We start from the raw sequence: 56132 nt of genomic DNA on the forward strand, positions 1-56132 counted from the left end.
GGGTGGCATCATGGATCTGACCGGGGACCCTGAAGGTGACCCGCAAAAGATCGGCGTCGCCTTTGCCGATATTTTCACCGGGCTCTATGGCGTCATCGGCGTTTTGGCTGCCCTGCGACGGCGGGATGCAACCGGGGAGGGCGAATGGATCGACATGGCTCTTCTCGATGCGCAGGTTGGGGTGCTGGCCAATCAGGCACTCAACTACTTCGTCTCAGGCAACGCTCCCAGGCGTCTTGGCAACGCGCATCCGAACATCGTGCCCTATCAGGTCTTCCCGGCAAAAGACGGTCACCTGATCATTGCCGTTGGCAATGACGGCCAGTACCAGCGGCTTTGCAGTGTGCTGGGATTACCCGATTTTGCGCAGAATCCGAAGTTCAAGACCAACGCGGGCCGCGTTGCTTCCCGCTCTGAGTTGATCCCCATCCTGACAGCTGAAACAGCGACGCGTATGCGCGACGATCTTCTCGCTGCACTAGAACTGGAAGGTGTTCCGGCAGGACCGATCAATTCCGTCGAAGACGTATTTAACGATCCGCAGGTGCAGCATCGCGGACTTAAGGTTGAATTGCCGGCGAACGGCGTGAACGGCGGAACAGTTGCTTCCGTTCGTACTCCCATCAAGTTCACCAATGGTGAGCTTGTTCTGGATCGTGCCGCCCCGTCCTTGGGTGAACACACCGAGGAAATCTTGAGTGAACTGGGGCTGAAGCCCGGGCACTGATCCGCGATCTATCACCGCGACAAAAAGCATATGCAGACATTACGGCAAATCTCCCGGCCAGGTGCCGGGGGGAGTTGCCGCAGGGACGATTAACATTAAATACAGTCGACCCGCCTTAATTTGACGCCAACTCTTTGGCAGGTAATGTATTCGGAGCAACAGAGGATCACACCGGATGAAGTGGTGGAAACGCACTGGCCGGCGCATGATGCTGCCCCTCACGACAATCGTCGGGCTGGGTTTCGGCGCGTTTGTTGCCATTGCCATTGGTCTGGTGTTGGGACTGTCGGTTTCCGCAAACTTCAGCAACACCTTTTCGCTGCTCAACGACAAGACAATCTTGAGCACGCAGGCGTTGGAAACACAGTTACGTACCCATTTCGCCTCCGTTGAAAATGCCGTTGTCGGGCTCAAGCCCTATTTCGATGATGGCACCATTGGCTTTGAAGACCCTGAGAGAACACTTGAGGACCTGTCGATTGCGCTGAAATCGAACAGCGACATTACAACCCTTCTGGTCATTGATGCTCAGGGACGCAGGCTGGGGATCTATCGGGCGACCAGCGGCAAGCTGTGGCGAATCGAGTCCGACGCACCGCCTCCCGGCATGGATGTGCAGGAAATACCGCAGATGGCTCCTGACAGCCCGCCAACCTGGGGCGCACTGGTTCGTCATGACGTCGGTGTGTTTGCAAATGTTTCGGTGCCGCTCGTTCACGATGGACAGTTCATCGGCACATTGACTGCTGCCAGCTCGATGGAAGATCTGACACACATCGTGTCGGCGCAGGACGAAGGGGTCGACAACACGGTGTTCATCCTGGCCGATGATGGTCAGGTGGTGATGCATTCCGATTCCGAACTGTTGCAGACCGGCGGGAACATCAAGGACAACCTGCCAAGTTCCTGGAAAACGCTGGGTGATCCCGTTCTGGCAGCCATGGACGAGGAGGAGCCGCTTGAAGAGTTCAAGAAGGCGGCCGAGCTTGGTGTGGATGTTTCATTCGTCGAGGCCAGCGGCGAAGAGTACGTCCTGATGAAAGCGAAGGTTGAAGGGTTCAGCGATCGCCCATGGACCATCGGGCAGTATTTCCTGAGCACAACGGTTTCCAGAGAGGTCAGGAGACTGGCCGGGTCGATGTTCGTTGGGCTCGGTGCGCTCATCGTTTCCGTGTTGATTGCGTTCTGGCTCGGGCGCCGTGTCGCTCGGCCGCTGAGAAATCTTGCCGTCCAGTCCCGTCGCGTCGGTACGCTGTCTCTCAATGAAGTCGAACCGTTGCCGCGCAGCCGGGTGGCTGAAATCGATCAGGTGGCGATTGCCTTCAACTCCATGGTTGAGGGTTTGAAAGCGATGAACACCTATGTACCGCGGACGCTTTTCATCAAGTTGATGCGCTTGGGTGGAAAGGATGCAGCAGAGGCCCGAGAAGCAGAGCTGACCATCCTGTTTACCGATATCGTCGGTTTTACCGCACTTTCCGAACACCTGAGCGCAGAGGAAACCGCCCGTCTGCTGAACGACCACTTTGCGATTCTGGTTGAGGCGGTCGAAGCGGAAGGAGGGACGGTCGACAAGTTCCTTGGTGATGGGATGCTCGCTTTCTGGGGCGCACCTGACGAAAGACCTGATCATGCGCAGGCAGCGGTCAAGACGGCTCGTCGGATTGCTGCGGCGCTGCATGAGGCAAACCAGCAAGCGAAAGCCGAGGGGCGGCCGGAAATGTCGCTTCGAATCGGTATTCATACAGGGCCTGCAGTTGTGGGCAATGTCGGCGCGCTTGACCGGTGGAACTACACGGTTGTTGGTGACACGGTGAATGCGGCCGAACGACTGCAGACGCTTGGCAAGGAAGCTGACGGCGATCCTGAAGTCACCATTCTTGCCAGTGCCAACACCGTTGCGAGACTGCCGGGTGAAGGGCATCTCAGGCCGGTCGGAAAGCACCATTTGCGCGGACGGCGGGAGCTTATGGAAGTGTTCTGGCTGGAGCCGTTTCCTGACAACAAGCCCCGGATCACTCCCGACGACGTGCCGGTGTCTGCCGCCGAATAGCCACGATATCCTGCTGCATATCGAAGCGAACAAGGAATATTTGTCGATGTGATATAGATCACAGATGCTTGGCGCCAATTTCTGCATTGCTATCGCCAGGCGAATTTGATTGTCTTTCTGTTGCAATAAGGGCTTAGTAAGGCTCATGCAGGCAATCCGTTTCGGGGAGGAAACGCACAGTGAATGTTCTCTCGATTGAGGGACTGACAGTAGATTTTGATACAGCTGAAGGCCGGGTCCGGGCCGTCGATGACGTTTCCTTCGTTGTCCCACAAAACCGGACGGTCGCGCTTGTGGGTGAATCCGGGTCGGGCAAAACCGTAATTTCTCAAACGATCATGGGCCTTTTGCCCAATGCGGCGTCAATCACGTCCGGAAACGTGATCCTGGCAGATCCAAGCGGTGCGGAGCCTCCTGTCGACATTGCAGCGCTTGAGCGCAAGGGGCCGCAGATGCGCCACCTGCGCGGGAACCGCGTCGCGATCATCTTCCAGGAGCCGATGACCTCGCTGTCGCCGTTGCACACAATCGGTGACCAGATCGGCGAAGCTGCGCTCCTTCACCGAAACGTCTCAGGCGCTGAGGCGCGCGAGTTGACCAGGGAAATGTTGCGGCTGGTTCATTTTCCCGATCCTCAGCGGGCTCTGGATACCTATCCTTTCGAATTGTCAGGCGGGTTGCGCCAGCGCGCGATGATTGCCATGGCGATGATTTGCCGGCCAGCGCTGCTGATTGCAGATGAACCCACCACGGCACTGGATGTGACCATCCAGGCGGAGATTCTCAAGCTCATCAAGGAAGTTCAGTCCGAGCTTCACATGTCGGTGCTGATGATCACTCACGACTTCGGAGTGGTTGCCAACATGGCAGACGAAATCGCGGTGATCTATCATGGCCGCATCATGGAAAAGGGGACTGCACAGCAACTCTTTTCCAATCCGAAGCACGACTATCTGAAGGCGTTGCTGAACGCTGTGCCAAGCTTCCACATGGACAAGAATGAGCGGCTGGTTCCGATCCGTCCGATCAAACTCAAGTCCGAAGACCTCACCAGCAATCGTCCGCAATGCGTTGTTGCTCCTGGTGAGCCGCTCGTTGAAATGCGCGATGTGACCAAGCAGTTTACTTTGCGAAAGGGCTCTTTTCTCGGCACCAAGTCCAAATCCATGACTGCGTTGGATCAGGTCAACCTGACCATCAAACGCGGTGAATGCCTCGGCCTTGTGGGTGAATCCGGTTCAGGCAAGACAACCGCTGCTAAAGCCATCTTGCGGGCAATCAATGTGGAGGGGGGCGATATCCTCTACAATCGCGGCAAGGGCTTGGAGAATATCACCGATCTCAAAGGCCCTGCACTGATGGATTACAGGCGCCGGGTGCAGCTGATCTTCCAGGATCCGTTTTCCTCGCTCAATCCACGCATGACCATCAACGACACCTTGATGGAGCCGTTTGAAGTTCACGGCATCGGCACACCACAGGAACGGGCTGAGCGCGTACGAAACCTGATGAGCCTCGTCGGACTGGATCCGCGCTTCCTGCGTCGGTACCCGCACTCGTTTTCTGGCGGGCAAAGGCAACGGATCGGAATTGCGCGCGCCCTGGCGCTTAATCCTGAATTCATATTGTGTGATGAGCCAACGTCCGCGTTGGATGTTTCGGTCCAGGCGCAGATCTTGAACCTGCTGCAGGATCTGAAGCGCGACCTCAACCTTACCTATCTCTTCGTGAGCCACAACCTTGCTGTGGTCGATTATGTCGCCGACCGGATTGCAGTGATGTGCCGTGGGCGCCTGGTGGAAATCGGAGAGACCCGCACAGTGGTCGGTAATCCACTCCATCCTTATACCAAGGCGCTGCTATCCGCCGTTCCGGAGCCGGATCTGTCAGCGCCACTCGATTTTGCCGCACTTGATGACAAGAGAGCATCGGAGCCGCAACTTTGGCCGGAACCGTTTAGGCTGATCGACGGCATGGACCCGTCGCTCGTAGAAATGGAACCGGGTCACTTTGTCTGTGCACCTGGCCTGCAGAACGCCGGGGTACTTGAGGGGACAGCAGCATGAAAACTCTAACTTCACTGAAGGTCGGCCTGTTTTTGGCAGCGACCATGTTGGCGGGGCCTCTGGCCGCGCTGGAACTCAAGGAGACCCCCGGTCTGGACGCTTCCTTGCCACCCGTGGCAGAGCGTGTTCCAACCGAGCCCCTGGTTGTTGATCTGGAAGCCAAGGGACGTACGGTGGGCAAACCCGGCGGCTCGCTCGATACCTTGATCGGTCGTGCCAAGGATGTGCGACTGATCAACGTCTGGGGTTATGCCCGCCTCGTCGGCTACAACGAAACACTGGAACTGGTTCCGGACATTCTGGAGAGTGTGGAAGTCGAAGACGGCCGTATCTTCACTTTGAATACGCGCGAAGGGCACAAATGGTCGGATGGCCATCCATTCGGCGCAGAAGACATCCGTTACTATTTCGAAGACGTGGTAAGCAATGAAAAGCTGACCCCATCAGGCTTGCCCCCGTTTCTGGAAGTGAACGGCAAAGGACCAAAGTTTGAGGTCCTTGATGACACAACGGTACGCTTCACTTGGGACGAGCCCAACCCGCTTTTCCTGCCCGAACTGGCAAAGTCACGGCCGCCCTTCATCTATCGTCCTGCACATTACCTGAAGCAGTTCCACGAGAAATACGGCGATCCGAAGTTGATCGAAAAGGAAGCGAAGAAGGTAAAGGCACGCAGCTGGGCACCTTTGCACGGCAAGAAGGACGACATGTACAATGCACGCAACGTCGACTTGCCGACGTTGCAGCCCTGGGTGCGCAAGCGGGACGACAGCGACCTGCGTTTCATTCTGGAGAGAAATCCGTATTACCACCGCGTCGACAGCACCGGGCAGCAGCTGCCTTATATCGATCAGGTTGTGATGACCGTTGCCGATGGGAAACTGATCCCGGCAAAGGCTCAGGCTGGTGAAAGCAACCTCCAGGCACGCAATCTCAGCTTTTCCGACATCACTGTGCTGAAGAAGGGGGAAAAGCAAAACGACTATGTTACTGCGTTGTGGTCGAACACCAAGGGTTCGGAAATATCAATTCTGCCGAACATGACGGTCAAGGATCCAGTCTGGCGCGAGCTGCTTCGCGACACCCGCTTCCGGCACGCTCTGTCACTCGGCATCGATCGCAATCTTCTGAACCGGGTTCTGTTCTTTGGTCTGGGAACACCGGGCAATGACACGGTTCTGTCAGCGAGCCCGCTCTACAAGGCCGAATACACAACCAAGTGGGCCGAGTTCGACCCGGAAAAGGCCAATGCTCTGCTGGACGAAATCGGTCTGACCGAGCGCAACGATGAAGGCATCAGGCTGCTGCCCGATGGCCGGCCGCTGGAAATTATCGTGGAGACCGCAGGTGAACAGCAGGTGCAGGAAGATGCCCTGGAGCTGGTCACCGAGATGTGGCGCGAAATCGGCATCAAGCTCTTCGCCAAACCGAGCCAGCGCGACAACCTTCGTGAACGGGCGATTACCGGTCAGCTTGTCATGTCTGTGTGGTCAGGATTTGAAAACGGCATCCCGACTTCCGAAATGCCGCCGGAAGATCTGGCACCGGTGCGCGGAGACTCGTTGTCCTGGCACGCCTGGGGTGACTACTACGAGACAGACGGCGAAGGTGGAGAAAAACCTGACTGGGCACCGGCAGAGCGTCTGATGGAACTCTACCAGGCCTGGCTGGTTTCCAGGACACCGGAAGAGCGGGCGAAGATCTGGGAAGAAATGCTGCAGATCCATGCTGATGAAACCATCCACATCGGACTGGTTTCCGGTGTCCGCCAGCCGGTTGTTGTCAAAAATGTCGATAATGTTCCGCTGGAGGGTATTTACGGATGGGATCCAGGCGCGCATTTTGGCATTCATCGCATGGATGAATTTTACATGGCAAAATAAGCCAGGAAACGGTCCCGGAATGCCCAGGAGAAAAGATGGCTGACCGATTGGAGATGACATCTGATCTGATCGAATATGTTTGCCGCCAGGGCACCCGGGAATCTGTCTCTTTGGAAAAACTCCGCCGGCGCACGCAGGCTCTTCCGGAAGCTTATATGCGTGTGCCGCAGGAACAGGGCCAACTGCTTCATTTTCTGATCAAGAGCCTGAATGCGAAAAAGGTCATGGAACTTGGTGTTTTCACCGGTCACAGCACGCTCTGGATGGCTTCGGCCCTGCCTGAAGACAACCGGGTGGTTAAATCGATGTTGCCGTTTTCTGACGGTCTGACTCTCGTATTGAAAGCAACATAATATTAAAACGGCAGTCGACCTCTTGTTCGGAGTGAAATAGTCCGTATTACGGTAAGAATAGGGGCAAAGGGGAGTTTAGGTGCTCTATTATATTATCCGTCGGATATTGACGATGATCCCAACCTTGTTGGTGATCAGCTTTTTGACGTTCTTCATTATCGAACTTCCGACGGGCGACTACATTACCAACCAGATTGCAGCACTGAAGGCTACCGGTGAACAATCCTCCATCGCCAAACTGGAATTCCTGCGCAAGGAGTTCTCGCTCGATCGGCCGTTTTTCGAGCGCTACCTGATCTGGGTAGGTTTGTGGCCCGGTCCGCATGGCCTCGACGGGCTTCTGCAGGGCAACTGGGGTTGGTCATTTGAATTCGACAAGCCAGTCGATCAGGTCATTGGACCGACCCTGCCTTTGACCGTTGTGTTGAACTTTGCAACGATTCTGTTCGTTTACGTTGTAGCGTTCCCGATCGGGATCTATTCCGCAACACGCCAGTATTCCTGGGGGGATTACGGCTTTACCTTCCTCGGCTATATCGGCCTTGCAACACCAAACTTCCTGCTCGCGCTCATACTGCTTTATCTGTTCAATCGCTGGTTCGGCTTGTCCGTTGGCGGCCTGATGGCGCCTGAATATATCGATCAGCCTTGGAGCGTGGACAAAGCGTTGTCCGTTTTGGCGCATCTGATTGTGCCCACCATCGTCATCGGAACCTCCGGAACCGCAGCAATGATCAGGCGATTGCGTGCCAACCTTCTCGATGAACTGCACAAGCAATACGTGACGACGGGGCGAGCCAAGGGACTGAAGGAAGGGCAGCTTCTGGTGAAATATCCGCTTCGCATGGCGATCAACCCCTTCATTGCTGATATCGGCAACCTGATCCCGTCGCTTGTTTCAGGGTCGGTGATTGTGTCGGTGGTGATGAGCTTGCCGACCGTCGGTCCGGTCCTCTTGTCGGCCCTGCAATCCCAGGACCAGTTCCTTGCCGGTTTCATTTTGTTGTTCGTTGCTGTCCTGACGCTTATCGGCATGTTGATATCCGATCTTCTGCTGGCGGTTCTTGATCCTCGTATTCGTCTTGGCGGGAGGGCCTCGTCATGAGCATGGATATGAAGGACACACCGACGCGCACCGTCGAGCACTACGTCGATCCGACGCCGTTCAACCCGACTGTTGCAGAAAAGATGACGCCGGAGCAGGAGCGCTATTACCAAGCGTCGCAATGGAAGATCATGTGGTGGAAATTCAAGCGCCACAAGGTTGCGGTCTGGTCAGGGGTTATTCTGATCCTTTTCTATCTCTGTGTGCCTTTCGCAGAGCAGATCGCGCCGTACACGGCAAACCAGCGTGACAGTCTCCATCTTTATGCCCCGCCACAACCGGTACATTTCTTCCATGAAGGACAGTTTGTCGGCCCATTTGTCTATGGCATGAATTCGGAAATCGACATGGAGACCCTTCAATGGGTGTTCAAGAACGATCCGAACAAGGTTCAGAAGATCCGCTTCTTCTGTCGTGGTTCCGATTACAAGTTCTGGGGGCTTTTCACCTCAAACGTTCATCTGTTCTGTCCGGCCAAGGGGGGGACGCTCTTCCTGCTGGGAACGGATCGGTTGGGCCGGGACCAGTTCTCCGGTCTGGTCTATGGCGCCCGGTTGTCTCTTACTGTCGGTCTTGTGGGCGTGACCATCTCCATTGTGCTCGGGCTCTTCTTCGGAGGTATCGCGGGGTACTTCGGCGGCATTCTCGACAGCGCGATCCAGCGCATGATCGAGATCCTGAGGTCCATGCCTGAACTGCCGCTCTGGATGGCCCTGTCGGCGGCATTGCCGGTGACCTGGAGTCCAGTCTGGATCTATTTCGGTCTCACGATCATCCTCGGATTGCTCGATTGGCCCGGCTTGGCACGCGCCGTGCGATCAAAGCTTCTCTCGCTACGAGAGGAGGAGTACGCAAAAGCCGCCGTTCTTATGGGAGCAAAGCCCGGACGCGTGATCGGACGGCATCTGCTGCCCGGCTTCACCAGTCACATCATCGCCTCGGCAACCCTGTCGATCCCCTCGATGATCCTTGGCGAAACGGCGCTGTCATATCTGAATCTGGGCCTGCGCCGTCCATCTGTCTCTTGGGGAGTTCTCTTGAACGAGGCTCAGAACATTTCCGTGGTGACGGTCTATCCCTGGCTTATGGCGCCGGTGGTTCCGATCATCATTGTGGTTCTTGCCTTTAATTTCCTGGGGGATGGTTTGCGCGACGCCGCCGATCCATATAAGTGATAACCGGAATTCGGAAATTGTTCGGCGGGCCGTTTCGGCCCGTCTTTGCTGTTAGGAAATCATCATGTCGAAGAACGCTTCCACCGCTGCAGGCTGGGATGAGGAATATGAAGCCGGTCGCTGGGCTTTCTTGCGCTCTCTGCCGGAAAGCGGCCGTTACGGCATCATCGGCATGTGGCTCTCCCTGACGGAGACCATGGATGAAGTGCTGGATATCGGCTGCGGGGAAGGGCTTCTGTACGAGCGGCTACAGCCGATGGGTGTCAAGCGGTATGTCGGCATGGATCTGTCACCGGCATCGCTCGAGATCGCCAATGTGGACCCGGCCATCGCTGCGCTACGGGCAGGGGACATGCACACGTTCGAGCCGAAGGAAGGCGAGACATTCTCGGCCATCGTTTTCAACGAGGTTCTGCACTTTGCCGATGACCCAGCTGCAGTTGTCAGCCGCTACGTTCCCTTCCTTAAACAGGATGGTGTCATCGCCCTTTCCATGTATTCCCCGAAAAAGCCTGAGTCGGGCGCCAACAAACTGATTGCCAGCCTTTGGGACGCAACGGATGACGAAAGCAAATGGGAAGTGCTGGACGACTATCGTCTGGTTTCGGACAAGAAGGGCGTGACCTGGCGCATGCGACTGGTGAAACCGGTCAGGTAAGGCAGCACATTGGGCAATATCCTTTGGATGCATTGCCGTTAGCCAAGTTCAAGAGAGGGGCTGACTGGATAATACAGTCAGCCCCTCTCTTGTTTAAAACAGCGGTTCAACGCCTCGGTCGTTCTTAACCAGGCAACACCACTATCGTTGATTTGCCGCCCTTGTTGCGAAGGGCGTGGATGTCGGCCAGCTCAGGATCTTCCCGCCAGGCTTTTGCCGCGTCAGCTGTCGGGAAAGACAGAAGCGCGGTGATGTCCGGAGCATCATTTGCAGCTTCCAGAACGAGAGGGGCCGGATCAGCTGCAACCAGCTGGCCTCCATGCTTGGCAAGCGCTTCCGCTGCCTTTTCCCGGTAAGCCCCCAGAACGTCCTTGTCGGTTACGGTAATCATTGCAATAGCTTGAACAGGCATCTTGAATCTCCTTGTGATGAGATGCCATGACGCTAACCGAATATGCGACTGCGAATAATTCTTCAATTTCGAAACAGGGATGTGCAAAAATGCACATGCTATGGACAATTGGGATGACTTGAAATTCGTATTGGCCGTCGCCAAGGCGGGTGGTCTGGCCAAGGCGGCCAGGGGGCTGGGGGTGACGCACTCGACCGTGTCGCGACGTTTGTCGGCTCTGGAGGAACGCCTGGGCACGCGTCTCTTTGAACGGATGCCAGAGGGTTTTGTCCCGACGGCTGCGGGCGAGCAGGCGGTGATTGCGGCCAAGCGTGTTGAGGCGGAAGTTCTGGCTCTCGACACACGTATCACCGCACAGGATGCAGAACTGGAAGGCCCCTTGCGTGTAACGGCGGCGCAATTGCTGTTCCAGGTGCAGTTGGCGGAAATCATGCAGCAGTTTTCCGAACGGCATCCGCGAATAGAACTGGAGATGATTGCGGCGAACGAAAAACTGAGCCTTCACCGGCGAGAGGCAGATGTTGCGGTCAGGGTGACCGATACGCCGGATGAAACCCTGTTCGGTCGCCTGGCATGCGGTCAGAACCGTACCTATTACATGTCCAGGGAGTTTGCCCGCAGGACCCGAGAAGTCATGGACGTCAGCCATGGCGCGGCGCCTCTTGCCTGCGTAACGTTCAAATGGTGGGGAGAAGGGGTGCCGAAGGAGATCAGCTCCCGTTATCCTGAAGCCTACATTGCCCTTGTTGCTGACGACATGATTGCCTTGCAGGCGGCCGTGAAGGCCGGAATGGGTGTCGGCCGACTGCCGTGTTTCCTGGGTGATCCGGATCCGGATCTGGTCCGGGTTTCGGGTTTCGAACCCTCCCGGTATTTCGACATCTGGATCCTGACACACCCCGATCTGAAAAACGTTGCGCGGATCCGAACCTTCATGCGTTTCGCGGCAGAAGCCTTCAAGGCCAAAAGTGGCCTCTATTTGGGGCAATAGTACAAGGCCAGTCCACTGGACGGTGTGCTGACACCGAAGTTTCGCGTGCTGGTGGCGCTGAGAAACGACCGAAGTTTCAGGAAAACCGGAGACATCGATGACGGATACAGATTTGCCGGTTGGGGCGAGGCGGGGCACGGCCCAACTCGCTTCATGCTATGCGAGAATGAGAACCTTTCAGGAGGAACGCGCCCGCAAACTGCTTGAACTTGCGGCAGCAAGGCCGGGTGAAGTTGCGCTGGACATTGGCTGCGGTACCGGAGAGCAAACGTGCGACCTTGCACGGCGCCTTATGCCGAACGGAGAGCTTGTTGCCATTGACCCTGATCTTTCACGCATTGAAATTGCCCGCCAGAACGCGGCGGACCAGAGACTGGATGTCACTTTTCGTCAGGCAAGAGGCGAAGACCTGGGTGCGCTGCAGTCGGATTGGTTCGACCTGATCTATTCCAGCTACGCCATTCACTGGATAACCGATATGCCGGCCTTTCTGACAGAAGCAAACAGGGTCCTGAAACCTGAAGGCCGCATGGTGTTCGAGTGTGTTGGAGAGCCTCCTGCAAAGATCGTCGACCTGATCGCGCTGATGCCGGATTTTGCAGAGATCATGCAGGAAAATACGTTCCAGTCCGATGAGACCTGGCGAAGCCAGATCGGGGCGGCCGACTTCGTGATCGAGCAGCTTGATTGGTCGATGCTCGCGCTTGAGTTTGCAGACTTGACGGCAATGCTGGATTGGACTGAAGCGACTTCTCACGGAGCCTTTCGGCGGGAATTGTTGACCGAGGAGCAAATGACCGAAATCTGGCAGCGCTATCCTTCGGATATCATCGTGCCTTTCGAAGCGTTGCGCGGGGTGTTGCGAAAGGGGCTCTGCTAAATCCAGCGGCGCACGCGTTTCCGATAACGGTCATAGGCTTCTCCAAAAATGTTCTGCAGAGCTTCTTCTTCCGGTTTGATCTGGAACTCCGTCATATACCAGACGAATGCCGGGACAATTATCACGGCTGCCAATGTGCCTGAATAAAATGACATGGCCAGCAGCAGGCAAAGCACGCCAAGATACATCGGGTTGCGCGTGAAACGATAAACGCCTGCTGTCACCAGCGCGGTTGCGGCCTTCGGCTTTCGCGGATCAACAGTCGTCTTGTTGCGCAAAAAAGAGAGAACTGCCTGCCCCCCAAAAACGATGCCCGCGAGAACAAGCAAAACGGAGAGTGCTGCTTGAGCAGGGACGTCGACACGGATCTGCGGCAACAAGGTATCAGCCAGGAAAATCAGGGCCACACTGACTGCAAAAATGAGAGGCGGTGGTACTTTCAGACGCATGCCACCTTACGACCGATCGAGAATGATCGGTTCTCCGTGAGGTGTTGCCCGGGCTGCCTCATCCCAGGCCTCCTTGAGTTCGGAAAGCTGGTTGGCAGCCGCAACGTTCTTCGCACTCAGCAGCTTCTCAAAAGCGTTGAGCCAGTGATCGTAATAGTCCAGCGTTTCTCCGCTGCCGTCGCCGTCCTTTGCAAGTTCAGCCCCCAGTGTCTCTGCCCATTCATTCCATTTGAACATGCCGGCTTCATGGGCCTTGAGCGTCATGGCAAACACCCGCGCCTCCCACGGTGCGCTGAAGACCGGTCCACCATCCTGATCGAGCGGCAGCCTGGGTGTCGATTGAACGTCTTCATGCAAGGTCAAGGTAGGGCTCCCAAAGGTCGATGCGTAACTTCAGTTTTGGATCGCTGTCAGGGCCCCAAATGTCGGTGCCTTTGAAGACAACACCATAAAGCCATGTCGGCTGCTCGCCTTTGCCATGTGCATTCGCGTCAGGAAACACGTGCACGCCGTGTATGGCCTCGATCTCGCCAACCGTGTCGCGAGCATAACGGGGGAGGCGGGTGTGATGTTCGGGATGCATCCGTTTGGTGCGGACCTTGTCGCCAACCTTGAATTTGGCCGGTTGCTGTTCCGGGCGATCAACCGGACCACCCTTTGCCAATATGCCGGCAACGTCTTCAGCTTTCATGACACGCTTGACCGGTGCCGCCGGTGACAAAGCGTGGCCTTGCTTGAGCTCTTCCTGTGTCACGAGCCCGTTTTCCACGACCAGCTTTTCAAGGCCCATCGTCCAGATCTTGTAGTAGCTGGAGGAAAGATAGTCGGCAGGCGGCAGCGTTTCACGGGCGAAGCGTGAGGCATCCAGGGTCCAGCTGCCGGTGGCTCCCATGGCAAGGGTCACAGCGAAGGCGCGCTCTTCCCAGTCGGCATGGAAGTTGGGTTCGTTTTCTTCCAGCTCGATGGGGCCGAAACCCATCTGGCCGCCAAGATCCTGCGCTCCGTTCATGCTGCATTCTCCCGACGAGAGGGTTCAAGCGCCAGACCTGTTCCGATCATGCTGTCGCGGGTGACCAGTTCTGCAAGCTTTTCTTCACTCCAGCCATCCGTTCCTTCAGGGCGACGAGGGATGACCAGATAGCGAACTTCTGCCGTGGAATCCCAGACTCTGATCTCAGTGTCGTCGGGCAGCGTTACGTCAAACTCGGTCAGAACACCACGCGGATCGCGCACAGCACGCGAGCGATAGGGTGCGGATTTGTACCAGACAGGCGGGAGGCCAAGCACGGTCCATGGGTAGCAGGAGCACAATGTGCAAACGACCATGTTGTGCGTGTCGGCAGTGTTTTCGACAGCCACCATGTGTTCTCCCTGGCGGCCGGTGAACCCCAATTCGGCGATTGCCGCGGTGGCATCGCTCATCAGGCGCTCATGATACTCGGGGTCTGTCCAGGCCTTGGCAACCACCCGCGCACCGTTTTTCGGGCCGATCTTGGTTTCATAGGTTTCAATCAGTTCGTCCAGGGCAGGAGGGTCGATATAGCCCTTCTCCGTCAGCAGCGTTTCCAGCGCCCTTACGCGCAGTTCGATGTCGGACAGTTCCGAATGATCGTGGTCATGATCGTGGGACATGAAAGCTCCTGAAATGTGCGGAGCCTCATATGACGTGCTGACTTTAAACCTGTCAAATCAAACAATTGCGTGTCCTGCCACCTGGCAGCTGATGCCTTTCAAAGTCTCGGAATTGCTGGTCCGGACCCAACCCGGCAGCAGACGAACGGCTACGTAGTAATAATTAGTTACATGTGTAACCAATTGACCTTTGCTGACGCGCTGTGCTAGCTTGCCAATATAGTTACAGATGTAACTAATTTGGAGGAGCGCACATATGAAAATCGAACAGATGCATCACGTCGCCTATCGCTGCAAGGACGCCAAGGAAACGGTCGAGTGGTACGGCAAAATGCTGAACATGGATTTCGTCCTGGCGATTGCAGAGGACCATGTGCCTTCCACCCACGAGCCTGACCCTTACATGCACATCTTCCTGGATGCGGGGAACGACAATGTGCTCGCCTTCTTCGAGCTGCCGACCAAGGCCGAAATGGGGTTTGATCCCAACACACCGCGCTGGGTGCAGCATATCGCGTTCAAGGTGAAGGATCGGGACGAGCTTATCGCCTTCAAGGACCATCTTGAGGCAAATGGCGTCGAAGTGCTCGGTGTGACCGATCACTCGATTTTCCATTCCATCTATTTCTTCGACCCCAACGGTCACCGGGTCGAGTTGGCCTGTCCGGATCCGAAGGAAGAAGAGCTCCTTGCCAAGCTGGACGACGTGAAATGGCAAATGCTTGAAGAATGGTCGAAGACCAAGAGAGCACCGAAACATGCCGAGTGGCTGCACGCCAAAGAACTGGCAGATGTGTAAGCGCGACGAGTGCGTGCGCTGCGGCAAGTGCAGCGTAATCGAAGATCTCGCATCAGGGCTGGGAGGAGAGCTTGATGTTTCAAACCTACCAATATCCGGAATTCGACTACCGGCAATCGGAAGAGCAGCGGACAGGAACGGTAAAGCGCCATCCGATGGTGGTGATCGGCGCCGGGCCGATTGGGTTGACCGCCGCGCTTGATTTTGCGCAGCGTGGCATTCCCACAATCGTCATTGATGACAACAACACCGTCTCCATTGGGTCCAGGGCGGTCTGTTACGCCAAGCGCCCCCTCGAAATCTGGGACCGGTTGGGATGCGGCGAGCGGATGGTCGACAAGGGGATCAAGTGGAAGATCGGCAAGGTCTTCTTCCAGGACGATCTTACCTACACTTTCGATCTGCTGCCCGAGGATGGCCACAAGATTCCGGCTTTCATAAATCTCCAGCAGTATTACCTGGAGGAGTACATGGTCGAGGAGTGCGAGAAATCGAACCTCATCGACCTGCGTTGGAAGCACAAGCTGATCAACCTGACCCAGATTGATGATGGAGTGTCGCTGACTGTGGAAACACCCGATGGTGTCTTCACTATGGAGGCTGATTGGGTGCTTGCCTGCGATGGCGCCAACTCCGATACCCGCAAGATGGTAGGTGCTGGTTTCTCCGGGCAATTCTTTCAGGACCGTTTCCTGATCGCCGACATCATCATGAAGGCGGATTTCCCGACCGAGCGCTGGTTCTGGTTCGATCCGCCTTTCCATCGTGGTCAGTCGGCTCTTCTCCACAAGCAGTGTGACGATGTCTGGCGGTTGGACTTCCAGCTTGGCTGGGACTCCGACCCTGAAGAGGAAAAGAAACCGGAAAAAATCATTCCGCGCGTCAAGGCTATGCTCGGCGAGGACACGGAGTTCGAGCTGGAATGGGCGTCCGTTTATCAGTTCGCCTGCCGCCGGATCGATAACTTCCGCTATGGCCGGGTGCTCTTTGCTGGAGATGCAGCCCACCAGGTGTCTCCCTTCGGCGCCCGTGGCGCAAACACCGGCGTTCAGGATATCGACAATCTGGCCTGGAAGCTGAAACTTGTGATGGACGGCGAAGCTCCGGAAAGCCTGATCGACAGCTATCATGAAGAGCGGGCATTCGCGGCAGACGACAATTTGTTGAATTCGACCCGGTCTACCGATTTCATCACGCCCAAGAGCGAGGCTTCGCGCCGCTTCCGCGATGCGGTTCTGGATCTTTCCGAAGTCAGTGACTTCGCCAAGCCATTGGTGAATTCCGGGCGTTTGTCCGCTCCGACGCCTTACGTGGAAAGTTCGCTCAACACGGCGGATGAAGACGATTTTTCCGGCGTGATGACACCGGGCACATGCTGTGCGGACGCACCGATCAGGGTCGGGGGCGAGGATGCGTGGTTCCTCAATCAGATCGGGGACGGCTTTGCATTGCTCGTGTTCGGTGACGACGAAGCGGAAGACATCGAATCCGGAAACATCAAGGCTCGTGTTCTGCGTGTCGGCAAGGACATCGATGATGCGGACGGTTTGCTTGCTGATCGCTACGACGGCAAACCGGGCACTGTCTACCTGATCCGCCCGGATCAGCATGTCGCCGCGCGTTGGCGTAATTTCAACGACAACAAGGTGCAAGCCGCGATGAAAACCGCGATAGGAGCTGCGTGAACCGATGCCTCTCAATCTGAAACCCAATCTCGATGATCCCGATGGCTTCTATGAGCATCTCGTTTCCAGCCAGCGTCACATGAGCGATGACGAGGCCAACCGAATGAACACGCGGTTGATCCTGATCCTGTCCAACCAGATTGGAGACATGGAGACTTTGAAGGCCGCAATTGATCTTGCAGCTGATCCCAAGCCCAAGGCGGCCTGAGCAATGGGCGGCTTCGGCCGCCCATTTCCTTGAGCGCCTATCCGTTGGCATTTGTTCTGTCTCGCCGACGAACACGTGAGAGCATTGCCGGACCGGATCCGGCAATGACGAGCGGGTATGAAGACAGCTTTGTCTTTTTGTTCCCCTGATCAGCAGCGGATGCGGGCCATCGAATAGGCATCCACGTATTCACCATTGCGGAACCCGAACGAGCGTAACGTGCCTTCGATCTCGAAACCGGCGCGCTCATAAAGCCTGATTGCCGGCACATTGTCGGTGAACACGGTCAGCTCGAGGCGCCGAATATTCATCCAGTTGTCGGCCACTTCCAGCAATTCCGACATCAGCGCACGCCCGATCCCGCGCCCTGTGTAGTCGTCGTGAACGCCAATTCCCATTATGGCAGCGTGGATGCGCCGTCCGGAGAACCGCGTAAAACCCGCACTCGCGACAATGATCCCGTCTTGAACCGCGACCAAAGAAACGACCTCTCCCGACCTGTTTTCAATTTGGCTTTTGACGTCTTTTTCGCGCGGATAAGGCATACGCATCGTTCCGGCCCGAAAGCCGGGCATGTTCTGCAACGCGGTGATCGCTTCCGCGTCGGCGGGCGATTCAGCGCGGATGTGCAGTCCTTCAGGCCAGGATCGGGCGCTCGATGCGGCTTCGCTGTCGGATGGCGGAATTCTCTCGGATATCATACCGGCTCTCTTCGGGTTGTTCGAAAGAGCAGGGTCTGCTTGCAATCCCTGCTCCTCGAAGCAGGGGTGCAATGGTGATCAGGTCAGATGTTTGCCCATGACGACCATGCCGCGTCCCCTGCAGGAACGACGGTATGTGTGGTCATAAGAGTGGTCATCTGAAAGTTGATCATGCCGGGACATTCTCTCATGGCGAGCAGCTTGTCAAACCGAAATGTATCCAGTGAGAAGCCGAGATTGACATCCGGCAACCACCGGCACGAGCTGATTTCTCACGCAAACTCATAGTCAATTGCATCAAACGAGTCTGACGGAAATCCGTACGCGATTGAAAGGCCATCGCCATCTGCCACCACGCCATGTTCGGCATTCGGTGGAATGTAGATTGCCACACCCGGCTCGATCCGCAGGTCCTCGCCGTCAATCGTGACGGTTCCGGAACCTGTCAGACCGAAATAGAACTCTGCGGGCGCATGCCGGTGCCTGTTGAGGCAGCCACCAGGGTGAAAGCTTGCGACGCCGAAGACGAGACCGCTCGACGGTGTCTTGTTGGCACAAATCAGTGTTCGCCATTCAACCGAACCATAGGCTGGGTCGGTTCCGCCTTCCACGGCCTGATGGTCCACATGTTCGGCAAATCCACGTGGAAGACGGCAAAAGCCGTTGGTCACGATACCCTGGTGTGTGTCTTCAAGAACGTCGCTGATGTGCATGAGACCGTCTCCGTCCATTCGAGGTTCGACATCCGAATGTTGCTTTGGTGACTGGAAATTTCCTCGAAAGTCTGTCTTTGTGCAATATTGGAAAATCTCATGAATCTATACGCTGGAGTTATAGTATGAGTCGTCTGCCACCCTTCTCAAGCTTGCTCGCCTTTGACGCGGTCGCGCGGCACGGCACCTTGACCCGCGCCGCCCAGGAGCTGAACGTGTCCCAACCGGCGGTCAGTCGGCGCCTTGTCATGCTGGAAGACGATCTTGGCTGCAAGGTCATTGACCGAAGCTCCCGTCCCTTGAAATTAACCGCAGAAGGGCAGGAGCTCTATGATGTGCTGAGGTCAGGTCTGGCCAGGATTGAAGCTGTGATCGAGCGCTTGCGCGACGCAGCTGCAAGCGACAGCGTCAGTGTCAGCTGCGGGTCCGGCTTCGCGGCCTATTGGCTGATACCGCGCTTGCCTGAGCTGGAGCAGGCGCTGCCGGACACGTCCATCCAGATCATAAGTCAGGCGCATACGGATGATACCGCGACTTCGGACGTTCAGATCAGGTTCGGAGATGGCAACTGGCCGGGTCTGGAAGTGGGCGTTGTGCTTGGGGAGGACGTTTTTCCGGTCGCAAGCCCTGCCTTTGTCGAAAAGTCAGGCAAGCAGCTGACCGTGGACACTCTGAAAGCTGAACGTCTCTTGGGCCAGCATCGCGACGCCGGTGCCTGGTACAACTGGGAAACCTGGTTCGATGCAGTCGGATCTCCGGCGCGCTCCAAATTGCGAACGCTGGATTTCGACAGTTACGCGCTGATGGTCAACGCAGCGCTGGCGGGGCAGGGCGTGTGCCTTTGCTGGGCAGGTTTGCTGGACGTGTTTCTGGACAGTGGTGCATTGGTCAGGTTGACCGATGTTTCAGCGGGATCCGGCCGAGGATACTTCGTCACGTTTCGAGAGGAGGAAGCTCCGGATTCTCCTGTTCGACAGGTGGCGGAGTGGATGATTTCCAGCAGCACCTACACGGACAAATCCTGAGAAAGTGATTTGCCAGGCCGTACTGGGTTGACGCTACAAGGCGGCTGAACTGGGCAGGTCCAATTGTCCGATGAGCGTGACCGCCGGAGATTGAATTAGAATGGCTTCAAAAGCAGCAACAAGAATTGGCCTTGGCGGTGGATGCCATTGGTGCACTGAAGCCGTCTTTCAGTCGCTTGTCGGCGTGGAGAAAGTCGAGCAGGGTTTCATTCATTCCGACCCACCGGAAGACAGTTGGTCCGAGGCCGTGATTGTGACCTATGACCCTGACCTTATTCCGCTGGACGTTCTGATCGAGATCCATCTCAGGACCCACTCCAGCACCTCGCATCACAAGATGCGCGGAAAGTATCGCAGCGCGGTCTACGTCTTCGACGTCGAAACGGGCGAAAATGTCGACGGTATCTTGCGGGACCTGCAATCCGGGTTTGAAGAACCGCTCGTTACCAGGGTGCTTGCCTTTGCAGCCTTCAAACCGTCGGATGAACGTTTTCAGAACTACTACGCTACCGGTCCGGACCGCCCTTTTTGCAGGACCTATATCGATCCGAAGCTTGCAATGTTGCGAAGGGACTTTGGTCGTGTGCTGGATCCGACATTCCCAGTTCAGAGATGACACGCATGTGAGTTGGGCCGTTGCGAGCTACTGGATCCCGGATCTTCGCTTTGCTGCGTCCGGGATGACAACCTGGATGCGCTCGGAAAGGAGAGGCGGCTGGTGGACTTCAGCAACTGGAGGTGGTTGAGACGTGAGCGAAAAGAGGCGCTACGCTAAGGATGCGGCAATGGAAACCCATGCCGCACGGACAGCGCTTTCAGGATCCCATCCTTGTCATTGATGAAGCCCCCCTCTGCAAGAACCAGCACCGGAAGGCTCTGGTTGTCTTCACCCAGAAGGTCAACGATTTCCTGACGCGGCCGCGACCAGCCAATCCGTTTTACGTCCAGTTTTTGTGCAAGTTCCGGAAACGACGCAAGCACGCCTTCCATGAGTGCGCAGTGCCAACAGTAGAAAACTTTGTCGGGATAAGACGGGTCTTCAAAACCGGGCTCGAGCAGGTAGAGCGTGTCACGCAATTGAGTTTTCTTTCCGCGTTGGCTTGAGACTTGTTCATTTGGGAGAGTACTTTCAGAACAAATGCTAACTGAGCAAGCTGCATCTGTTTTCGAGCACATCTATCAGTTCGAAAATCGCCGCGAAGCAAAGGATTCCCGCCAATATTATTCCAAACGGAAGGCCAAAGAGGAATTTTGCCTTTGGGGACATAGGTTTTGCATAACCTGGATCATTCACGTCTTCCGGTCCCTCTCCCCACCAAATCTTTGGAGGAACCTCTTGTGAAAAATCGAAACCATTTCGAATGTAAAGAGCGAGTGAACGTGCAAACCAAACTATCTCGAAAGTGAAAATTGGAAGCAGAAACAAAACCATAATCGCTGGCACGAGTATTTTGTTGTCTTGAATGCAATCCATTGGGTTTCATCTCAAGTTGTCATTCTTTGGTTTAGCTTGGCTAGCACTCACTCAAATAGTCCCTTCACATCGGGCCACTCCGCACCTTCGTGATGGGCGGCAATTGACAGGAATTCTTCCAGGAAGTCGAAGCAGCCCTCGTCGTGTGCCAGATGATGTGTGAGCAGGCCCATGGGTTCATTGCGGATGTTACGACGGCGGGTGAGCTGCAGGTCAAAGCGCAGCCGCGCACTTTCCCAGCCAATGAAACGGACCTGCTTCTTCCATTTCAAGATGTCGATATGCGATTGGATTTGGTGATCGCGCGGGAAGTTGTGCCAGGTAAAGGTCGAAAGCCCGGGCAAGCCGATGTCCGGAAGACGACGGGATATCTCTGGGTCGATCCGGTTCCAAGGTGGCACCATGGCCGGAATGAACTTGCCGCCGAACAGAGTGTCCAACCGGGCTTTGCCGTCCGCGAGCTGCGCCATCAACTCCTCCGGATCACGGCGTGAACCGAGCTCGGCGGCCTTTTCGCGCTTTTCCTTCAGCTGAAAATTCTTGTGCTGCCAACCGTGCTGCAGAACCCAGGCATGCGGTTCATCGGCCAATCGGTCCGCCAGAGCTTCGGTCGCCTCTTTCGGGATGACAGCGAGCGCGATGTCGACATCGTGCTTATTGGCGATGGTCAGCATCCGGTCGAGCAGGGCGGTCGGTTCGATGGCATCGTCGTCCCGCCACCAGAACCGGACCTTTCTGCCGCGTTCGGCAAACCAGTCCAGATGAGAAGTCAGTTCGTCTTTGAAACGCTGCAGGTCGGCAGCAGAAGAAGGCGTAGTCAAGAAATCGCAATCCGGCTGGAAGTCATGGATGGGAGGCGGTGAAAAGGAAGTATGCGACGGTCGCGAAGATTTGGCCTGTCTCTCGCAGTCTGTCAATTGACCGTTGCCATTCCTGATTTTCCGTATCAGTGATCGCACCGGCTTCTTCGGCGTGAACTCCGAGGCTTTTGAAGTAGGTGGCCCCCAGATCCTGCTGAAAGATCAGGGCACGGGAATCGCACTTGATGTTCTGAAATCCGAGCTGCTCAAGCGCCGAGTTTAAAGGTCCCGGCAGCCAGCTTTGTTCCACGGCATGTGCAATTTCGTAATCGATGACCTTTCGCAAAAGCTCTCGATCGGCCACGTTGATCGTGATTGTCGAAAAGTCGGGCTCGATCAGGGCCAAATGACCGCCGGGTCTCAAGACGCGCCTCATTTCGGCAAGGACCGACTGAAAGTCCTTCAGATAGATCAGAAGGCGTTCCGCGCGAACACAGTCGAACGAAGCATCTTCAAAGGAAAGGTTGGTGGCGTCACCACTTTGGTACGTGACCCGGCAGCTCACCGCCTCCGCGCGGCGTCTTGCCTCCGCGATAAAGGCATCGCTTTTGTCGAGCCCGTTGACATGGCCCTCTGGCCCGACAAGCTGAGCGAGACGAACGGTTTCAAGGCCGAACCCGCAACCGATGTCCAACACGGATTTTCCGTTGGCTATGCCACCGCGTTGGCGCGCAATTTCCTTCAACTCCCGAAGCTGGGGGATCGCATCGAATGCTTCCAGCATGGCAACATAGTCCGAAGTGTCAGCCAGATTGTTCAGCGCTTTGAAGTTGCGAAGTTCCATCGACACTCTGCCTTTTTCGGAGGAAACGGACTGCGTCGCAATCCTGTCGACGCAGGATGGATCAAACGATCCGATCCTGCAAATCGTGCAGCAGAAGGTCGGCGCTTGTTTCGGCTCCGCCCAGTCTGACAGCGGCAGGCCTGCGAGCCAGGGAAAGGGCGTCGTCTACGGCTGCCGCGAGCCGTTCGGGTGACAGTCCGGCCTCGTGTGCAACGGTGGCACGTCCGTGCGCGGCAAGAGCTTCTGCGCGTTGGGTCTGCTCGGTCTCGTTTGCTTGCGCAAATGGCACAAGGACGGCCGGCACACCGGCGATCAGGATATCCAGCACCGTATTGTATCCAGCCTGGCTCACTGAAAGCCGCGCGCGTTTCAACAATTCGGGAAAATCGCGCCGAGCCCTCTCTACAACAATGCCTTCACCGGTGCTCTTCGAATAGATGGCGAATGCATCTTCGGATATGTCGTGACCGATCAGCACGCGCCAGATTGCGTCTTCCGCGCGGCGAGACAGGGGCCGCGCTTCCAGTGCAGCTGAGAGCAGGTTTTCCGCCACGGCACCGCCGCCACAGGAAATGATGACTTCATCTTCCCCGTCCATCCCTTCAACTTGCGGCCGGGTTTTTCCGTTCACATATCCGGTGTAGCGCACCAGATGATCTACCCGTTCGGCGAAGGGAAAACTGTCGGAGAGCTGGATGAACTCCGGATCGGAGTGAACCAGAACGCGGTCGTAATATTTCAGCGCCTGATCCGCCATCCATTCCTCTTTCCAGAGCTCTTTCTTGCGCACAAGAATGTCACGAATGGAGGTCGCGATTAGCGGAGATCTTGGCCTGGACTTTGCGGCTTCGAGAAGCGGTGTCAGTTCAAAGTCGAGTTGACGGCGGCCAAAAGGGTAGGTCTCCGTCAGCAGGAGATCGTAATCCTCTGTTTCAAACGCTTGAATCGATGCTTTAACGCGCGCCGTTTTCCAAGCATCATCAATGTCTTGGTTGTCCAGCGTGACAAGATGCTTGAAATTCGCGTCTGGGCTTTTGCACGCTGGAAGCTCGATGACCTTGAGTGGGCCGGTGTCCAGTGTCGGGGGGATCTTGTTGCCGCTGGCAAGCGTAACTTCAACACCGCGTGCCGCCAGTGCTTTGCCGATGGCAGCTGCGCGCACAACATGTCCGGTGCCGAGAAGGTGCTGCACGTGAATGAAGGCCTTGAAACTCATGCCTCTTGCGCCTCGGTACGATGGCGGTGGTTTGTGATCGCCTTTTGCGCGAGGGCGGAAAGCCGTTTTGCCCCGGCAGCCAAGGTGTGATTGCTTTCAATGTGGCTGGAGGCGGCCCGTCCCATCTGGTCCGCCATACCCGGAGTGCTTATGAAACGTTTCAGGTTTTCAGCGAACGCCTCCGCATCTCCTTCCGACGACAACAGGCCTGTTACACCATCCTTGACGATGTCCGGCACGCCAAATGTGTCTCCTGCAATGACAGCAGTACCTGCAGCCTGTGCTTCCAGAAAAACCAGCCCAAATGCTTCCCTGATGGCAGGCCAGACAAGTAGATCGTGGCTTGCGTATTGCGCAGCAAGGTCTTCCGGCGAAAGTGCTCCCATCCAGTTTATCCGGTCTGGTTGAAAGAGACTCAGAACGTGGTCCTTATTGGGACCATCACCGATGATCGTGAGATGCCAGGGCAGATCCTGAAGCAGCAAGAGCGCCTTCGCCAGAACTTCGTATGATCCGGTCTTGTCGCCTTCGCGCATCATGCCGACTGCGAGCAGCTTGAGCGGTGTCTGCGCCTGCCGACGTTTTGGAACTGCTGCCTGTTGATACGGTGCTGCATCCAGAAACGGCAGGACGACGTCGAGACGATCGGGTGGCACGACCGCGCGCAGGCACTCAGCGTCGGCATTATGGATGGCGGCAACGGCATCCGCCCGGTTCAGTGCCTCATCGGCGGCGGCAAATCCGAATGACCAGTTGCCGGTTTTGCGCTTGGGAGCACGGCTTGCCTCAATGATCGCGTAAGGCAATGCAAACCGGTTTGCGAGGGAAGGGCCGATCCAGTCGGGAGCCTTGTGATAAAGGTGATAGGTCAGGAAGAGGTCGGGCCTGTATTGGTCCTTCTGCCATTCTTCGGCAATGCGCTCTGCCTCCAGAAGCGCTTGCTGCTTCACTGCCCCTTGAATGTCATCGCTGCCTTGCTTGCGCCAGGAGCGGAAGTCGGTAGCCACCCGAACTGCATGGCCGGCGCTCTCCAGGGCCCGGACGATCAGCCTGCCCATGGTTCGATCACCGGACGGAACCGGGTGGTCGAGCGGCTTCATCGGAGCTGTGAAGGCGATTTTCATGTAAGTTCCCGAACGTCTGAGTCAGAGCACCTTACGAAACTTTGCCGCCAGACGGTCAAGTCCAGGGTCGGTGGAAAACTCGTTTCGAACCAACTCGGCAGCTGCAAGCCCGAGTGTGCGGCGTTGTTCGGGGTTTCTGATGAGCGTGTCCAGTGCGCCTGAGAGTTCCTCAGCGGCGCCGGGTTCAACCAGAATGCCTGTTTCCTTGTCCCTGATCAGCTCCGGGATCGCCGAAACCCGGGTGGAGAGGCAGCAGAGCCCCATAGATTGGGCCTCCATCAGGACATTCGGCAAACCGTCCCTGTCGCCGCTCTTTGCGAGCTTGGAAGGTAATACGAACAGGTCTGCCTGCTGGCATGTGGAAATGACCTCTTCGCGGGGCTGGGCGCCGCGCCAGGTAATCTTCTTGGAAAGTCCGAGCTCGTCTGCTTTGGATTTCAGAACATCCGACAACTCGCCGCCGCCGACATGTGTGAAGTGCCAGTTGAGGTCGACGGGAAGGTCTGCCAGCGCCGCCAGCAGGTCGTCATAGCCCTTCTTCTCCACTGCACGCCCGACCGAGACGATGCGAACCGGATCACCGCTGCCGTTACGCTGGGAAGTCGTGTCGGAGGGGAGAGGAAAACCGGAAAAATCGAGGCCGTGATAGAGCAGCTCGACCTTCTCCGGATCGTCCGCAAGGCCCTTCAGGTATTGCGCATTGACGCTTGTGCAGGTGACACCCCACGCAGCATCGTTGATCTTGGTCTTCAGGTCCCATTCCGGGCTTGTCCAGATGTCCTTGGCATGGGCCGAAAATGACCACTTCCTGCCCGCAAGATGCGCAGCGTAGCGGGCAGCCGAGCAAGGTGTGTGCAGATAATGGGTGTAGATCCACGTCACGTCTTCCGGAAGCTCGTGGGCGAAGACACAGCCCTGCGCCCACCTGCGTTGACGGTCCGCGTTCGACTGGTGAGCGAAATCGGCATCGAACAAGGCCTTTGCTCCGTCGTAGGTCGGTTGGCTCTCCGCCCACCGTTTTGCACGGGCAACACGAGCCGGGTCGTCTTTCACATATTCCGGCAGGTACATGACTTCGGCGCTTATCTGGCGATGCACTTCGTGAATGTAGGGATCGTAGGGCTTGCGCAGCGCAACAATCAGAATGTCGATGCCGCGACGTTCAAGGCCGAGCATTTCCTGGGCGATAAAGGTTTCGGACAGGCGCGGGTAGCCTTTGACCACAACGGCGATACGGGACATCAAACAGCCCTTGAATAGAGAAGAGAAGCGGAAGGCGGTTGGTTAGAAGTTCACAAGTTTCAGATCGTCCGAAACCTGATGCTCTTCAAAAACCTCACCGACTCTCGTGGAGATTACATCAAGCCCGCCCAGAAGGTTTTCAACTCCCGCAGCCGAAGGAGAGGGCGTGCCGGGCAAATCAGACAAGGCAGCGGCCATCAGGTCCGCGTCCGGATATCGGTCGATCGGCAGGACCTTCAAAAGACCGCTCTGTTCAGCGCGTTCCGCTCTGATCGCCTGTTCGCGGCGAGGAATGACCCTCGGGACCATCAGCGTCGGTTTGTCGAAGGACAGGATCTCGCAGAATGTATTGTAGCCGCCCATGCCGACGATTGCGGTAGCATTGGCAAGATAGGGTTCGATCTGTGGGGTGAAGCGGATGATTTCCACATCCCGCAAATGTTCGGCACGTTCACTGAACTGCGCGGCGGCCGCTGCCGGCATGAAGGGGCCGAGAACAATCAAAGCAGGAAAGAGGGGGCGCTGGCGGGCTTCGTAGGCACGCATGACCCAGTCAACCATTTCCACTCCGTCGCCACCACCACCCGGTGTCACAAGGATGTAGGGCTCTTCGCCGAAGGGCGTTGGGGCTGGTTGTTCGCTGGCGGACTGAGGCAGGTCTCGGCGCAGATAGCCCGTGTAACGCAGCTTTTCCGAAACGCCGTCCGGAAGTTCCAGGCCTTCCAAAGGGTCGCAGATATCTTCCGGGCCATAGACCCAGATCTCGTCGTAGAGATCTTTCAGTGCCGGATAGACATTTTTACGATCCCACTCTTCACGCAGGACCTCCGGATCATCCATGACATCACGCAAACCGAGCACGAGCCGTGTGTCTGTATCCTTCAAGGCTTCCAGAGTTCCGAGTACTTCACCACGCAGGCCGAGCGGCTCCTTGTCGACGATGAAGATGTCGGGTTCAAAAACCTTGGCCGTGTGTTCAATGATGGAAGAGCGGATCGCCAGCGTCTGGTCGATGTTGATATGGAGGGAAAGGGGGGTGTACTCACCGTTGCGCAGCTTGATCACCCCGGGGATGCGGACAAAATCCACACGGGAGCGGAACTCGAAACTGCCGATAATCGGCGAGCCGGACAGAATCAGGACGGAAAGAGTGTCGAAATCACCGACGAGGGATTGGGCAATCGCACGGCAACGTCTGAGATGGCCAAGACCAAACGAGTCATGGCTGTAAATCAGAATCTTCGGCGTCTTGGAACTCATACTGCCCCTAAATTTGTAAAGATGCTCCGCGGAGCTTATGTCTCAAGTTGTTAGTCTTTGTCACGCCTTGAAATCACTTGGAACATGACTTTTGACAAGGAACGGTTTCAAAGTGCTTGTGGCTAATGCTAATCCCGGCTAGCGCATCGAATTGGGATCGTTAATATACCAAAAATGATCTGCTTGAACATAATTGATCCTTATCTGTTTGGATGAACTAATGGAAAAAAGCCTTTTTCGCTTTATCTGGAAGTACAGTTCCCGTCAGCAGATCTTCATCCTCATGGTCACCGTGCTCACTTATCCGGTGGTCTATTTCCTGCTCGAGTTGCCGAAACTGATCGTCAACGACGCGGTTCAAGGGGATAACTTTCCCCGCAATGTCATTGGATTCGATTTCGACCAGATACCGTATCTGGTGCTGCTGTGTTTTACCTTTCTCGGGCTTGTGGTCGTCTCGAACGGTCTGAAATTCTACTTGAACGTTTACAAGGGACGGCTGGGCGAGCGCATGCTGCGTCGCCTGCGTTTCGAGCTTTTTCAGCGGGTCTTAAGGTTCCGTTTGCCGCATTTCCGTAAAGTCAGTTCTGGTGAAATCATTCCAATGATCACCTCGGAAGTTGAAGACGTCGGTGGTTACATCGGTGAAGCCTTTGCGCTTCCGGCTTACCAGGGTGGCATGCTGGTCGTGCAGCTCGGCTTCATCTTCATGCAGGATCCGTTGCTGGGTCTTGCCGCGGTCAGTTCCTATCCTATCCAGGGCTATGTCATCCCGATGCTTCAGAAGAAGGTCGTTCTTCTGTCGCGGAAACGGGTCAAGAACGTGCGCCTGATTGCGGACAAGGTGGGTGAAAGCATCACCGGTGTTGCTGAAATTCACGCAAACGATGCGGCAGCCTGGCACTCGGCGGATATCTCCGATCGCCTCTATGAGAACTTCAAGATCCGCTACGAGATCTTCAACCGCAAGTTCCTCATCAAGTTCCTGAACAATTTCATGAACCAGCTGACGCCGTTCTTTTTCTACCTGATCGGCGGGTACCTGGTGATTGAAGGCAACCTGAGTATCGGGGCGCTTCTGGCTGTTATTGCCGCCTACAAGGACCTGGCCGGTCCCTGGAAACTGCTTCTGTCCTTCTACCAGATGACGGCCGACGTCAGCGTGAAGTACCAGACAGTTGTAGAGAACTTCGATCCGCAGGACATTTACGATACGGACCGCCTGACATCGGACGACACAGTGGAGTTGAGCGGTGATGTCAGGTTCGAGCATGTCAGCTTTTCCGGTGGTGCTGCGGGTCAGGAGGTCATGGACATCAATCTGTCTGTGCCTGCTGGCACGGCCTGCGCAATCGCCGGTCCTGATGGGTCGGGACGCTCGGAAGTGCTGCAGCTGGCGGCTGGATTGGTGTCAGCGTCGTCCGGGAAAGTCTTCATCGGTACGCATGATCTCGACAAGCTCACCGATTCCACGCTTGGCCGGGAAATCGCTTATGTCGGCGGAGCGGTTCATGTCTGGACAGGCACCATCCGTGACAATCTTTACTACGGCCTGCGTCACAGGCCTTTGATCCCACCGGAACGCGATGGCGATGAGCTCAAGCTTTACAAGCGGCGCGTTAATGAAGCCAACCAGACGAAGAACCCCGTGTACGACCTCGCGGCGGACTGGGACGACCTGCAGGCAGCCGGCGTTGCCAATGAAGAGGGGCTTGACGAAAAAGCGTTGGAGTTGCTCGAGGCGGTAAAGCTCGACAACGACATCTATCGGCTTGGATTGCAGTCGCGTTTTGATCCGTCAATGAACGACACGTTCGCGGAACGAATTCTGAGCGTTCGCAAGAACCTCGCAGGCCGTATCGCCAACGAACCTGCACTCAATGGCCTCGTGGAGCTCTGGAACAGGGACAACTTCAACGCCAGCGCAAGTCTGGCCGACAACCTGTTCTTCGCGGTTCCTTCCGACCCGGAAATCACGATGGACCAGGTTCCCGACCTGGAGGAAGTCAAGACCTTCCTTTCCGAGACCGGGTTTGACCAGAAGCTGCAGCAGATCGGTCTCAAGATTGCCGAAACGATGCTGGAGCTGTTTTCCAACGTGTCCGGAGACAGCGGGCTTCTCGGGTCCTATTCCTTCATCAATCAGGATGAACTGCCCGAGTTTGAGCGAATCGTTCGAATCGCCAAATCGGGTCAGACGCGCCCAGGGTTGACGGACGCCGACCGGTCAAGGTTGACAGGACTTGCCTTCAAGCTGGTTCCCGCCCGCCATCGTCTTGGGGTCATGACCGATGAGCTCAAGGACGAGATTATCGGCGCTCGAAAGCGTTTCCTGGAAAGTGTCGTCAAGACCAGCGACAGCTTCGTTGCCTTCGACCCGGATGTCTATCTGCCTCCGCTCACCATCGAAGATAACCTTCTGTTTGGCCGGGCGCGCGTCGACAGGCGCGATGCAAGGCGCCGAATTGATGACGTCATTCGCACAATCGTGGAAGAAACGGGTCTCAGGCGCCCGATCATTTATGCCGGTTTTGGATACCATGTCGGTGTATCCGGCTCCAGGTTGTCTGCAGGGCAACGCCGTAGAATTGCGCTGGTGCGCGGCTTACTTAAAAACGCAAAAATCACTATATTGGATGATATTGCTACGGGAATGACTGAAGACGATAAAGTTTTGCGCAATGATTTAAGGCAAATCTTGTCAGGAAAGACTTTCCTATACGGCACATCCAACGCCGATATTGCTGCCGAATTCGATCAGCGCTTTGTTTTGGATCAGGGCAGGATTTCAGATAAGGAATAGTAATATGAAGGAATGCTTGGAGAAGCAGGGGAGCTGCGGGCTCCGATTGCTAGGTCCAATGAAAATGTGCCAGAAGAAGCAGGGAGGAAAATATGACACTTGAAACCGAAGTCGAAGCCCTCCGCAAGGTGCCGTTGTTCCACGGAATCGACGAAACCAAATTGCGGCTTCTGGCGTTTATCAGCGACCGGACCGAGTACCCTTCAGGCGAGCGCCTATGCTCTCAGGGAGAAGAGGGCGATTGTGCCTTCATCATCTTGCACGGAGCCGCAGACGTTCTCGTGAACACGCCGGAAGGCGAGAAGAAAGTTGCTCAGGTCTCCGAGAATTCCATCGTGGGTGAAATCGCCATTCTTTGCGATGTTCCGAGAACAGCAACCCTTGTCGCAGCGAACAACATGGATGTCCTGACTGTTTCAAAAGATGATTTTTTGAAACTATTGAAAGAATTTCCGGATATATCATTGGAAGTTATGCGGACTTTGGCACTAAGACTGGAGCGCACAACCCGGGATCTGGCTGACGCTCGTCGAGGAGCGGCCGGCGATTAGGGAGTAACACGTGGCAGATGAATTTTCGCTTCGTTGCTGGGGCGTAAGAGGGTCTACTCCAACACCAGGGGCAAGCACGCTTCGTTATGGGGGCGAAACTTCGTGCTTTGAAATCCGGGCCGGTGATGCACTTGTTTTGGTGGATTGCGGCTCTGGAGCGCGTAACCTTGGTATGGAGCTTTGCAAGTGCAAGGCCCGTTCGTTCGATCTGCTGTTCACGCATACTCACCTGGACCACATTTGCGGCCTGCCTTTTTTCAAACCCGCTTACGATCCCAATTTTGAAGTGACTGCCTGGGCTGGTCATTTCCAGGACGAGACCAGTCTGGTGGACATCGTCAGCCGGATCATGTCACCTCCGATTTTCCCGGTCGCGGCGAAGACCCTGAAAGCTGTCGAATTCAAGACATTTACTGCTGGCGGACAGATCCCGCGCGATGACGATCTCGTCATTCGCACCACCAGGCTCAATCACCCGGGAGGTGCTTGCGGGTTTCGCTTTGAATATCACGGTAAATCGATTTGCATCATAACCGATCACGAGCATGGCGATCCGGAAATCGATTCCGAACTGCCGGAATTCGTTCAGGGGGCAGACATCATGATCTATGATGCCATGTTCACTGACGACGAATACAAGGCTTACAAGGGGTGGGGGCATTCGACCTGGCAGAAGGCCGTGCAGCTCGCCCGGGAAGGCCATGTCAAAACGCCGGTGCTTTTCCACCACGATCCGCGCAGGTCGGATGACGAACTCGACGAGATCGGTCTCGCTGCCCAAAACGCCTATCCAGGCACGTTGGTAGCAAGTGAAGGGATGATCCTGAAGCCATAGACGGCAAGGATAGTGATCAGGACACCTTCAGGATAAAAAAAGGGCGGCCCAAATGGCCGCCAAAAAAATCTATACAGTTAAAAAATTGATCGCCGTCGGATGCAGGAATGCGGGGTTCCTATGAACGCGTCCGAAAAACAGCTGCTTGCGACTTGAAAAAACACCACACGCGGCCGCCAAATACGATCAATAGTTGTTTACAAGGTGTATACATTAATTGCATGGTCCATTTGGACTATGTCTGACATAAAATTGTCGGTTGCAGGCGGGAAAACGCCTTTTTGCGCTGCAATTTAAACTGGCCGCGAAGGGGGTAAAGTGGTCGTTGCCGCGGAAAAGTATATTCATTTGACCAACCTGGCGGTTGCAGCTGCCATGGATCCGGCCAAATGGCAAAGATTTCTGGACGAGCTGGGTCGCGTGCTGGGTACCCACATCTGTACGCAGCTAATTGGATACGATCAGCTGACCAAAGCGGCACCTCTGGCCTATTCCTCCGGCTACGACCCTGCGATCCTGCAACTTTACGAAACCCACTACGCCGACAAGAATCCCTTTGCCGCAAATTTCTCGAAATGTGCGATCGGAGGTGCGATCTCTACAGACGAGTTGTGTGAAACCAGTGCGCTGAAGAAGACGGACTTCTACGCCGACTTACTCCGGCCCATGGAGGACATTTATGGTGGAGGCGGATCGATGCTTGCCTTCGATGCCGACCGGATGTTCCTGATCGGTGGAAACCTGCGCGCAACGGATCGGGAAAAGTACGAGCAGGAGTGGCTGCAGCTTTGCGTTCGGTTGGCACCTGTCATTCGCCAGTCGCTGGAAATCAATCGCACTATTTCGGGTCTGTCCTTCGAGAAATGGGCAGCAGAGCGGCATTTGCTCGGCTCGGGAACCGCAATTTTTGTGGTTGATCCGACAATGATCATCCACTTCGCCTGTGCTGAGGCACACAAACTGCTTGCCAAGGGGAACCTTGTTGGCAACGTTATCAATCGCCGGCTGCAATTTCGGTCTGAACAGGCTCACAGTCAGTTTACCGCCTTCGCGCGTGAGCATGCGCGTCAAAATCCGAACGTCTTCAAGAATTTGCGATTAAAAGATGACAGCGGACAGAGCTGGTCTTGCCGGGCAATGGGCGTCCGCCTTGGCGACCTTGACGACACGCCTTTCGGCGCGTTTCTGACAAAGTCCATTTCGGCAATTCTTCTGGCGATCAAGCCGGAAGAAAGCGAAGGCACTTTTCAGGAAAAACTACAGAAAGAGCTCGGATTAAGCCCGGCAGAAGCGTCTTCCGCGCTCCTGCTTGCGGAAGGGCAAACGCCAGCGGAGATAGCAGACAGCCGCCGGGTCAGCGTTTACACAGTCAGAAATCAGGTCAAGTCAGCGTTGACGAAGTCCGGGTGCCGTCGACAAAGCGAGCTTGTACGCAAAGTGGAACAGCTCCGCCAGCAAGCAGCGCTTTAGCGTTTGAATACCCAAGAAACCCGTAGTGCATCACGAGCGGTCACATTCGCGCGCACCTTGTTGCGCAATTGGGATTAACAGGTGAAACTCCAGTCACCTTTGGGATCCAGGGTCTGTTCAGCGTTCATGGATGATGGTTGACTGGGGCAGTGTTCCGGCTCAAGCGCAATGTTTCGGAAGCGCTTCCAGTCGTTGCCTGGCAGCCGCGGGAACAGCGGGTGCGCCGACCCATCAGGTGACATGAAGGATCAGGAACCCGAAGAGCCAGTGTTCCGGCGCAGGCCGCAACAGCAACCACAAGAACGACCAACTCGGATCACAATGAGCACATTTAGGAATTCCTTGCGCTACATCCTCCACGGCGGCCCTCCGGAAAACGGAATTCCGGACCGGGTGCGCACCGAAATCCGTTCGAGAGAAGCATCTTCCGAGCGGTTGATCAGTTGGGTTCAGCTTGGGTTGGTGCTGTTTTTCACGACGCTTTACGCAATTGCTCCGCGTGCCGAAGGGGCTTCCGGCTTTAATTTCGTGCCAATTGCGCTTGGCGCATATTTCCTGTTCACCGTGCTGCGATTGGTTCTTTCCTACCGGTTTGAGTTGCCGCAGTGGTATCTCCTGATCTCCATCGGTGTCGACATGGCGCTTCTGGTCGGCCTGATCTTTTCCTTTCACATCCAGTATGACCAGCATCCCGCGTTTTATTTGAAAACCCCGACGCTGATGTACGTGTTCATTTTCATTGGATTGAGAGCGCTCCGGTTTGATCCGCGTTTCGTTCTGACGACGGGGCTTGTCGCTGTCGCGGGATGGCTCGGTTTGGTTTTTTATGCCGCCTTTGCCGATATGGACCACATGCGAGTGACCCGGAATTATGTTGAATATCTGACCGGAAACTCAATCCTCATCGGCGCTGAGTTGGACAAGACCATGGTTATCTTCACGGTGACCATCATTCTCTCCGTAGCGCTTTACCGAGGCAGGTCCATGTTGTTCGAGGCCACACGCGACCATGCTGCGGCATCAGACTTGAGACGGTTTTTTGCACCTGAAGTTGCCGCTTCGATCACGGACGCGGATACCGAACTGCAGGCGGGCGAGGGGAGCCAACGGGAAGCTGCAATACTTTATGCCGACATTCGCTCCTTCACCTCAACCTCGGCGAAACTGCCGCCGGAAATCGTTCTGGCTGTGCTGGCCGAATATCAGAATCTCGCCGTTGAAGTGATCAACCAGGAGGGCGGTCGTGTCGACAAGTTTCTGGGAGACGGAATTCTGGCAACTTTCGGTGCGGTTCATCCATCCGACACCTATGCGGCAGACGCTCTGAGGGCGGCATCCAGGCTTGTAAGCAGCGTTGAAGCTGACCAGCACCGGTTCCGGGCAGCCGGTTGGCCGGGGCGGTTGCGCATTGGAACCGCAGTCGCAGCCGGTCCGGTGACTGTTGGCGTCATCGGCTCCAAGAACAGGCTTGAATTCACGGTCATTGGAGACGCTGTCAATCGGGCAGCGAAATTGGAAGACGCCAACAAGGAGCAGAACTCCTCCTCGCTGACCGACAGAGTTACCTGGGATCTGGCCTGTACCCAGGGTTATCAGATTGAAGACATCGAAGCTCGACCGAGCACAATTGTCGCCGGGATGAACAATCCTGTCGATCTGGTCGTTCTTGCAAGCTGAGCGTCCTGATACTCATTGCTGTTTCCTGCTGAGCTCAGCCCACGAAAATGCTTGACCCGGCACGATTTCTCAGCCAATTTGCTCCTCAAATTGACCTTATCGTCAAGTGAGGTGATAAAACTTATTGATATCAATAAGTTGAAATCTTGGAGTCGTTAAATGAAGCTGGATTCAAGTCTTTCCGCAGTTGTTACCGGAGGAGCATCCGGCCTCGGGGCAGCAACCGCTCGCATGTTGGCTGGAGAAGGCGTCAAGGTGACGTTGTTCGACCGCAATGCGGACCAGGGCAACGCCGTTGCAAACGAGATCGGTGGTGTTTTCGCAGATGTCGATGTGACTGACCAGGCAAGCGTCGAAGCGGGATTTGAGAAAGCGCGGAGTGCCCATGGGCAGGAGCGCATTCTGGTCAACTGTGCCGGTATTGCTCCGGTCGCCAAGACGACTTCCCGCGGTGAAGCGCATCCAATCGATATGTTTGAAAAGGTCGTCGCAGTGAACCTGATTGGTTCTTTCCGTTGCCTGTCTATTTCTGCGACTGGAATGGCTGCGCTGGACCCGGTCACAAGCGACGGTGGCCGTGGCGTTATCGTATCGACAGCATCAGTTGCAGCATTCGATGGCCAGATCGGACAGGTCGCATACGCTGCTTCCAAGGCAGGCGTTGCGGGAATGACCCTTCCGGTCGCCAGGGACCTTTCCAAGTCCGGCATCCGTGTCATGACCATTGCACCTGGAATATTCGAAACGCCCATGTTGCTGGGGTTGTCGCAGGAAGTTCAGGATTCGCTTGGTCAGCAGGTGCCGTTCCCCTCGCGTCTTGGCAAGGCTGTTGAATATGCCCGGCTGGTGCAGGCCATTTGCGAGAACGACATGCTCAATGGCGAGACCATCAGACTGGACGGAGCCATCAGGATGGCGCCGCGCTAAAAACGGGTAAGATTTGGTCCAAGGATATTGGCGGCGATCCGGGCGTCCGGTGCTGCCAGCTCCACTAAAGTCTTTTAGAGCTGCACTTTTTCACATCTACCCATCTGTTTCCTTTTTGTCTTACGTTGCGTAATCTTGTCGTCGGGGGAGCGCAATAAGGATTGAAGGGGGAGAGGTATGGTTGAACAAGTGCATGAACTTGCGCCCCATCACCTGCCGATTTTCATACCATCCATTGATGGCAGCGATCCTTTGATGACGGTCATGCTGACCGCGCTCATCCTGGGCGTCGTGTTGTTGGGGACGTTCTATCTGCACCTGCATTCCTTGCCGGAACGACTGGCGCACAAGCACGGGCGAATGCAGTTTGAGTTGGTCGCGGTCCTCGGACTTCTGGCTCTGTTTACGCACAACAACATCTTTTGGGTGGCGGCACTTCTCCTGGCTTTCATTCAGCTGCCGGATTTTGCAACGCCCATCGGCACAATCGCAGACTCGCTCAACCGGATTGCCAACCGTTATGACGGAACGGGACATCAAGACTCTGTGGAGCAGGAAGTCGAGATAGAAATCGAGGCAACCGAAGAGGTGTTGTCACCAGAGGCTTCAGTTGTCGCTGAAACCGTCCCGGAGACGCGGACCTCCGTGGATGCTCCTACATCTGCCACCGAGAAGAAAGACGGATAGATGTTCGAGCTTATCTTCTGTTCTCTTCTGACGATATTGCCCGACTATCTGATCCGCCGCTATGTACAGGGCAAGCGCATTGGCCGTGAGATTACGCTGTATTCGGTGTGGTATGAGCTTCGCTATGGCATCGTCACGTGCCTGATGCTCACGGTCTCTCTCATCACGCTCATTTTCTATTTCCACCCGACCGCCACAAGTGCGGTCTCCACGTTCCGGACGATCCCAATCCTTCCCGAGGGGTCTGGCCGGGTGGAGGAAATCTTTGTCGCCAACGAACTGGAAACGGAAATCAAAGCTGGCGATCCGATTTTCCGGTTGGACAGCAGCCGACAGGAAGCCGATGTCACCACAGCCAAACAGCAAATCGCTGAAGTGAAAGGCGAGATTGCTCTCGCCCAGGGTGAACTGGCCGTGGCCGTGGCCCAGGTTAACGAAGCCGAGGCTTCGCTCAAGCAGGCGCAGGATGAACTCGATACGCGCCAGGAACTGATGGATCGTAACGCGAATGTCGTCAGCGAAAGGGACATCGAGAAGCTGGAAAACACCGTGGCGGCCCGTCAAAGCGCTCTTGAAGCAGCACAGGCGAACAAGGAGCTGATCGAAACCAAAATCAATGTTTCACTGCCTGCCAGTTTGAGCAGTGCGGAGGCGCGTCTGGACGAGGCGGAGGTCGAACTGGGAAAAATGACCGTTTACGCGGGTGTCGACGGTTCTATCAGTCAGTTCGTGCTGAGGCCGGGGGATATCGTCAATCCGCTCATGCGACCGGCAGGTATTCTCATTCCGGCGGATGCCCAGCAGGAGCGGATAGTTGCCGGTTTCGGTCAGATCGAGGCACAGGTTCTGAAGCAGGGTATGGTGGCGGAGGCGTTTTGCCCTGCGGTTCCGTTCACGATCATTCCGCTGGTCATCACTGAAGTGCAAACGCAAATCGCTTCCGGGCAGGTCAGCACCGGTAGCCAGCTCTACGACACGAGTGAGGCGGTAAAGCCGTCGACGATAACAACGATCCTCGAGCCGCTTTATGAGGATGGCTTTGACCGGTTGCCCCCCGGGGCCGTCTGTACCGTCAATGCCTATACCAGCAACCACGAACGTCTGACATCGGGTGAACCACTCAGCACCGGGCAATTTGTTTATCTTCATGCGATCGATACTGTCGGTCTGGTACATGCGATGCTGTTGCGAATTCAGGCGTTGTTGTATCCGATCCAGACACTGGTTCTGTCAGGCCACTAAGGACTTTCGGACGAGAACGGGCGGCTGCAAGCCGCCCGTATCTTGTCAGTATTCGTAGGCCACCACCTCAAATTCGATCCCGTCGTCGTCATCGAAATAGAACCGGCGTCCGGGCTCGTAATCACCATGGTTGCGGGTGACATACCCGCTTTTCTTGATGCGAAGCTCGGCGGCGTCCAGGTCGTCGACGACAACGGCAATGTGATTGAGGCCGCCATGCTGGCTATAGCTTTCGCCTTTGACAGGTGTCGTTGAATGAGCGGGGGTATACGCGGCGATGTAGCTGGTATCGTTGCCTATGTGATAGGTGGTGCCACCGCCAAGGCTTGCACCTTTCCAGCGAATTTCCCAACCGAACCAATCCTTCAGCCGCTTCGCTGTGGCTTCGGGGTCACTGACTGTGACGTTTACGTGTTCCAGAAAAGTCGTGCTCATGTCTTGTCCTCTCAAGTTTGACTTAAGCCGGACACTGGAGATAATTCTTCAAGTTAAGTTGAGGTCAAGAGGGAAAATATCAAATTTTGAAAAAGGTTATGAAAGGCAGTGATCTCCTGACCATTGGAGAACTCGCTGAGCGGACGGGCCTCTCGGTGTCCGCCATCCGGTTTTACGAAGAAAAAGGGCTGGTTCATCCAACGCGAAACCAGGGTGGGCAACGGCGATTTTTGAGAGCCGATATCCGCCGGCTGTCGTTTGTCCTTGTCTCACAGGAGTTCGGGTTCACGATTGGCGAGATCGCAACGCAACTTGCCCGGTTGCCGGAAAACATGGCGCCGACAAAGGCAGACTGGACGCGCATCAGTAAAGAATTCCGCGGTCATTTGGACCGGCGGATCGAACGCATGACGGCCCTGAGAAACAAACTGGATGCGTGTATCGGATGTGGTTGTCTCTCCATGAAGTCCTGCCAGCTCTACAATGCGGGCGATGCTGCCTCCCGGCATGGCAGAGGTCCGCGTTATCTGCTTGGCGACAGACCGGACGTGGAGGAAGTGAAGACGCCTACCAAACGGTCCTGACAGCAAATGTTCCAATGACTTGTGTTGGTTGGCCGAGTTCGTCGGATTTTTTTCCATTTTGAAATCAGATTGTTGGTCAAAATCGCCTGTCGGAGATGACGGTCGTTGGAGGCCTTGTCATCCAACGATCATAAGAGTGTCATCGTTCGGCAATGCAGTCATCGATATGGGTCTTGTTGCGGCCTCGCGCGCGCTTTTGTAGCCATCCTGTGGAGAGCAATCATGACCGACACCAAAAAAGAAGATTTGTCCTGGGACGAATGGGACGAACTGGTTCGTCCGACAGATGAAACAACCGACTTCGATCGTATCGTGGAAGCGGGATTGTCCCGTCGCGGTTTCCTGGGCGGCCTGGTTGCCTTCGGTTCAGGGGCCGCGGCAATGGGTGTCGGCACCAACTTGCTTAACTCGGCATCCGCGCAGGCACAGGAAGCCGGTCGTTTTGCCTTCCAACCCGTCGCAATCGCAACGGATTCGACCGTTCATGTTCCGGAAGGATATACTTGGGACATCCTGGTGAAGTGGGGTGACAAGCTTTTTTCCGACGCAGCTGACTTCGACCACGGCACCGGTGGCGAGGTGGCAACTTCCGATCGGGTCTTCGGTGAAAACACGGACGGAATGGAACTGTTTGTCATCGGCGACAAACAGGTGATCGCTGTCAACCACGAGTACGTCAATCCGAAAATCAATCTGCCGCATGCCGAAGAAGGCAAGCCGCAATCCGCCGAGGACGTTCGGAAACTGCAGAATCTCCAGGGTGTGGCGGTTATGGAAGTTGCCGAAGGCGCAGATGGTTGGCAGGTCGTTGTTGATAGCCCGCTCAACCGCCGCATCACCCACTCAACTCCGATGAAATTGTCCGGACCGGCTGCAGGTCATGACCTTCTTAAAACTGCTGCGGACCAGACCGGTACCCGGTCACTCGGCACGTTCAACAATTGCGGTGCCGGTAAAACGCCATGGGGTACCTATCTAACCTGTGAAGAAAACTTCAACGGCTATTTCGGCTCCTCCGATGAGAACTTTCAGGTTCCGGACGATTTCAAGCGCTATGGGATCGGACTGGAAAGCCGCTACGACTATCAGAAGTTTGATGAGCGGTTCGACATCTCCAAGAACGTCAACGAGCCGCGTCGCGCGGGGTACATCGTTGAAATCGACCCGAGCGATCCGGCTTCAACGCCGGTGAAGCGGACTGCGCTTGGCCGGTTCAAGCATGAAAACGCCGCCTGTGCGTTGGCCCGTGACGGACGTGTCGTTGTCTATATGGGCGACGATGAACGCGGTGAGTTCCTCTACAAATATGTTTCCGATGACGCTTATGTTCCAGGCTCACCGACTGACAGTCTGCTCGACAAGGGGACATTGTATGTTGCCAGGTTCAATGACGATGGCACAGGTGAATGGCGTCCGCTGACAGAAGAAACAACGGGGATGAGCCCGGCCGAGATCTGTATTTTCAGTCGCGTTGCAGCTTCAAGCGTTGGCGCCACCACCATGGATCGGCCGGAGTGGGTTGCCGTAAATCCGGTGGCGGTCGAGGCGTATTGCGCCCTGACGAACAACAAGAACCGTGGTGTCAAGCCGAATGCCGGCGGTGACGAAACGCCCGTCAACGGTCCCAACCCTCGCGAGAAGAACCATTACGGACAGATTGTCCGCTGGTATCCGGAAAACGACGATCACATCGATCCCAAATTCAAGTGGGACTTGTTCGTGATGGCCGGTAACCCGGAGGTTCACAAAGACGCGTATGCCGGATCGCAGAACATCAACTCCGGGAACATGTTCAATTCACCGGACGGCATGATGTTCGACACAACGGGTCTGTTGTGGATCCAGACCGACGGCAATTACAAGAACGAAGAAGACTTTGCCGGCATGGGCAACAACCAGATGCTGGTTGGAGACCCGGTAACCGGCCGGATCGAACGGTTCATGACTGTTCCTTACGGTGCAGAGGTGACTGGCATCACCTGGTCAGCGGACAAGCGGACGCTCTTTGTCGGCATTCAGCACCCGAAGGCTCCGTTCCCGGACGGGGAGGGCAAGCTGGCTAGGTCATCGATTGTTTCAGTCAAGCGTGCAGATAACGCCAGGATCGCATAAGTCCGCCTACACCAGTGTTGAAGCGCGCCGGCATGCCGGCGCGCTTTGCCCTTTCCTGGGGGAATGGGCCATGTGATCAGCGGTTATCGAGTTGGGAACGTACTCGTTTCAAACCCAATTGCGTGATCCGATAGGGACCGCTGTTTTTTGACGAAATGAGGCGTTTGTATTTCAGCTTTCGAAAAAGGTGTACTGAGCACCCGCCCCAATACCAACCGTCACGCGTTACGGTTTCCTGATTTATGATACGGCCGTCCTCGTCCTTTTCCACGAGGATATAGCCGCCTTGAGCCAGCAGGTGCAAAACCCGCTGCTCGGCTTTGGAAATGTCCATTGATTTTGAGAAGCCTGAATTTAGATGCAATTCCGCAGCCACCACAGCAAATCGCATGTGGCGCTGTAATGCATGACCCCAGCTGGTATCAGCCGGGGATTACCGGGACTCGCGTGATCCGCGCATAAAACCTCTCTATCAGACGCGGCGCCTATAGCATGGCGTCTCGAGGTCGGCAATCATTGGAGAGGTGGTAGCGAAAGACTGCGGAAGAGATTTCCTGCCTTGTTGCAGTTTTGCTTCAAGTGAGAAAGTCGAAAAGCATGCGTTGGAAGTTTGGAGAGCTTGCAATCAGCTGCGCTCTGCTGGCCAGTACCCGTTTTCCGGATTGCGGGAAACAGCAACGGCTGTCACATCCTCAGAACCGCAGGTTCCGCATCGAAGAGACTGGCTCAGGGAAGAAACCTTTTGGTCCTGGGAAAACTTGGCGCAATTCATGTATCGAAAGCGGCCACAGTAACCGCAAAGAATTGCCAGCCTTCTATCGGACTTGCTGAGAGCATCTACGGTTGGGTCGTCGGATGGAATAGATTTGAGTAAAGCCATGATTAAAACAACTTAATTGAAATAACGTCTGCCTCTCTCGGCAGTTTGTCCAAAATACAGGTCCTGAACAGATTAACACAATGTGCTCGAAAACAAAATGGGCACTACTTTGGTGAGCGCCAAGTCAGGTTGTTGGACGAATTTCATTATTTGTAATGACTTGTCGCCAAAGTTCAGGGTTGTGGTCGAGGTCTGATGCTCGTTCTGGAGTGACCGGCACAACTTTATGCCGCGTTGGTTTCCATTGAAGAGACTGGAAAATCGCTCGATTTTTCGTCGGGCCAACGATAAGAGAGGAGCATGATGAACTTCTCTGATACTTGGATTGATCTGTTCGGCTTGTCCGGTCTGCTGAACCCGTTCGCACTGTTGATCGGCGGATATCTGGGATGGCGCGCCGACAATTCGCGGAAACTCTGGATCGCGGGTTTCGCGGCGGCTGTTCTTTCCCTGATTCTGGAAGCTGCCGTCGGTCTGCTCCAGTTGCCGCACCCGATTTCTCAGGATGCGGGCGCCCTGGCGATGTTTCCGTTCAGATTTGTCGGAGGCGTTGTGGCCGGGAGCCTGACCTATTGGCTCAACCGGCGCCGATCCCGAAGCTGAACCGTCTCTGCTGCTGAAGAAGTCAGTTGTCGAGCCAGCTGTTGAACAGCTCGGCATTCGGGCATTCAGGCAATGCCCTTTGTGCCCCATTTGGGTGTTCCTCGAGCCATTTCATGCAGGTGCCAGATTCACGGCAATTTATGCATCGGACTGCAGCCGCTCTCAAGTCAATGTCTGCCTGGGTTCCGGCGGGAACATTCTCCATCGCGCCGATTGTTTCAAGCATGCGGCCCATCAACTCGGCGCGCTCGTTAAGGCGATCCATCCAGTTCACTCGGTCACTCCTTCTTCCGGGCGGTTCCGGGGAAGTTTCGGCACAGCTCTTTTTGGTTTCTTTCCGGTCGGTGCTTTCATCAAAGCCGGCGAATGCGGCACACTATGCGCTGAATGGGACGGGGGAGCTTTGATCAGTATCAACAGGTGGTCTTTGCAGGGTGAGGGAAACGGACCATACTTGAGGCTTCTGATTCCTTTGTGGCGCTCGATCATACCCGCTGAAATCTTTGGTCCCGGGTAGGGTCCGGACACCTGGAGATGGGTGATGGTCGATACCGTGAGCGCACAGCCGCTTCCCCCAAATTCCGGCGGTTCTGCCGTTGTTCCCAAACTTGAGCCCGGTTCTGAGCTTCACGCCAAAGTGGAAGCGAACCTGCCGGGAGGTGTCGTGCGCCTGGCAACGGCGGACGCCAAACTTGACCTGCGCATACCCCAACCACTTCCCGTTGACTCAGAGGTCACGATCACGGTTTCCGGCACCAAGCAACAGCCGGAGATCCAGCTCTCAACGGTCAAGGCCCAATCCACACCCCAATTGGGAACGGGGCCACAAACGCAGACAGGTTCAACGACAGCGGGACAGGTACAACAAAAACCTGTGCAATCCGGATCACCTCAAGCCCATGCTACCTACAGACCGGCACCAGTCGTTGCCAGCTTGGTGCAGGCATTGGACGGGACCACTCAATCGCCACCGCAAGGTGCTTCCTCTCCGGGCGGCACATCGGGCGTTGAAGGGCAGGCAGGCAGGGTTTCTGCTACACCAGCACCAGTGTCCGGTAACTCGCAGCCTCAACCCACAGCTCCCCAAACACCGCCCACCGCATCCGGGACACCAGTGGCCAAAACGGTTGGACAGCCAACTCCAACCTCAACCGGTGTAGCAACCGCGCAGGTGAATTCTTCTCAATCGCCAACTTCGGGAGCAGAAGCTTCCCGCGGACCACTACCTTCCGCCTCAGCACAGACTGCCTCCACTGCAAGTGGCCCCGTTCCACCCAATGCTGCGCGAACGGGCGCTGTGCAGCAGCTGACGCCCTCCGGCCAGTCAGGAAACGTGGCTGGAGTGCGGCAGCAGAATTCTACAATCCCGAAAGCCTTGGCAACGCCGCAGGCGCCTGTCGCCGGTTCCGGAAGTCAATCCGGTTCAGATGGAGCAGGGCTTTCACCTGGCCGTTCCACTCAGTCGGTTTCACAAGGTTCAGGACCGAGTTCAGCAGGTTCTGTCCCACCTACTGGTGCTCAAGCTCAGGCAGGCTCCTCTGTTCAGGCTTCCAGCCAGGCACAACCCGTTTCAGTGTCGCTCTCAGCCCCGGCAAGTTCGAACAGTGCAAGCCAGTCTGTAGGTCCGGCGGCGCGTGAGCAAGCGGCAACGCAGTCCGTTGTTTCAAGATCGCCTACACCGCAGGGGGCGGGACAGCTGCTTCAATCGTCTGGAACAGTCCAGGCTGGTCCTTTATCGCAATCGCCAGCACCGCAGGTGCCAACAGCTCAGCCTCCTGTGACACAGCCAATCGGAACGCCATCCTTGCAAGGGCAGAGTATTCCAGGCGTGAAACCGGCCGGTGATTTCTTTAACGGCCCAGCCGGCCCCCCGCCATCAGGGGCAACTGCTTCCAAGACTACCGTTTCCGGTTCAACCCCTGGAGGTTCGGCAGGAATACCTGTGCAACCTCGTGTTTCCGCTGAGCCGGGCATCGCGGTGACGGGGCGCTTTCTCGGCAATGAAGCGGGAGGGTTTCGAACCCCGCCCCAGCAACCTTATCCCGCATTGCAATCAGCGAGGCAGCCTCTTTCCAGTGGCGCGCAGTCTTTCGATACTACCAACCCGGTTCGGCAACTTGCCCAATCGTTTCAGCTGCCCTTGGCAGAGCAGCAAGCTGGATTGAGCGGGCTATTCACTCAAATCGGCAACCTTGCTGCTGCGCAATCCAGTGGAAGGGTTTCGGTTCCCGACCCGGTGGTCAAGGCAATGCAGCAGATCCTTGGCCTGAGGTTGAACGCATCTCAGGCCATGAACGGCAGCGATCTGCAGCAGGCTGTGCGCATGAGTGGCCAGTTCCGGGAAGCCCAGGTGTTTCAGCCGGGCGGTGGTCAGCCAACGGGATTTCCGGATTTGAAATCTGCGCTCTTGTCGTTCAAGTCGCTTCTGCAACAGTTTGGTGCAGATGCCGAAACATCACGACCGGCAAACCAACCTGCGCCCCCGTCGCGACATGGCGCACCCCAGGGACAGGCTCAGCAGCCAACTGGTGGGTTTGTTTCAAACAACGCACAGCAAAATCTTCAAACGCTGTTGAAGGAAACCGATGCTGCACTGGCGCGTTTGCGGATTACGCAGTTGGCCAATACCGGATTGACCGCAGACGACGGTGCTCAGGTAAGCTCCCGTCCGGCGGATGTTGTGGTTGAGTTGCCGCTTTCCCTCGGCCAGGAAACCGCGGTCATGCAGATGCAGATTGGCCGTGACGGCGGTGGTCGCGATGACGAAGAAGAAGGCGAACCGGCATGGCGCCTTCGGTTCGCGCTGGACCTGACCGCAACAGGGCCGCTGGAGGCTGCCATTAGCTTAAGGGGGGGTGGCACTTATGCGAGCCTTTGGGTCGACCGCAAGGAAACCTACGACAATCTGAATTCAGTTCGTGAGACCATGGAGGCCGCCTTCGCCGATGCAGGGTTGGATCTTCAGGAGTTTCGCCTGATACGAGGGCTTCCAGCCAGAACCGCCGCCAGATACGGCACTTTGATCGACCGCCACTCCTGAGCACTGCACATGACAGAGAAAAGCCCGACTGAAAAGAAAGTAGCCGTTGCGCTGCAGTATGAGAACGAAGGTGCGCCAGTCGTCACAGCGAAAGGCGCAGGGTCTGTTGCGGAGCAAATTGAAAAGATTGCCCGCGAAGCAGGTGTTCCGATCGAACAAAACCCCATGATGGCCGAAGCCTTGTCTCAGATCGAACTGGATCAGGAGATACCGATCGAGCTTTATCAGGCCGTCGCCGTTCTGATCGGATTCATCATGCGAACGGGAAGGACGCAAAACACTCCGGACAGCTGACATTTGTGTGGAATTGCCATCGGCAGAGGAAATCCGTGTGCAAACAGGTCCATTGTGCGAAAGCTGGTGCCACGCACAAGGAAATCCTTGCAGGCAAGGCAATTCCCGACTACGTCATGAAACCACAAAGTCGCGCCGCAGCAATTCTTGTCGGCTGCCAGATCCAGCGCGAAATAGCAAAGAACAGGATTTTTGACGAAAATGACGATTGTCGACGTACGCACACCCGATCCGAAGAAATTCATCAAGGGCGCGACCGGCGACTGGGAAATCGTGATCGGCATGGAAGTCCACGCCCAGGTCACGTCCGAAGCCAAGCTCTTTTCCGGTGCCTCGACCGAGTTCGGCAAGGACCCGAACGACAATGTCAGCCTTGTTGACGCCGCAATGCCCGGCATGCTGCCGGTGATCAACGAGGAATGCGTTCGCCAGGCGATCCGTACCGGCCTTGGTCTCAAGGCCGAGATCAACTTGAAGTCCGTGTTCGACCGCAAGAACTATTTCTATCCGGACTTGCCGCAGGGCTACCAGATTTCCCAGTTCAAGCAGCCGATCGTCGGTGAAGGCAAAATCCTTTTGGACATGCCTGAAGAACAGGTCGAAATCGGGGTGGAGCGCCTGCACCTGGAGCAGGACGCCGGCAAGTCCTTGCACGATCAGCATCCGAGCATGTCTTTCGTCGACCTGAACCGGTCTGGTGTTGCGCTGATGGAAATTGTCTCCAAGCCGGACCTGCGGTCTTCGGACGAAGCCAAAGCTTATCTCACCAAGCTGCGCACCATCCTGCGTTACCTGGGCACATGTGATGGCAACATGGACCAGGGTTCCATGCGCGCGGACGTCAACGTTTCCGTTCGTCGTCCGGGTGGTGAGTTCGGCACACGTTGTGAAATCAAGAACGTCAACTCCATCCGGTTTGTCGGTCAGGCGATCGAATACGAGGCACGCCGTCAGGTTGCGATCCTCGAAGACGGTGGGTCGGTCGATCAGGAAACACGCCTCTTCGATGCCGTGAAAGGGGAAACCCGGTCCATGCGGTCCAAGGAAGAGGCGCACGACTACCGGTACTTCCCGGATCCGGACCTGCTGCCGCTGGAATTTACGCAGTCCTTTGTTGATGAGCTGGCCGGACATCTTCCGGAACTGCCGGACGACAAGAAGAGCCGGTTCATCAACGACTACGGTTTGACGGCCTATGATGCCGACATCCTCGTTGTTGAAAAGGCTTCCGCCGATTTCTTCGAAAAGGTTGCCAAAGGCCGCGACGCCAAAGTCGCCGCCAACTGGGTGATCAACGAGTTCTTCGGCCGCCTGAACAAGGAAGGCAAGGATCTGGCCGAAAGCCCGGTTTCAGCAGACCAGCTAGGTTCCATTATCGACCTTATCAAGGCAGGCACGATTTCCGGCAAGATCGCCAAGGATCTGTTTGAGATCGTCTGGACCGAAGGTGGTGACCCGGCTCAGATCGTCGAAGAGCGCGGCATGAAACAGGTGACCGATCTCGGCGCCATTGAAGCGGTTGTCGATGAAATCCTGGCTGCCAACCCGGACAAGGTTGAGCAAGCCAAGGAAAAGCCGAATCTTGTCGGCTGGTTCGTAGGGCAGGTTATGAAAGCTTCCAAGGGCAAGGCCAATCCGCAAGCCGTGAACGACCTTCTGAAGCAGAAGATCGGTCTGGAGTAAGAGATGGCTGGGGAGGCGACATCTCAAGCGGTTACTTTGCCGATCACAGGTTCCTGTCACTGCGGTGCTGTATCTTACGAAATGAAGGTACAGCCTCGCTTTGCAGTCGAGTGTAACTGCTCGATCTGCCGCAGTCTTGGCACTGTCTGGGGGCATGGCGAAGCGGGTGACATCGCCATCACTTCCGCGCCGGAGGCGACGCTCGCCTATTCACGCGGAGACAAGGAACTCGCTTTTCATACCTGCAAGACCTGCGGATCGACCACCCATTGGGAAGCCATTGCAGGCGAGGCCAAGGGCAGGATGGCAATCAATCTTCGGCTTGCTGAACCGGGAACCATCGAGGCCATCGGTCATCGTCATTTCGACGGCGCTGAAACCTGGACCTTTTTGGATTGAGCTTGGGAAGATTCGCCTGATACCCTCAGCGCCAACAGGGTTTGGCCTGCTTAACGAGAGCAGCCAAATGGTACTTGGCAACGGGAGTTGACATGAACGCGGATCTTGCAAGCCTCCTTCTGGCTCTTGGTATTTTCGCCGTCGGGTTCATAAGTATCGGGCCGAATATTCTCGCAATCATCGGCACTTCCATGGAACGGGGACGTAAATCCGGCATCGAGCTCGCGCTCGGAGTTGGCATAGGTTCCGGTGTCTGGGCGACCCTCACCGTTGCCGGTCTCACTGCACTCATAGCTGCTTACGCGCATGCAATCACGCTTCTGAAGGTGCTGGGGGCTCTGTACCTCGCATGGCTCGCCTACAAGGCCTTCCGCTCCGCCGCAACACCAACTGGAAAGGTTGCGGCGCGCTCCGCGAAGGGCAACAGGTTGCTTCTGCAAGGGCTGACCATTCAGATGACCAATCCGAAGGCTGCCCTTCACTGGATTGCGATTGTCGGTGTCGGCCTGGGGCCGGAGGCCCCCATGTGGGTAGGCGTCTCGCTCATTGTCAGCTGCACGCTTATGTCGGTTCTGGGGCATCTCGCTTATGCCGTGACCTTTTCAACGCGACCGGTCGTGGAGTTTTACCGTCGAAGCCGACGCTGGATTGAGGCCGGCCTTGGTGTTTTTTTCTCCTTCGCGGCCTACAAGCTGGTCACCTATCGCAATTGATTGGCCTCCCACGACGATGACCACCCAAAAGTGGGGTGCCGCGTGGATGGGAAGATGACGCTCGCAATCTCAGAGTTTCGGCGGCCATATCCCGATAAGCTGCCAGGAAGAAACATGCACGAGCTGTGAGCCTTTGCCGACTTGGGCCGGTCGAGGAAACAATGTCCAGATGATAGCGCGCTGGGCTTTTCGACCTGGATACGCTAAAGGCAGAGCAGAAAGACAGCACGCTTAAGCCGAATGACAGCCGCACAAACATCCCGTCCCTCAGAAACACCACTCTATGCCACGCCGTTTGGCGTCTGGGCGCTCGTCGCACTATGGGGGCTAGCCCACCTTTTGCTTCGAGCCCTCAATACCCCGGTTCTGGGCACGGACGACATGTTTGAAAATGTGCTCGTGCAAAGCCTGCAGCCCGGTTATATGCTTCGACAGCCTCCGCTTTATGAGTGGTTGCTCTGGTCTGCACAACAGGTCTTCGGACCGACAATCTGGGCCGCCCTTTCCGTCAAATACGGGCTGATATCGATTGCGGCGCTGTTCCTGTTCCTGATTGCCCGAAAGGCAATCACCGACCCGCGTCTTGCAGCGCTCTGTGCCTTTTCCTATTCGCTGTATTACCAATTCGGCTGGAACCTTCATGAAGGGGTCACGCACACGGTTGTCCTGACGACAGCCTGCGCCGCGAGTGCCTTCTTCTTCATAAAAGCGCTTGAGAGCGGCCGCCTCGGCTATTACGTCGCATTCGGTGCCCTTGCAGGTGCCGGATTGTTGGGCAAGCACTCCTATCCGATCTTTGCGCTGGCTCTCCTGATTGCGGCCGCAAGCGATCCTGTCTGGCGAAAGAAAATCCGCTTGGTCGGTGTCTTGCTGGTACCGCTTGCGGCTGTTGCGGTCTATAGCCCCTATGCCTATTGGATCTTGAGTGAGGGCCTCAAGCTCCTGTCGTCTGTTTCGCAGACGATGGGTGTCACGGCACAAACTTCTCATATCGTGCGTGCAGGCGAAGGATTGGGCAAACTTGCCTTTGGGTTGCTTGGCTTTTCCGTTCCCCTTCTGCCTGTTCTGTTGTTGCTGTTCTGGCCTCGTTATCTGGGCCGTGTGTCGCCTACAAATCCGGCGGTCAACGATGTTGCGCGCCTATGCGGACGCACTGTTTTGGCAATGATTGCTTTGACCGCGCTGATGATTGCTGCAACGGGGGCAACCTATGTCAAGGAGCGCCACATGCATCCGCTGATGCTCCTGTTGCCGATCTTTCTCTTTGCGGATCTGGAGCGGTTCGAGTTTCAAAAACAGTGGCGTTGGCTCGCAGCGGTTATCTTCGCAGTGATTGCCGTTGCCTTTGTTGCCCGTGTTCCTGGCATGTTTGCCCCGGACAAATTCTGGTGCGGTGGCAAGTGCAGGCACATGAAACCCTATGCCGACCTGGCGCAACCTCTCCAGGACCTTGGAGCCTCCGAAGCAACCTTGATTGCCGACACCGGTTATACCGGAGGAAATCTGCGTGTTCTCTTCCCAAAGGCTCGAGTGGTGACCAAGGCCATTCCGGCCAGATCAGACCCCAGGGACAAGTGCTTTTTCATCTGGGAGGAGGGAGACCGGAAGCCGAACATCCCTGCGGATGAACGCTATTCCGAAGTCACTTTTGGTGACGCAACGGACCCGATGATTGCCACTTATCTCGCCGGAACCTGGCCACATCTCTGGAAAGAAACTGGATGGCGGACGACCTGGTGGGGAGTCGCGGAACTCGATCCGGCCGATCCGTTGTGTCGCTGACATTCCTGGCTGTCTGAAAGGTCAGGTACCTGACCCGATCAAGGTTCTTGTTTTCGACTCCAGAAACTGGCCGAACTCATCATGACCGTTGAGAAAGCTGGAGCACCAGATACGGCCGATGCCTGCAACCTCGATGTAATGCGCCTGAACGAGCAGGGAATAGCCGACGTTTTCCAGGTTTTCCCAGGCAACACATTTGTTTCTGCAGAACGGGCTGTCAAAGTAGACGAAATTCCGATCATAGCCGAAGCGGACAAAAAAGACCTGATAAACCAGGAAGACCGTACCCGCCACGAAGCCGCAGGCAACAAGAAGCGCCATCACCATTTGGCCGGGTGACGCGTTCATCATCGCGTAGACGACAAAGAGCGTAAGCGGGATCATGGCAAGCGCCAGAAGCCTGACGGGCGTGCTGTAGGTCAACAGGCAAATTCGCCCTCGCCGGGGAGCCCTCGATTTTGCTGCGACGGAGAGACCGAACACGACCGCTCCACCTGCCAAACCACTGGCGATCGCCATCGCCCAACCACCAAAATCAACCATGCTTTCGGCCTGCCTTTCAGCTGGACACCATAAGAAAACACTAGAGGCCGCTGCTTAAATGTCAGTACAGGAAGTGGTTCCAAACCGATTAAAACTGTAATCGAAACGTACAAGTCGTTATGACTTGCAATGCCGTTCGACGAATAACCGAAATGAAGGAAGCTGACTTTGGCCAATCAGGAAACGCCCAGGATCCGTATTGAAAAGGCGCAGACCAGCCACCTTCGTGAAATTGTTGAAATCATCAACGCGGGCGCGGCCAGCGTTCGCAGAGGCAAGGAATTTTCCAGCTGGCAGGAATACGCCCCGGCATTGGAGGCGCTCTCGTCCGCTCCTGAGGCAGACATATACGTTGCCTTGAACGAGCAGGACGAAGTTGTCGGAACTTACCAGATCCATTTCCTGAAAGGCATTGCCTACAAGGGAAGGCCACGGGTTGAAGTTGAGAGTGTGCATGTACGCGCCGATCAGCGCGGCAACGGTGTTGGTCGGCTGATGATGGACCATGCCGAAGAGATTGCCCGGAAGATCGATGCCTGCATGGTGCAACTGACTTCAAACAAGGAACGGGAGGGCTCGCATAATTTTTACCTGCGACTTGGCTACGACCAAAGCCATCTCGGTTACAAGAAGATGCTGGTCTGAGTGTGGACCAGCCTCAACTGACCACCAATTGCGAATGAAACGGATCAGGAGCAGGAACTTCATGCCAGTTTCCCAGAACAAGCCGATTGAACTCTATTTCTGGCCGACGCCAAACGGCTGGAAGGCTTCCATCATGCTTGAAGAGCTTGGGGTTCCGTTCGAGGTGAAACTGGTGAACATCGGTAAGGGGGAACAGTTCGAACCGGAATTCCTGGCAATTGCTCCGAACAACCGCATGCCGGCAATCGTTGATCCGGAGGGACCGGATGGTGAACCGATTTCGGTGTTTGAGTCGGGCGCAATCCTTCAATATCTCGGCCGCAAGTTCGGCAAGTTCTATCCGCAGGACGAACGAATGCGCGTTGAAATGGAGGAGTGGCTGATGTGGCAGATGGGGGGTTTTGGGCCAATGCTTGGCCAGAACCATCACTTTCGGCACTACGCACCCGAAGAAGTGCCTTATGCCAAGGAACGCTATTTCAACGAGACCCACAGGCTCTATGGCGTCCTCAATCGCCGGCTTGAAGGCCGGAAATATGTGGCGGCTGACGAATATACAATCGCCGATATCGCCATATTCGGCTGGGCGCAGCGATGGCAGCGGCAAGGCATCGATCTTGCCGAATTTCCGAACGTCAAGGCCTGGCGGGAACGGTTGGAAGCACGCAGTGCTGTTCAGCGGGGGCTGGCAGTGGGAGAAGAACAGCAAGAGACCCTCGTCATAGAAAATGACAAGGACGCGCAGTCTGTTCTGTTCGGGCAAAAAGCCCGATAAGAGCGTGCTGAACGCCTCACATCGGGGCCTTCTGAAGTGTAAGCACGGGATTGGTCGTCACTAGACGACCTTTTCGACTTGAGATTCCAGCTTTTTCGCCAGGTCTTTGAAAGCGGATTTGCGTGGGTGCAATTCATCGTGCCAGCGCTTCCCGACAGTTTCGCGAAAATTGGCGTAGGTAAAGTGTTTCTTGTACTGATTGCTTAAGCGGTCGAGCATCACATGGAGCTCGTTGATCATGATCCTGACGATCTTTTTCTGAAGTTTCCTTTTCACAATTCCCTGGCGCTTCATCGGTTCACCCAGCCAGTAGCCGCCCTTTTGAGGGATCGCGTAGTCATAACCATGGCTAATGATCCGAAGCTTCTTGTTCCTGGAATTTTCCAGGGCAAGTTCGATGATTTCCTGAAAGAGCAACTCCATCTGCGCGACCTTGATGTAGAAGCTATTCTTGATGTGTTCCTCGGCGCTCCAGTCAAAGTGGTAAATGTGCAGGTGCTTCCACAAGTCGCCGCCACCCAGCAAATCGTTGCCGCTTCCGCAAAGAAGGAATGCGTCATAGTGGGTTTGCTGCAGCGCTGTTACGAAATCCTGCGCTTCAGCAATGACCGTCAATGTGTCGCCGAAATGAGCGATGCTGTCGATCCGGTGGCCACGTTTCTGCAACTCCCTGACCAGGTCGGTATCAGCACCTCCAACAATTGGCAGGCTGATCGGAAAATCCGGTAGATTGAACCAGCTGTCTCCTTCCGCCAGCGCGACGAACTTCTTGGCCATGATCTCCTCCCGTTGTTCGGTCGATGAAGATCATTAGACGCATAGCGGGAGGGGGCGTCAATCGGCGCTTATAGCGAGTGGCATGCGTCGGAGAGAATGACGCGGATGCCTCTAGTTGGCCTTCTGCCAGATTTCGTTTTCGCACACATTGAAGACCACGCGCACGCAGCCCTGAATTTCAAGCATTGTGCCCCCCTTCTTGCGAACGGTTGCATTGGCACTGAAACCGCGCCGCGGGTCATAGACACGCCCCAACCAGGCTTCGCCATTGGGCTTCATCCGCCACAGGACTGTCAGACCCAGGATCTTGCGATTGCGCTTGGTGGCATCCTTGTTGTTCGCATCCACCGTGGTTGCCATGGACTTTCCGGCCGGCGGGGTAAACTTGACGATCTTGCCACAAGGCGCAGAGCCACATTGCGAGATTTGAACGATCGCGCCATCAGGAGTGCGCCACTTGCCGGTAATGTCGGGTGCTGCTTGAGCGCTGGCAACAACTGTTAGCATCAGGAATGGTAATAGAAGTCCCGCGGTTGCCAATTGTTTTGAAAAGAAAGAACAAGAGAAAAACAAGAATAAGCCCCGTCGATTGGCTGGAAACGATTGCGCCACAAGTCATGACCAGCAAATGCGACGGGGCTGTGACCAGATCGAGCCGACCTGGCTTTACGAGACTATGTTCGGCTGCCTATTTCACGCGCGACCAGGTTTCGCCTTTGCAGATCAATCCGCCCATGACGCACCCCTCCAGTTTCAACTTGTTTGCGGAGGTCAGCTCTATATAGCCTGTGTAGGTCTTGCCATCCTCGGCGTTGTAGACCCTGCCTTTCCATTGGCCGGTCTTTCCGGTCGGCTTCATGGACTGGACAATTTGCACACCGACCAAAGGCCGGCTGCGTTTTGAGGCATCCGGGTTCTGAGTGTCATTGCGTGGAGATTTGAGCCAGATAAGCTTGCCGCACAGAGCAGCGCCGCAGGAACTGATCCTTATCTTGGATGCCCCGTTGGGACGAACCCAGTCTCCAGTGGCATCGGATGCGAGTGTAGATGTGAGTGAGATGGTCAGCAGGCCTGCGGCAACCAGTGCTGGCGCGGCGATCGATTTCAGCATTTTTCCTCCCGAACGGCATAGTTTCCGTTTACGGAAACGTAATCTATAGTTCGGAATCGAGACTGAAAACCCGTCACCCAACGGAACCTCCCGGACTTTTTCTGAATCGGGGATGTCTTCAGACAATGTGAATGACTGGGCGAGGGGCAGACCTGCTCCGTCAGTCGTCCGGATTGCAGATGAGTGGTCGCATTTCGTCCATGACGACAACTGACGTGTATGACTACAACTGACTTGTAAGAAGTCGCTCGTGGATTTCTTGTTGTGCTAACGCAGACAGGTGTTGGGCACCCGAGTTCCTATTGTCTTTCAATCCAGTCCAGGCTTTGCTGCGCAATGTGCTCCCATCCACTTTCCAGTTGCATGTAATGACACCGCCCGGGGATCTCGGCGAACTCCGCAAGGTCTCCATATCGATCTGCCATCGTTCTGGACGTGGAAGGTGGGACCACCTTGTCTTCTGAGCCTGACAGGAACAGGAGAGGCGCCTTGGCCTTGGAAAAATCGACCTTTGTGGTTTGATTGACGTCATACATCCAGAAGAACAGCTCGAACAGCACGGCTCCGGACTCGGTGCTCAGCCGGTCGCAAATCTCATGTTGCTGCTTCTCGGGCATCGTATTGAGGCCATAGGCCGCCAGAAGCTCGAAATCCTGTCCCGGCGCCATTTCCCAGAACCGGCCGGCCGACATGAAGAGTTTGCCAAGTGCTCTTTCCATATCAGTTGTGGGAGTTGTCCCGTTGATGATGCTGCTGTTGATGAGTACACCAGCGTGGATCAGGCCACGGCTGGACAGTAACTGTGCAACCAGTCCGCCAAGAGAGTGTCCAATTACAATGGGGCGCTGATTGAGGCGGTCGATGAAAGCCGCAACATCGTCGACATAATCCTTGATGCTGGTTCCGATTAGCGCTCGAGACCGTTCTTCTGAATCCGGAAGCTCGTGATGGCGATAGGTGAGAGAATGGCATTCAAAACCGCGACTTTGAAAGAAGTCACTGAATGTCTCCATGGTCCACGGGCCGGCGTTGGTTCCATGAAGAAAAACAATTGGCGGTTTTGACATCATTCACTCTCCTTAAGCACAAGCTTTGTGAAACGGTCGCGATACCTCGAGCGAAGGAAATAGTGCCCCAAACTGTGCTCTTGGTGAACAGAGTCTTTATTGGACATGTCAATTTTTCGGAGAATGTCATTGAAATTAAAGGGGAAATCGAAGCGCTATGATTACCTTTAAGTAAATTTCAGACTTATTTAAATTTTTATTCGCATTGCGTTAAACTTGTATCTTAACTGGCCATTTAACTGCTCCTGATGAAGTAGACCTCAAGAAACGACAGGGAAAGCCACGCGAAAGCTTGCGTTTCTAGGGAAGTCTTACAGAGGAAGAAAGGGGAGCATCATGGCTCGTTTTGAAATGCACTCGGCCGACATGGCCATCATCGGTGAAAAGCCGGTAACGGCAGACATTCTGTTTCAGATGGGACTGGACAGTGCCTGTGGCCGCCACGGCGATGCCGATCTGGTAACTGCGCACAAATGGTTCAATATTGCCGCGCTGAAAGGCAATGCTGAAGCAGTTCGTTACCGTAAGGAAATCTCCGGTGAGATGAGCCCGTCCCAGATCGCTGAAGCACAGCGTTCCGCTCGTGAATGGTTGTCGATGCATTGATTGCGACGAAGGCTGCCGGCCAAACGGCACCTGAACCTGCAATCTGTTTTTGACGCGGCAGCAACAAACTTCTGCCGCGTCCCGACACACTCAAAATCTTTTTTTCATTCCGGCGGTTGCTCAATGAATGGGCGCCAGACCGTGCTCGTCCCATAGCGAACGATCAATTTCAGAACCGAGGGCGAATTCAAAGCGTTCGATGTTCGCACCTATGTTATCCAGCTGACACTTGTACGCGATCTCGTACCAGACCCGATTGCTGCGGACAGCACCCGCAGGGGCAAAAATCGCGTTGTTCTTCTGATAGGAATTGCGAAAGGCATGAGGAGCCAGCCTTGTAGGGCGGAATCCCTTTTGCGTACGTCGCAGTTGTTCCATCGCCTCCAGTGCACACAGTTGCTCCTTCCTGTCGTCAG

At 55.7% G+C, this 56132-nt stretch carries 58 protein-coding genes (2 of these 58 running past the window's edge); 35 read left to right on the plus strand and 23 right to left on the minus strand.

The genetic code is table 11. The features are described 5' to 3' along the window. The 8 genes from ABLO27_RS01050 to ABLO27_RS01085 all read left to right on the plus strand — a co-directional run. Positions 1–727 carry the 3' portion of a CaiB/BaiF CoA transferase family protein gene (locus tag ABLO27_RS01050; RefSeq protein ID WP_353029930.1) on the plus strand. It extends 452 nt beyond the left edge of the window, so only the last 727 of its 1179 coding nucleotides appear in the window; its start codon lies beyond the left edge, outside the window; the stop codon is at positions 725–727. Positions 728–902: 175 nt separating this feature from the next. Continuing rightward, entirely contained in the window at positions 903–2780 is a 1878-nt protein-coding gene (locus ABLO27_RS01055; protein WP_353029931.1) for an adenylate/guanylate cyclase domain-containing protein, read from the plus strand. A gap of 179 nt (positions 2781–2959) precedes the next feature. Next, the gene (locus ABLO27_RS01060; protein WP_353029932.1) at positions 2960–4846 is read left to right on the plus strand and encodes an ABC transporter ATP-binding protein; all 1887 of its coding nucleotides are present in this window, start codon (positions 2960–2962) and stop codon (positions 4844–4846) included. Further along, positions 4843–6729 (plus strand): ABC transporter substrate-binding protein, encoded by a 1887-nt coding sequence (locus tag ABLO27_RS01065; RefSeq protein ID WP_417714733.1) that lies wholly within the window; start codon positions 4843–4845, stop codon positions 6727–6729. Before ABLO27_RS01060 ends, ABLO27_RS01065 begins: the two co-directional genes overlap by 4 nt. 35 nt (positions 6730–6764) lie before the next feature. Beyond that, a complete protein-coding gene (locus tag ABLO27_RS01070; protein ID WP_353029933.1) occupies positions 6765–7082 on the plus strand; it encodes a hypothetical protein in 318 nt (105 codons plus the stop codon). A gap of 79 nt (positions 7083–7161) precedes the next feature. Next, positions 7162–8187, plus strand: a complete 1026-nt coding sequence (locus tag ABLO27_RS01075) for an ABC transporter permease (RefSeq protein ID WP_353029934.1) — start codon at positions 7162–7164, stop codon at positions 8185–8187. Continuing rightward, the gene (locus tag ABLO27_RS01080) at positions 8184–9362 is read left to right on the plus strand and encodes an ABC transporter permease (protein WP_353029935.1); all 1179 of its coding nucleotides are present in this window, start codon (positions 8184–8186) and stop codon (positions 9360–9362) included. Before ABLO27_RS01075 ends, ABLO27_RS01080 begins: the two co-directional genes overlap by 4 nt. A 64-nt stretch (positions 9363–9426) precedes the next feature. Next, positions 9427–10020 (plus strand): class I SAM-dependent methyltransferase, encoded by a 594-nt coding sequence (locus ABLO27_RS01085; RefSeq protein WP_353029936.1) that lies wholly within the window; start codon positions 9427–9429, stop codon positions 10018–10020. Positions 10021–10144: 124 nt separating this feature from the next. Here the strand turns inward: ABLO27_RS01085 and ABLO27_RS01090 are convergent, their stop codons facing one another. Further along, the gene (locus ABLO27_RS01090; protein WP_353029937.1) at positions 10145–10432 is read right to left on the minus strand and encodes a DUF1330 domain-containing protein; all 288 of its coding nucleotides are present in this window, start codon (positions 10430–10432) and stop codon (positions 10145–10147) included. Positions 10433–10550: 118 nt separating this feature from the next. Here ABLO27_RS01090 and ABLO27_RS01095 point away from each other — a divergent pair, with 118 nt between their 5' ends. Beyond that, the gene (locus ABLO27_RS01095; protein ID WP_353029938.1) at positions 10551–11423 is read left to right on the plus strand and encodes a LysR family transcriptional regulator; all 873 of its coding nucleotides are present in this window, start codon (positions 10551–10553) and stop codon (positions 11421–11423) included. A gap of 97 nt (positions 11424–11520) precedes the next feature. Continuing rightward, positions 11521–12303: a class I SAM-dependent methyltransferase gene (locus ABLO27_RS01100; RefSeq protein ID WP_353029939.1), complete on the plus strand. Its 783-nt coding sequence runs from the start codon at positions 11521–11523 to the stop codon at positions 12301–12303. On the opposite strand, the gene ABLO27_RS01105 is transcribed toward ABLO27_RS01100, so the two are convergent. The 4 genes from ABLO27_RS01105 to nthA are packed head-to-tail and all read right to left on the minus strand — an operon-like array spanning position 12300 to position 14384. Beyond that, positions 12300–12752 carry a methyltransferase family protein gene (locus tag ABLO27_RS01105; RefSeq protein ID WP_353029940.1) on the minus strand — a complete coding sequence of 151 codons (453 nt, stop codon included), beginning with the start codon at positions 12750–12752 and terminating at the stop codon, positions 12300–12302. The two genes, ABLO27_RS01100 and ABLO27_RS01105, sit on opposite strands and share 4 nt — an antisense overlap. 6 nt (positions 12753–12758) lie before the next feature. Beyond that, complete coding sequence (locus tag ABLO27_RS01110; protein WP_353029941.1) at positions 12759–13115, minus strand: nitrile hydratase accessory protein; 357 nt, start codon at positions 13113–13115, stop codon at positions 12759–12761. Further along, positions 13102–13761, minus strand: coding sequence for a nitrile hydratase subunit beta (nthB, locus tag ABLO27_RS01115; RefSeq protein ID WP_353029942.1), 660 nt, complete (start codon positions 13759–13761; stop codon positions 13102–13104). The genes ABLO27_RS01110 and nthB overlap by 14 nt, the downstream gene beginning before the upstream one ends. Continuing rightward, positions 13758–14384, minus strand: coding sequence for a nitrile hydratase subunit alpha (nthA, locus tag ABLO27_RS01120; RefSeq protein WP_353029943.1), 627 nt, complete (start codon positions 14382–14384; stop codon positions 13758–13760). Before nthA ends, nthB begins: the two co-directional genes overlap by 4 nt. 256 nt (positions 14385–14640) lie before the next feature. Here nthA and ABLO27_RS01125 point away from each other — a divergent pair, with 256 nt between their 5' ends. The 3 genes from ABLO27_RS01125 to ABLO27_RS01135 all read left to right on the plus strand — a co-directional run bounded on the left by ABLO27_RS01125 (position 14641) and on the right by ABLO27_RS01135 (position 17076). Beyond that, positions 14641–15183, plus strand: coding sequence for a VOC family protein (locus tag ABLO27_RS01125; protein ID WP_353029944.1), 543 nt, complete (start codon positions 14641–14643; stop codon positions 15181–15183). A 74-nt stretch (positions 15184–15257) separates the two neighbouring features. Next, positions 15258–16868, plus strand: coding sequence for an FAD-dependent oxidoreductase (locus ABLO27_RS01130; protein ID WP_353029945.1), 1611 nt, complete (start codon positions 15258–15260; stop codon positions 16866–16868). Positions 16869–16872: 4 nt separating this feature from the next. Next, positions 16873–17076 carry a DUF2783 domain-containing protein gene (locus tag ABLO27_RS01135; RefSeq protein WP_353029946.1) on the plus strand — a complete coding sequence of 68 codons (204 nt, stop codon included), beginning with the start codon at positions 16873–16875 and terminating at the stop codon, positions 17074–17076. A 149-nt stretch (positions 17077–17225) separates the two neighbouring features. Here the strand turns inward: ABLO27_RS01135 and ABLO27_RS01140 are convergent, their stop codons facing one another. Together ABLO27_RS01140 and ABLO27_RS01145 are read right to left on the minus strand one after the other, a co-directional pair. Continuing rightward, on the minus strand, positions 17226–17777 hold the full coding sequence (locus ABLO27_RS01140; RefSeq protein ID WP_353029947.1) for a GNAT family N-acetyltransferase: 552 nt from the start codon (positions 17775–17777) through the stop codon (positions 17226–17228). Between the two features lie 272 nt (positions 17778–18049). Further along, positions 18050–18490: a cupin domain-containing protein gene (locus tag ABLO27_RS01145; RefSeq protein WP_353029948.1), complete on the minus strand. Its 441-nt coding sequence runs from the start codon at positions 18488–18490 to the stop codon at positions 18050–18052. Positions 18491–18615: 125 nt separating this feature from the next. On the opposite strand from ABLO27_RS01145, the gene ABLO27_RS01150 reads away from it, so the two are divergent. Then, positions 18616–19515, plus strand: coding sequence for a LysR substrate-binding domain-containing protein (locus ABLO27_RS01150; RefSeq protein WP_353029949.1), 900 nt, complete (start codon positions 18616–18618; stop codon positions 19513–19515). 100 nt (positions 19516–19615) lie between these two features. Continuing rightward, positions 19616–20131 carry a peptide-methionine (S)-S-oxide reductase gene (locus tag ABLO27_RS01155; protein WP_353029950.1) on the plus strand — a complete coding sequence of 172 codons (516 nt, stop codon included), beginning with the start codon at positions 19616–19618 and terminating at the stop codon, positions 20129–20131. Positions 20132–20286: 155 nt separating this feature from the next. Here ABLO27_RS01155 and ABLO27_RS01160 read toward each other — a convergent pair whose 3' ends face one another. The 7 genes from ABLO27_RS01160 to ABLO27_RS01190 all read right to left on the minus strand — a co-directional run bounded on the left by ABLO27_RS01160 (position 20287) and on the right by ABLO27_RS01190 (position 27475). Beyond that, the gene (locus ABLO27_RS01160; RefSeq protein WP_353029951.1) at positions 20287–20592 is read right to left on the minus strand and encodes a DUF3088 domain-containing protein; all 306 of its coding nucleotides are present in this window, start codon (positions 20590–20592) and stop codon (positions 20287–20289) included. 444 nt (positions 20593–21036) lie between these two features. Further along, positions 21037–21810, minus strand: a complete 774-nt coding sequence (locus ABLO27_RS01165) for a polysaccharide deacetylase family protein (protein WP_353029952.1) — start codon at positions 21808–21810, stop codon at positions 21037–21039. Positions 21811–21832: 22 nt separating this feature from the next. Continuing rightward, positions 21833–22633: a methyltransferase domain-containing protein gene (locus ABLO27_RS01170; RefSeq protein ID WP_353029953.1), complete on the minus strand. Its 801-nt coding sequence runs from the start codon at positions 22631–22633 to the stop codon at positions 21833–21835. Between the two features lie 61 nt (positions 22634–22694). Continuing rightward, the gene (locus ABLO27_RS01175; protein WP_353029954.1) at positions 22695–23849 is read right to left on the minus strand and encodes a glycosyltransferase family protein; all 1155 of its coding nucleotides are present in this window, start codon (positions 23847–23849) and stop codon (positions 22695–22697) included. Beyond that, a complete protein-coding gene (locus ABLO27_RS01180; RefSeq protein ID WP_353029955.1) occupies positions 23846–24973 on the minus strand; it encodes a glycosyltransferase family 4 protein in 1128 nt (375 codons plus the stop codon). Before ABLO27_RS01180 ends, ABLO27_RS01175 begins: the two co-directional genes overlap by 4 nt. A gap of 21 nt (positions 24974–24994) precedes the next feature. Then, positions 24995–26215 (minus strand): glycosyltransferase family 4 protein, encoded by a 1221-nt coding sequence (locus tag ABLO27_RS01185; RefSeq protein ID WP_353029956.1) that lies wholly within the window; start codon positions 26213–26215, stop codon positions 24995–24997. Between the two features lie 42 nt (positions 26216–26257). Further along, entirely contained in the window at positions 26258–27475 is a 1218-nt protein-coding gene (locus ABLO27_RS01190; protein WP_353029957.1) for a glycosyltransferase family protein, read from the minus strand. Positions 27476–27695: 220 nt separating this feature from the next. On the opposite strand from ABLO27_RS01190, the gene ABLO27_RS01195 reads away from it, so the two are divergent. The 8 genes from ABLO27_RS01195 (at position 27696) to ABLO27_RS01230 (ending at position 37667) form a co-directional block, all read left to right on the plus strand. After that, on the plus strand, positions 27696–30278 hold the full coding sequence (locus tag ABLO27_RS01195; protein ID WP_353029958.1) for an ABC transporter transmembrane domain-containing protein: 2583 nt from the start codon (positions 27696–27698) through the stop codon (positions 30276–30278). 92 nt (positions 30279–30370) lie between these two features. Beyond that, on the plus strand, positions 30371–30829 hold the full coding sequence (locus tag ABLO27_RS01200) for a cyclic nucleotide-binding domain-containing protein (protein ID WP_353029959.1): 459 nt from the start codon (positions 30371–30373) through the stop codon (positions 30827–30829). 10 nt (positions 30830–30839) lie between these two features. Further along, entirely contained in the window at positions 30840–31664 is an 825-nt protein-coding gene (locus ABLO27_RS01205) for an MBL fold metallo-hydrolase (protein ID WP_353029960.1), read from the plus strand. 318 nt (positions 31665–31982) lie between these two features. Then, entirely contained in the window at positions 31983–33134 is a 1152-nt protein-coding gene (locus ABLO27_RS01210) for a helix-turn-helix transcriptional regulator (RefSeq protein ID WP_353029961.1), read from the plus strand. A 321-nt stretch (positions 33135–33455) separates the two neighbouring features. Next, positions 33456–34811, plus strand: a complete 1356-nt coding sequence (locus ABLO27_RS01215) for an adenylate/guanylate cyclase domain-containing protein (protein WP_353029962.1) — start codon at positions 33456–33458, stop codon at positions 34809–34811. A gap of 159 nt (positions 34812–34970) precedes the next feature. Further along, on the plus strand, positions 34971–35738 hold the full coding sequence (locus ABLO27_RS01220) for an SDR family NAD(P)-dependent oxidoreductase (RefSeq protein WP_353029963.1): 768 nt from the start codon (positions 34971–34973) through the stop codon (positions 35736–35738). Between the two features lie 177 nt (positions 35739–35915). Further along, positions 35916–36425 carry a hypothetical protein gene (locus tag ABLO27_RS01225; RefSeq protein ID WP_353029964.1) on the plus strand — a complete coding sequence of 170 codons (510 nt, stop codon included), beginning with the start codon at positions 35916–35918 and terminating at the stop codon, positions 36423–36425. Then, positions 36426–37667 carry an HlyD family secretion protein gene (locus tag ABLO27_RS01230; RefSeq protein ID WP_353029965.1) on the plus strand — a complete coding sequence of 414 codons (1242 nt, stop codon included), beginning with the start codon at positions 36426–36428 and terminating at the stop codon, positions 37665–37667. A 45-nt stretch (positions 37668–37712) separates the two neighbouring features. Here the strand turns inward: ABLO27_RS01230 and ABLO27_RS01235 are convergent, their stop codons facing one another. After that, positions 37713–38102 (minus strand): VOC family protein, encoded by a 390-nt coding sequence (locus tag ABLO27_RS01235; protein ID WP_353029966.1) that lies wholly within the window; start codon positions 38100–38102, stop codon positions 37713–37715. Between the two features lie 98 nt (positions 38103–38200). On the opposite strand from ABLO27_RS01235, the gene soxR reads away from it, so the two are divergent. Together soxR and ABLO27_RS01245 are read left to right on the plus strand one after the other, a co-directional pair. Further along, complete coding sequence (soxR, locus tag ABLO27_RS01240) at positions 38201–38686, plus strand: redox-sensitive transcriptional activator SoxR (protein ID WP_353029967.1); 486 nt, start codon at positions 38201–38203, stop codon at positions 38684–38686. Between the two features lie 222 nt (positions 38687–38908). Further along, on the plus strand, positions 38909–40798 hold the full coding sequence (locus tag ABLO27_RS01245) for a PhoX family protein (RefSeq protein ID WP_353029968.1): 1890 nt from the start codon (positions 38909–38911) through the stop codon (positions 40796–40798). A 76-nt stretch (positions 40799–40874) separates the two neighbouring features. Here the strand turns inward: ABLO27_RS01245 and ABLO27_RS01250 are convergent, their stop codons facing one another. After that, entirely contained in the window at positions 40875–41132 is a 258-nt protein-coding gene (locus ABLO27_RS01250; protein ID WP_353031659.1) for a YjhX family toxin, read from the minus strand. A gap of 846 nt (positions 41133–41978) precedes the next feature. Between ABLO27_RS01250 and ABLO27_RS01255 the strand changes: the two genes are divergently transcribed. Further along, a complete protein-coding gene (locus tag ABLO27_RS01255; RefSeq protein WP_353029969.1) occupies positions 41979–42281 on the plus strand; it encodes a phosphatidylglycerophosphatase in 303 nt (100 codons plus the stop codon). A gap of 22 nt (positions 42282–42303) precedes the next feature. Here the strand turns inward: ABLO27_RS01255 and ABLO27_RS01260 are convergent, their stop codons facing one another. Further along, positions 42304–42546, minus strand: a complete 243-nt coding sequence (locus tag ABLO27_RS01260) for a DUF6455 family protein (protein WP_353031661.1) — start codon at positions 42544–42546, stop codon at positions 42304–42306. Between the two features lie 1896 nt (positions 42547–44442). Between ABLO27_RS01260 and ABLO27_RS01265 the strand changes: the two genes are divergently transcribed. The 6 genes from ABLO27_RS01265 to ABLO27_RS01290 all read left to right on the plus strand — a co-directional run bounded on the left by ABLO27_RS01265 (position 44443) and on the right by ABLO27_RS01290 (position 50192). Continuing rightward, the gene (locus tag ABLO27_RS01265) at positions 44443–45321 is read left to right on the plus strand and encodes a flagellar hook-length control protein FliK (protein WP_353029970.1); all 879 of its coding nucleotides are present in this window, start codon (positions 44443–44445) and stop codon (positions 45319–45321) included. A 9-nt stretch (positions 45322–45330) separates the two neighbouring features. Beyond that, positions 45331–45615, plus strand: coding sequence for an EscU/YscU/HrcU family type III secretion system export apparatus switch protein (locus ABLO27_RS01270; protein WP_353029971.1), 285 nt, complete (start codon positions 45331–45333; stop codon positions 45613–45615). A 201-nt stretch (positions 45616–45816) separates the two neighbouring features. Continuing rightward, a complete protein-coding gene (gene gatB, locus ABLO27_RS01275; protein ID WP_353029972.1) occupies positions 45817–47298 on the plus strand; it encodes an Asp-tRNA(Asn)/Glu-tRNA(Gln) amidotransferase subunit GatB in 1482 nt (493 codons plus the stop codon). 3 nt (positions 47299–47301) lie between these two features. Next, positions 47302–47697, plus strand: coding sequence for a GFA family protein (locus tag ABLO27_RS01280; RefSeq protein WP_353029973.1), 396 nt, complete (start codon positions 47302–47304; stop codon positions 47695–47697). 92 nt (positions 47698–47789) lie between these two features. Then, positions 47790–48410, plus strand: a complete 621-nt coding sequence (locus ABLO27_RS01285) for a LysE family translocator (RefSeq protein ID WP_353029974.1) — start codon at positions 47790–47792, stop codon at positions 48408–48410. A 240-nt stretch (positions 48411–48650) separates the two neighbouring features. Further along, positions 48651–50192: a glycosyltransferase family 39 protein gene (locus ABLO27_RS01290; RefSeq protein ID WP_353029975.1), complete on the plus strand. Its 1542-nt coding sequence runs from the start codon at positions 48651–48653 to the stop codon at positions 50190–50192. A 21-nt stretch (positions 50193–50213) separates the two neighbouring features. On the opposite strand, the gene ABLO27_RS01295 is transcribed toward ABLO27_RS01290, so the two are convergent. Continuing rightward, positions 50214–50735 (minus strand): hypothetical protein, encoded by a 522-nt coding sequence (locus tag ABLO27_RS01295; RefSeq protein ID WP_353029976.1) that lies wholly within the window; start codon positions 50733–50735, stop codon positions 50214–50216. A gap of 168 nt (positions 50736–50903) precedes the next feature. On the opposite strand from ABLO27_RS01295, the gene ABLO27_RS01300 reads away from it, so the two are divergent. Both ABLO27_RS01300 and ABLO27_RS01305 read left to right on the plus strand, forming a co-directional pair. Continuing rightward, positions 50904–51380 carry a GNAT family N-acetyltransferase gene (locus ABLO27_RS01300; protein ID WP_353029977.1) on the plus strand — a complete coding sequence of 159 codons (477 nt, stop codon included), beginning with the start codon at positions 50904–50906 and terminating at the stop codon, positions 51378–51380. Between the two features lie 61 nt (positions 51381–51441). After that, entirely contained in the window at positions 51442–52155 is a 714-nt protein-coding gene (locus ABLO27_RS01305; RefSeq protein ID WP_353029978.1) for a glutathione S-transferase family protein, read from the plus strand. A gap of 60 nt (positions 52156–52215) precedes the next feature. On the opposite strand, the gene ABLO27_RS01310 is transcribed toward ABLO27_RS01305, so the two are convergent. The 4 genes from ABLO27_RS01310 to ABLO27_RS01325 all read right to left on the minus strand — a co-directional run bounded on the left by ABLO27_RS01310 (position 52216) and on the right by ABLO27_RS01325 (position 55113). Further along, entirely contained in the window at positions 52216–52932 is a 717-nt protein-coding gene (locus tag ABLO27_RS01310) for a hypothetical protein (RefSeq protein WP_353029979.1), read from the minus strand. A 111-nt stretch (positions 52933–53043) separates the two neighbouring features. Then, the gene (locus ABLO27_RS01315) at positions 53044–53439 is read right to left on the minus strand and encodes a DUF2147 domain-containing protein (RefSeq protein ID WP_353029980.1); all 396 of its coding nucleotides are present in this window, start codon (positions 53437–53439) and stop codon (positions 53044–53046) included. Between the two features lie 181 nt (positions 53440–53620). Next, the gene (locus ABLO27_RS01320) at positions 53621–54043 is read right to left on the minus strand and encodes a DUF2147 domain-containing protein (protein ID WP_353029981.1); all 423 of its coding nucleotides are present in this window, start codon (positions 54041–54043) and stop codon (positions 53621–53623) included. A gap of 299 nt (positions 54044–54342) precedes the next feature. After that, positions 54343–55113 carry an alpha/beta hydrolase gene (locus ABLO27_RS01325; protein WP_353029982.1) on the minus strand — a complete coding sequence of 257 codons (771 nt, stop codon included), beginning with the start codon at positions 55111–55113 and terminating at the stop codon, positions 54343–54345. 363 nt (positions 55114–55476) lie between these two features. On the opposite strand from ABLO27_RS01325, the gene ABLO27_RS01330 reads away from it, so the two are divergent. After that, positions 55477–55716, plus strand: coding sequence for a hypothetical protein (locus tag ABLO27_RS01330; protein ID WP_417714746.1), 240 nt, complete (start codon positions 55477–55479; stop codon positions 55714–55716). 120 nt (positions 55717–55836) lie between these two features. Here ABLO27_RS01330 and ABLO27_RS01335 read toward each other — a convergent pair whose 3' ends face one another. Further along, positions 55837–56132, minus strand: partial view of a DUF930 domain-containing protein gene (locus ABLO27_RS01335; RefSeq protein ID WP_353029984.1) — the 3' portion only. Its footprint extends 91 nt past the window's final position; only the last 296 of its 387 coding nucleotides appear in the window; its start codon lies off the right edge, out of view; it ends in the stop codon at positions 55837–55839.

Origin of the sequence: Roseibium sp. SCP15, assembly GCF_040329435.1 — a bacterium.
Classification (GTDB): domain Bacteria; phylum Pseudomonadota; class Alphaproteobacteria; order Rhizobiales; family Stappiaceae; genus Roseibium.

Bases quoted from the DNA above. Each gene is read 5' to 3' on its own strand.
- ABLO27_RS01155 (WP_353029950.1), top strand. From the start codon at position 19,616: ATGGCTTCAAAAGCAGCAACAAGAATTGGCCTTGGCGGTGGATGCCAT.
- ABLO27_RS01175 (WP_353029954.1), bottom strand. From the start codon at position 23,849: ATGAGTTTCAAGGCCTTCATTCACGTGCAGCACCTTCTCGGCACCGGA.
- ABLO27_RS01090 (WP_353029937.1), bottom strand. From the start codon at position 10,432: ATGCCTGTTCAAGCTATTGCAATGATTACCGTAACCGACAAGGACGTT.
- ABLO27_RS01225 (WP_353029964.1), top strand. From the start codon at position 35,916: ATGGTTGAACAAGTGCATGAACTTGCGCCCCATCACCTGCCGATTTTC.
- ABLO27_RS01080 (WP_353029935.1), top strand. From the start codon at position 8,184: ATGAGCATGGATATGAAGGACACACCGACGCGCACCGTCGAGCACTAC.
- ABLO27_RS01260 (WP_353031661.1), bottom strand. From the start codon at position 42,546: ATGGATCGCCTTAACGAGCGCGCCGAGTTGATGGGCCGCATGCTTGAA.
- ABLO27_RS01195 (WP_353029958.1), top strand. From the start codon at position 27,696: ATGGAAAAAAGCCTTTTTCGCTTTATCTGGAAGTACAGTTCCCGTCAG.
- ABLO27_RS01055 (WP_353029931.1), top strand. From the start codon at position 903: ATGAAGTGGTGGAAACGCACTGGCCGGCGCATGATGCTGCCCCTCACG.
- nthA (WP_353029943.1), bottom strand. From the start codon at position 14,384: ATGTCCCACGATCATGACCACGATCATTCGGAACTGTCCGACATCGAA.
- ABLO27_RS01290 (WP_353029975.1), top strand. From the start codon at position 48,651: ATGACAGCCGCACAAACATCCCGTCCCTCAGAAACACCACTCTATGCC.
- ABLO27_RS01070 (WP_353029933.1), top strand. From the start codon at position 6,765: ATGGCTGACCGATTGGAGATGACATCTGATCTGATCGAATATGTTTGC.
- ABLO27_RS01330 (WP_417714746.1), top strand. From the start codon at position 55,477: ATGGCCATCATCGGTGAAAAGCCGGTAACGGCAGACATTCTGTTTCAG.
- ABLO27_RS01280 (WP_353029973.1), top strand. From the start codon at position 47,302: ATGGCTGGGGAGGCGACATCTCAAGCGGTTACTTTGCCGATCACAGGT.
- ABLO27_RS01270 (WP_353029971.1), top strand. From the start codon at position 45,331: ATGACAGAGAAAAGCCCGACTGAAAAGAAAGTAGCCGTTGCGCTGCAG.
- ABLO27_RS01315 (WP_353029980.1), bottom strand. From the start codon at position 53,439: ATGCTAACAGTTGTTGCCAGCGCTCAAGCAGCACCCGACATTACCGGC.
- ABLO27_RS01140 (WP_353029947.1), bottom strand. From the start codon at position 17,777: ATGATATCCGAGAGAATTCCGCCATCCGACAGCGAAGCCGCATCGAGC.
- ABLO27_RS01065 (WP_417714733.1), top strand. From the start codon at position 4,843: ATGAAAACTCTAACTTCACTGAAGGTCGGCCTGTTTTTGGCAGCGACC.
- ABLO27_RS01245 (WP_353029968.1), top strand. From the start codon at position 38,909: ATGACCGACACCAAAAAAGAAGATTTGTCCTGGGACGAATGGGACGAA.
- ABLO27_RS01255 (WP_353029969.1), top strand. From the start codon at position 41,979: ATGATGAACTTCTCTGATACTTGGATTGATCTGTTCGGCTTGTCCGGT.
- ABLO27_RS01190 (WP_353029957.1), bottom strand. From the start codon at position 27,475: ATGAGTTCCAAGACGCCGAAGATTCTGATTTACAGCCATGACTCGTTT.
- ABLO27_RS01250 (WP_353031659.1), bottom strand. From the start codon at position 41,132: ATGGACATTTCCAAAGCCGAGCAGCGGGTTTTGCACCTGCTGGCTCAA.
- soxR (WP_353029967.1), top strand. From the start codon at position 38,201: ATGAAAGGCAGTGATCTCCTGACCATTGGAGAACTCGCTGAGCGGACG.
- ABLO27_RS01295 (WP_353029976.1), bottom strand. From the start codon at position 50,735: ATGGTTGATTTTGGTGGTTGGGCGATGGCGATCGCCAGTGGTTTGGCA.
- ABLO27_RS01170 (WP_353029953.1), bottom strand. From the start codon at position 22,633: ATGGAACTTCGCAACTTCAAAGCGCTGAACAATCTGGCTGACACTTCG.
- ABLO27_RS01310 (WP_353029979.1), bottom strand. From the start codon at position 52,932: ATGGCCAAGAAGTTCGTCGCGCTGGCGGAAGGAGACAGCTGGTTCAAT.
- ABLO27_RS01235 (WP_353029966.1), bottom strand. From the start codon at position 38,102: ATGAGCACGACTTTTCTGGAACACGTAAACGTCACAGTCAGTGACCCC.
- ABLO27_RS01180 (WP_353029955.1), bottom strand. From the start codon at position 24,973: ATGAAAATCGCCTTCACAGCTCCGATGAAGCCGCTCGACCACCCGGTT.
- ABLO27_RS01130 (WP_353029945.1), top strand. From the start codon at position 15,258: ATGTTTCAAACCTACCAATATCCGGAATTCGACTACCGGCAATCGGAA.
- ABLO27_RS01145 (WP_353029948.1), bottom strand. From the start codon at position 18,490: ATGCACATCAGCGACGTTCTTGAAGACACACACCAGGGTATCGTGACC.
- ABLO27_RS01285 (WP_353029974.1), top strand. From the start codon at position 47,790: ATGAACGCGGATCTTGCAAGCCTCCTTCTGGCTCTTGGTATTTTCGCC.
- ABLO27_RS01100 (WP_353029939.1), top strand. From the start codon at position 11,521: ATGACGGATACAGATTTGCCGGTTGGGGCGAGGCGGGGCACGGCCCAA.
- nthB (WP_353029942.1), bottom strand. From the start codon at position 13,761: ATGAACGGAGCGCAGGATCTTGGCGGCCAGATGGGTTTCGGCCCCATC.
- ABLO27_RS01185 (WP_353029956.1), bottom strand. From the start codon at position 26,215: ATGTCCCGTATCGCCGTTGTGGTCAAAGGCTACCCGCGCCTGTCCGAA.
- ABLO27_RS01215 (WP_353029962.1), top strand. From the start codon at position 33,456: ATGAGCACATTTAGGAATTCCTTGCGCTACATCCTCCACGGCGGCCCT.
- ABLO27_RS01220 (WP_353029963.1), top strand. From the start codon at position 34,971: ATGAAGCTGGATTCAAGTCTTTCCGCAGTTGTTACCGGAGGAGCATCC.
- ABLO27_RS01305 (WP_353029978.1), top strand. From the start codon at position 51,442: ATGCCAGTTTCCCAGAACAAGCCGATTGAACTCTATTTCTGGCCGACG.
- ABLO27_RS01125 (WP_353029944.1), top strand. From the start codon at position 14,641: ATGAAAATCGAACAGATGCATCACGTCGCCTATCGCTGCAAGGACGCC.
- ABLO27_RS01320 (WP_353029981.1), bottom strand. From the start codon at position 54,043: ATGCTGAAATCGATCGCCGCGCCAGCACTGGTTGCCGCAGGCCTGCTG.
- gatB (WP_353029972.1), top strand. From the start codon at position 45,817: ATGACGATTGTCGACGTACGCACACCCGATCCGAAGAAATTCATCAAG.
- ABLO27_RS01150 (WP_353029949.1), top strand. From the start codon at position 18,616: ATGAGTCGTCTGCCACCCTTCTCAAGCTTGCTCGCCTTTGACGCGGTC.
- ABLO27_RS01325 (WP_353029982.1), bottom strand. From the start codon at position 55,113: ATGATGTCAAAACCGCCAATTGTTTTTCTTCATGGAACCAACGCCGGC.
- ABLO27_RS01105 (WP_353029940.1), bottom strand. From the start codon at position 12,752: ATGCGTCTGAAAGTACCACCGCCTCTCATTTTTGCAGTCAGTGTGGCC.
- ABLO27_RS01085 (WP_353029936.1), top strand. From the start codon at position 9,427: ATGTCGAAGAACGCTTCCACCGCTGCAGGCTGGGATGAGGAATATGAA.
- ABLO27_RS01135 (WP_353029946.1), top strand. From the start codon at position 16,873: ATGCCTCTCAATCTGAAACCCAATCTCGATGATCCCGATGGCTTCTAT.
- ABLO27_RS01230 (WP_353029965.1), top strand. From the start codon at position 36,426: ATGTTCGAGCTTATCTTCTGTTCTCTTCTGACGATATTGCCCGACTAT.
- ABLO27_RS01200 (WP_353029959.1), top strand. From the start codon at position 30,371: ATGACACTTGAAACCGAAGTCGAAGCCCTCCGCAAGGTGCCGTTGTTC.